Annotated in this window: 47 protein-coding genes, 1 tRNA gene and 1 pseudogene (1 of these 49 running past the window's edge); 23 read left to right on the top strand and 26 right to left on the bottom strand. The window is 41.8% G+C overall.

What is annotated here, in order from left to right; genetic code table 11:
* Positions 1-195: 195 nt before the first annotated feature.
* Both mhpT and mnmG read right to left on the bottom strand, forming a co-directional pair.
* Positions 196-1,401, bottom strand: a complete 1,206-nt coding sequence (mhpT, locus tag E0409_RS08250; RefSeq protein ID WP_131289595.1) for a 3-(3-hydroxy-phenyl)propionate transporter MhpT — start codon at positions 1,399-1,401, stop codon at positions 196-198.
* A 313-nt stretch (positions 1,402-1,714) separates the two neighbouring features.
* Positions 1,715-3,595: a tRNA uridine-5-carboxymethylaminomethyl(34) synthesis enzyme MnmG gene (mnmG, locus tag E0409_RS08255; protein ID WP_131289597.1), complete on the bottom strand. Its 1,881-nt coding sequence runs from the start codon at positions 3,593-3,595 to the stop codon at positions 1,715-1,717.
* Positions 3,596-3,850: 255 nt separating this feature from the next.
* On the opposite strand from mnmG, the pseudogene E0409_RS08260 reads away from it, so the two are divergent.
* From E0409_RS08260 to E0409_RS08355, 20 genes and pseudogenes are all read left to right on the top strand, one after another.
* Positions 3,851-4,195: pseudogene (locus E0409_RS08260) on the top strand (hypothetical protein); the annotation flags it as partial.
* Between the two features lie 292 nt (positions 4,196-4,487).
* On the top strand, positions 4,488-5,378 hold the full coding sequence (locus tag E0409_RS08265; RefSeq protein ID WP_131289601.1) for a bile acid:sodium symporter family protein: 891 nt from the start codon (positions 4,488-4,490) through the stop codon (positions 5,376-5,378).
* Positions 5,379-5,662: 284 nt separating this feature from the next.
* The gene (locus E0409_RS08270; protein WP_131289603.1) at positions 5,663-6,538 is read left to right on the top strand and encodes a bile acid:sodium symporter family protein; all 876 of its coding nucleotides are present in this window, start codon (positions 5,663-5,665) and stop codon (positions 6,536-6,538) included.
* A 134-nt stretch (positions 6,539-6,672) separates the two neighbouring features.
* Positions 6,673-7,578, top strand: coding sequence for a 50S ribosomal protein L11 methyltransferase (gene prmA / locus E0409_RS08275; protein ID WP_131289605.1), 906 nt, complete (start codon positions 6,673-6,675; stop codon positions 7,576-7,578).
* A 15-nt stretch (positions 7,579-7,593) separates the two neighbouring features.
* The gene (locus tag E0409_RS08280) at positions 7,594-8,466 is read left to right on the top strand and encodes a DUF3426 domain-containing protein (RefSeq protein WP_131289607.1); all 873 of its coding nucleotides are present in this window, start codon (positions 7,594-7,596) and stop codon (positions 8,464-8,466) included.
* Positions 8,467-8,852: 386 nt separating this feature from the next.
* The gene (gene fis / locus E0409_RS08285) at positions 8,853-9,122 is read left to right on the top strand and encodes a DNA-binding transcriptional regulator Fis (protein WP_001086304.1); all 270 of its coding nucleotides are present in this window, start codon (positions 8,853-8,855) and stop codon (positions 9,120-9,122) included.
* Positions 9,123-9,216: 94 nt separating this feature from the next.
* Positions 9,217-10,791 carry a bifunctional phosphoribosylaminoimidazolecarboxamide formyltransferase/IMP cyclohydrolase gene (purH, locus tag E0409_RS08290; RefSeq protein WP_131289609.1) on the top strand — a complete coding sequence of 525 codons (1,575 nt, stop codon included), beginning with the start codon at positions 9,217-9,219 and terminating at the stop codon, positions 10,789-10,791.
* Between the two features lie 129 nt (positions 10,792-10,920).
* Positions 10,921-12,204, top strand: coding sequence for a phosphoribosylamine--glycine ligase (gene purD / locus E0409_RS08295; RefSeq protein ID WP_131289611.1), 1,284 nt, complete (start codon positions 10,921-10,923; stop codon positions 12,202-12,204).
* A gap of 960 nt (positions 12,205-13,164) precedes the next feature.
* Positions 13,165-14,034 (top strand): MetQ/NlpA family ABC transporter substrate-binding protein, encoded by an 870-nt coding sequence (locus E0409_RS08300; protein ID WP_131289613.1) that lies wholly within the window; start codon positions 13,165-13,167, stop codon positions 14,032-14,034.
* 73 nt (positions 14,035-14,107) lie between these two features.
* Positions 14,108-15,133, top strand: coding sequence for a methionine ABC transporter ATP-binding protein (locus E0409_RS08305; RefSeq protein ID WP_131289615.1), 1,026 nt, complete (start codon positions 14,108-14,110; stop codon positions 15,131-15,133).
* Positions 15,130-15,825 (top strand): methionine ABC transporter permease, encoded by a 696-nt coding sequence (locus E0409_RS08310; RefSeq protein ID WP_131289617.1) that lies wholly within the window; start codon positions 15,130-15,132, stop codon positions 15,823-15,825. Before E0409_RS08305 ends, E0409_RS08310 begins: the two co-directional genes overlap by 4 nt.
* Positions 15,826-16,043: 218 nt before the next feature.
* Complete coding sequence (gene dnaE / locus E0409_RS08315) at positions 16,044-19,610, top strand: DNA polymerase III subunit alpha (protein ID WP_131289619.1); 3,567 nt, start codon at positions 16,044-16,046, stop codon at positions 19,608-19,610.
* Positions 19,611-19,643: 33 nt separating this feature from the next.
* On the top strand, positions 19,644-20,504 hold the full coding sequence (locus tag E0409_RS08320) for an RNA methyltransferase (RefSeq protein ID WP_131289621.1): 861 nt from the start codon (positions 19,644-19,646) through the stop codon (positions 20,502-20,504).
* A complete protein-coding gene (cysE, locus tag E0409_RS08325; protein WP_252151788.1) occupies positions 20,497-21,303 on the top strand; it encodes a serine O-acetyltransferase in 807 nt (268 codons plus the stop codon). The genes E0409_RS08320 and cysE overlap by 8 nt, the downstream gene beginning before the upstream one ends.
* 183 nt (positions 21,304-21,486) lie before the next feature.
* Positions 21,487-22,401, top strand: a complete 915-nt coding sequence (locus E0409_RS08330; protein ID WP_131289625.1) for an ABUW_2363 family tetratricopeptide repeat lipoprotein — start codon at positions 21,487-21,489, stop codon at positions 22,399-22,401.
* A 125-nt stretch (positions 22,402-22,526) separates the two neighbouring features.
* Positions 22,527-24,536 carry an esterase/lipase family protein gene (locus E0409_RS08335; RefSeq protein ID WP_131289627.1) on the top strand — a complete coding sequence of 670 codons (2,010 nt, stop codon included), beginning with the start codon at positions 22,527-22,529 and terminating at the stop codon, positions 24,534-24,536.
* A gap of 431 nt (positions 24,537-24,967) precedes the next feature.
* Positions 24,968-27,604: a DNA mismatch repair protein MutS gene (gene mutS / locus E0409_RS08340; RefSeq protein ID WP_131289629.1), complete on the top strand. Its 2,637-nt coding sequence runs from the start codon at positions 24,968-24,970 to the stop codon at positions 27,602-27,604.
* A 205-nt stretch (positions 27,605-27,809) separates the two neighbouring features.
* Entirely contained in the window at positions 27,810-28,133 is a 324-nt protein-coding gene (gene fdxA / locus E0409_RS08345) for a ferredoxin FdxA (protein ID WP_067724492.1), read from the top strand.
* 142 nt (positions 28,134-28,275) lie between these two features.
* Positions 28,276-28,998 carry a D-Ala-D-Ala carboxypeptidase family metallohydrolase gene (locus E0409_RS08350; RefSeq protein WP_131289631.1) on the top strand — a complete coding sequence of 241 codons (723 nt, stop codon included), beginning with the start codon at positions 28,276-28,278 and terminating at the stop codon, positions 28,996-28,998.
* 132 nt (positions 28,999-29,130) lie between these two features.
* Positions 29,131-29,796, top strand: coding sequence for an O-methyltransferase (locus E0409_RS08355; RefSeq protein ID WP_131289701.1), 666 nt, complete (start codon positions 29,131-29,133; stop codon positions 29,794-29,796).
* 143 nt (positions 29,797-29,939) lie between these two features.
* Here E0409_RS08355 and E0409_RS08360 read toward each other — a convergent pair whose 3' ends face one another.
* The 11 genes from E0409_RS08360 to E0409_RS08410 all read right to left on the bottom strand — a co-directional run bounded on the left by E0409_RS08360 (position 29,940) and on the right by E0409_RS08410 (position 40,676).
* Entirely contained in the window at positions 29,940-30,782 is an 843-nt protein-coding gene (locus tag E0409_RS08360; protein WP_131289633.1) for a universal stress protein, read from the bottom strand.
* Between the two features lie 138 nt (positions 30,783-30,920).
* Positions 30,921-31,538, bottom strand: a complete 618-nt coding sequence (locus tag E0409_RS08365) for a DapH/DapD/GlmU-related protein (RefSeq protein ID WP_131289635.1) — start codon at positions 31,536-31,538, stop codon at positions 30,921-30,923.
* Positions 31,531-32,130 (bottom strand): IMPACT family protein, encoded by a 600-nt coding sequence (locus E0409_RS08370; protein ID WP_131289637.1) that lies wholly within the window; start codon positions 32,128-32,130, stop codon positions 31,531-31,533. The genes E0409_RS08365 and E0409_RS08370 overlap by 8 nt, the downstream gene beginning before the upstream one ends.
* 108 nt (positions 32,131-32,238) lie before the next feature.
* Positions 32,239-33,429, bottom strand: a complete 1,191-nt coding sequence (locus E0409_RS08375; RefSeq protein ID WP_131289639.1) for a beta-barrel domain-containing protein — start codon at positions 33,427-33,429, stop codon at positions 32,239-32,241.
* Complete coding sequence (locus E0409_RS08380) at positions 33,426-35,564, bottom strand: type I secretion system permease/ATPase (RefSeq protein ID WP_131289641.1); 2,139 nt, start codon at positions 35,562-35,564, stop codon at positions 33,426-33,428. Before E0409_RS08380 ends, E0409_RS08375 begins: the two co-directional genes overlap by 4 nt.
* On the bottom strand, positions 35,561-37,108 hold the full coding sequence (locus tag E0409_RS08385) for a TolC family protein (protein ID WP_502699808.1): 1,548 nt from the start codon (positions 37,106-37,108) through the stop codon (positions 35,561-35,563). Before E0409_RS08385 ends, E0409_RS08380 begins: the two co-directional genes overlap by 4 nt.
* Positions 37,109-37,269: 161 nt before the next feature.
* The gene (gene lptB / locus E0409_RS08390) at positions 37,270-38,016 is read right to left on the bottom strand and encodes an LPS export ABC transporter ATP-binding protein (RefSeq protein ID WP_131289645.1); all 747 of its coding nucleotides are present in this window, start codon (positions 38,014-38,016) and stop codon (positions 37,270-37,272) included.
* Positions 38,016-38,582: a lipopolysaccharide transport periplasmic protein LptA gene (gene lptA, locus E0409_RS08395; protein ID WP_131289647.1), complete on the bottom strand. Its 567-nt coding sequence runs from the start codon at positions 38,580-38,582 to the stop codon at positions 38,016-38,018. Before lptA ends, lptB begins: the two co-directional genes overlap by 1 nt.
* Positions 38,566-39,114: an LPS export ABC transporter periplasmic protein LptC gene (lptC, locus tag E0409_RS08400; RefSeq protein WP_131289649.1), complete on the bottom strand. Its 549-nt coding sequence runs from the start codon at positions 39,112-39,114 to the stop codon at positions 38,566-38,568. Before lptC ends, lptA begins: the two co-directional genes overlap by 17 nt.
* A gap of 41 nt (positions 39,115-39,155) precedes the next feature.
* Positions 39,156-39,695: a KdsC family phosphatase gene (locus E0409_RS08405; RefSeq protein WP_131289651.1), complete on the bottom strand. Its 540-nt coding sequence runs from the start codon at positions 39,693-39,695 to the stop codon at positions 39,156-39,158.
* Between the two features lie 3 nt (positions 39,696-39,698).
* A complete protein-coding gene (locus E0409_RS08410) occupies positions 39,699-40,676 on the bottom strand; it encodes a KpsF/GutQ family sugar-phosphate isomerase (RefSeq protein ID WP_131289653.1) in 978 nt (325 codons plus the stop codon).
* Between the two features lie 214 nt (positions 40,677-40,890).
* Between E0409_RS08410 and cysS the strand changes: the two genes are divergently transcribed.
* The 3 genes from cysS (at position 40,891) to E0409_RS08425 (ending at position 43,221) form a co-directional block, all read left to right on the top strand.
* The gene (cysS, locus tag E0409_RS08415) at positions 40,891-42,312 is read left to right on the top strand and encodes a cysteine--tRNA ligase (protein WP_131289655.1); all 1,422 of its coding nucleotides are present in this window, start codon (positions 40,891-40,893) and stop codon (positions 42,310-42,312) included.
* Between the two features lie 63 nt (positions 42,313-42,375).
* Positions 42,376-42,451, top strand: a tRNA-Gly gene (locus tag E0409_RS08420).
* A 383-nt stretch (positions 42,452-42,834) separates the two neighbouring features.
* The gene (locus E0409_RS08425) at positions 42,835-43,221 is read left to right on the top strand and encodes a carboxymuconolactone decarboxylase family protein (protein ID WP_131289657.1); all 387 of its coding nucleotides are present in this window, start codon (positions 42,835-42,837) and stop codon (positions 43,219-43,221) included.
* A gap of 63 nt (positions 43,222-43,284) precedes the next feature.
* On the opposite strand, the gene E0409_RS08430 is transcribed toward E0409_RS08425, so the two are convergent.
* From E0409_RS08430 to E0409_RS08490, 13 genes are all read right to left on the bottom strand, one after another.
* Positions 43,285-43,944 carry an ATP-binding cassette domain-containing protein gene (locus E0409_RS08430; RefSeq protein ID WP_131289659.1) on the bottom strand — a complete coding sequence of 220 codons (660 nt, stop codon included), beginning with the start codon at positions 43,942-43,944 and terminating at the stop codon, positions 43,285-43,287.
* A 1-nt stretch (position 43,945) separates the two neighbouring features.
* Complete coding sequence (gene modB / locus E0409_RS08435) at positions 43,946-44,629, bottom strand: molybdate ABC transporter permease subunit (protein ID WP_131289661.1); 684 nt, start codon at positions 44,627-44,629, stop codon at positions 43,946-43,948.
* Between the two features lie 16 nt (positions 44,630-44,645).
* Entirely contained in the window at positions 44,646-45,410 is a 765-nt protein-coding gene (modA, locus tag E0409_RS08440) for a molybdate ABC transporter substrate-binding protein (RefSeq protein ID WP_131289663.1), read from the bottom strand.
* 13 nt (positions 45,411-45,423) lie between these two features.
* Positions 45,424-46,665: a molybdopterin molybdotransferase MoeA gene (locus tag E0409_RS08445; protein ID WP_131289665.1), complete on the bottom strand. Its 1,242-nt coding sequence runs from the start codon at positions 46,663-46,665 to the stop codon at positions 45,424-45,426.
* A complete protein-coding gene (gene moaCB / locus E0409_RS08450; protein ID WP_131289666.1) occupies positions 46,662-47,585 on the bottom strand; it encodes a bifunctional molybdenum cofactor biosynthesis protein MoaC/MoaB in 924 nt (307 codons plus the stop codon). Before moaCB ends, E0409_RS08445 begins: the two co-directional genes overlap by 4 nt.
* 39 nt (positions 47,586-47,624) lie before the next feature.
* Complete coding sequence (locus E0409_RS08455; protein WP_131289668.1) at positions 47,625-48,194, bottom strand: molybdenum cofactor biosynthesis protein MoaE; 570 nt, start codon at positions 48,192-48,194, stop codon at positions 47,625-47,627.
* 1 nt (position 48,195) lies between these two features.
* Positions 48,196-48,447, bottom strand: coding sequence for a MoaD/ThiS family protein (locus E0409_RS08460; RefSeq protein ID WP_131289670.1), 252 nt, complete (start codon positions 48,445-48,447; stop codon positions 48,196-48,198).
* Between the two features lies 1 nt (position 48,448).
* A complete protein-coding gene (moaA, locus tag E0409_RS08465; protein ID WP_131289672.1) occupies positions 48,449-49,501 on the bottom strand; it encodes a GTP 3',8-cyclase MoaA in 1,053 nt (350 codons plus the stop codon).
* A 133-nt stretch (positions 49,502-49,634) separates the two neighbouring features.
* Positions 49,635-50,261: a molybdenum cofactor guanylyltransferase gene (mobA, locus tag E0409_RS08470; protein WP_131289674.1), complete on the bottom strand. Its 627-nt coding sequence runs from the start codon at positions 50,259-50,261 to the stop codon at positions 49,635-49,637.
* Positions 50,258-53,038, bottom strand: coding sequence for a nitrate reductase (locus tag E0409_RS08475; RefSeq protein WP_131289676.1), 2,781 nt, complete (start codon positions 53,036-53,038; stop codon positions 50,258-50,260). The genes mobA and E0409_RS08475 overlap by 4 nt, the downstream gene beginning before the upstream one ends.
* A 275-nt stretch (positions 53,039-53,313) precedes the next feature.
* Positions 53,314-54,933, bottom strand: a complete 1,620-nt coding sequence (gene nirD, locus E0409_RS08480) for a nitrite reductase small subunit NirD (protein WP_131289703.1) — start codon at positions 54,931-54,933, stop codon at positions 53,314-53,316.
* 20 nt (positions 54,934-54,953) lie between these two features.
* Positions 54,954-57,500, bottom strand: a complete 2,547-nt coding sequence (gene nirB / locus E0409_RS08485; protein WP_131289677.1) for a nitrite reductase large subunit NirB — start codon at positions 57,498-57,500, stop codon at positions 54,954-54,956.
* Positions 57,501-57,524: 24 nt separating this feature from the next.
* Positions 57,525-57,671: the 3' end of an MFS transporter gene (locus E0409_RS08490; RefSeq protein WP_131289679.1), read on the bottom strand. 1,200 nt of this gene lie beyond the right edge of the window; the window shows 147 of its 1,347 coding nt (coding positions 1,201-1,347); the start codon falls outside the window, past its right edge — the gene reads right to left on this strand; it ends in the stop codon at positions 57,525-57,527.

The raw sequence follows: 57,671 nt of genomic DNA on the forward strand, positions 1-57,671 counted from the left end.
TTAATTAACTGATGAAATACGGTATTCTGATGTGACAAAACCTGAATCCTGGTCGTTAAAGTGTTTGTTTGCACTCATATTTTAACTGTTCGGACTCAGGTTTTTTTATTTAAATCAAACTATGGGACAGCAGTGATCTGAAGATTCCCTTTTTTAAATCATGTTTTAAAGCTCATATTTTTTAAGATCAGGATTTTATTTATGCGCAGATTTATAACGCGATAACGCAGTGACCGCCACAGCCGAAATGACTACTGCCGGTAAACTCGCCACTAAAATACCGGTGGTTCCCAAACCGAGTGCCAAGATTTTTCCGGTAAGTAATGGTCCAGTCATTGCACCCAAACGTCCCAGAGAAATCGCGCTGCCCACACCGGTCACCTTACCTGCACCCGAATAGAAGATTGGCGAAATACCGTACAGAATCGACTGCCCCCCGGTTGAGAAGATCCCGCCCATTACACCCGCCAGAACCAACATTGGAATAGAGGTTGTCGTGAATAACAGACTCAAGGCAACAAATAAACCACTATAAATAATCACTGCCATCTGCCAGAGTTTTAAACGATCCAGCAAGTAACCCAAACCTAGGGTACCTATCACAGCACCGACTTGGAAAATCAGCATAATGCTGAATGCTTCTTGCTTAGACAGCCCTTGTTCCATCAACAAGTTAGGCAACCAGCTAATCAAAATATAATTGATCATCAGGGTAAAGAAAAAACCCACCCAAAGTGGCAAAGTGTTCTTATACTGCTGGTTTTTAAATAATACTTGTGCCATTCCTGGAACAGATTCAGTAGGCATCTGAACGACAGCAGCCATTTTTGGCTTGTCTTTTAAAATAAACGCCATACATGGAATAAGCGCTAAGGGCGTTAAGCCACCAATCAGGAACAAGGTTTGCCATTGAATCTCAGGCAATAAAATTGCCAGACCGGCAACAAAGATCGCGCCTACAGGTAAACCACAATACATCAAGCTATTTAACTTGCCACGATTGGCTTCCGTCGCTTCATCACCCACCACTGAAATCATGGTCGGCATTGCTGCCCCCAGCCCAAGTCCAGTAAAGAAACGTGCTGCATATAAAACTTCGACGCTTGGCGCAATTGCAGTCAGCGACATGAAAATACCAAAAATACCAATAGATAACATCAGGACTTTCTTTTGTCCCAAATAGTCAGCAATACGCCCACCAAAGAATGCGCCAAACAGCATTCCAAATACGCCTAAACTAAAGACATAGCCCATCTGAACTTGATCCAAACCGAATGTCGCTGCAATTCCTTTAGCGGCTATACCCGGTGCTTGAAGATCGAAACCTTCAAAAAATGCGACCCAAAAACACAAAAATATCGTTAAGATTTTTTGTAGTTTCCCTGTGTGTGTTTGTGCCATGATTGATCTCCATCAATAGTATACAAATCGTTTTTACAATAACGATTCATCTCACTATTCTCTGTGCAATCGTTCGATAGAAATACCACGACAATAGTCGGATTTCATGGCTTTAAAATAGTAAAGAGCTATCAAATTAGACTTAAAAGATTAAACAAATAGACTTTTTAAATATTAATTGTATTAATTTTAATTTATTTTCAAATACTTATATTTATAGTAGTTATTAATGATGAAATCATAGTCAGAATTGATTCATGAAAATTAGGCGATAAAAAAGCCCGCATTTCACGGGCTTTTTAACTTTAAAATCTTAAGCAGATTTTTTAGCTTGTGCATTCTTACGAATGGTAATCATGACGAGCTGTACCGCAGCAGGTGTAACACCTGGAATACGGCTGGCTTGCGCCAAAGTTTCAGGACGTACCTCTTTCAACTTCAAGGTAATTTCACGAGATAAACCAGAAACAATGTCATAGTCAAAATCGGCAGGAATACGTGTTTCTTCCAGACGCTTCATTTGCGCAACATCTTCATGTTGACGGTTGATGTAACCGGCATATTTCACTGCAATTTCAATTTGCTCACCGACAAATGGCGTCACTTCAGAATTGGTTAATTCTGCAATTTGAGCAAAACTGATATTTGGACGTTTAAGCAAATCAATCGCACTACATTCTTTACTTAAATCCGCACCCGTCATCTCAACGAATTTTTTACCCATTGGATTATTTGGTGCAGCCCATAAGTGCTGTAAACGACCGGTTTCTTTCTCAACGGCTTCCATTTTTTCACAGTAAGCTGCCCAACGCGTATCATCAACCAAGCCCATTTCACGGCCAATTGCAGTTAAACGTTGGTCGGCATTGTCTTCACGCAACATCAAACGGTATTCGGCACGTGAGGTAAACATACGGTACGGTTCTTTAGTCCCGAGTGTAATCAAGTCATCGACAAGCACACCCATATATGCTTCATCACGTTTTGGTGACCATTGTTCTTGATCCCAAGCACGGCGTGCTGCGTTCAAGCCTGCAAGCAAACCTTGTGCACCGGCTTCTTCATAACCGGTGGTACCGTTAATTTGACCGGCAAAGTACAAATTATTGATCGCTTTAGTTTCAAGCGAAAATTTCAATGCTTGTGGATTGAAGTAATCATATTCGATGGCATAACCCGGACGAAGAATGTGCGCATTCTCCATACCACGGATTGAACGAACCAATTCAAACTGCACATCGAATGGTAAAGAAGTCGAAATACCATTTGGATAAAGTTCATGCGTATCTAAGCCTTCTGGCTCAAGGAATACCTGGTGAGAATTTTTATCGGCAAATTTATGGATTTTATCTTCAATTGATGGGCAATAACGTGGACCCACACCTTCAATTTTACCTGTATACATCGGTGAACGGTCTAAACCGCCACGGATGATTTCGTGCGTACGTTCATTGGTATGCGTGATATAGCAGTTCACTTGTTCCGGATGCATAGATGCATCGCCCATGAATGACATGGTCGGAGATGGGAAATCACCCGGCTGCGGCGTCATCACCGAGAAATCCACTGAACGTGCATCAATACGTGGCGGTGTACCTGTTTTTAAGCGTCCGACTGGTAAATTCAATTCACGTAAACGCGCAGCCAACGAAATTGATGGCGGATCACCCGCACGACCACCGCTAGATTTTTCAAGTCCGACATGGATCACACCACCCAGGAAGGTACCCGTCGTCAATACAACCGTTTTCGCATCAAAGCGAATACCAATTTGAGTCACAACACCTTTAACGGTATCGCCTTCCACAATCAAATCATCAGCTGCTTGCTGGAAAATATCTAAATTGGCTTGATTTTCTAGAGTTTCACGAATCGCAGCTTTAAAACGAACACGGTCTGCTTGCGCACGTGTTGCACGTACTGCTGCACCTTTACGTGAGTTTAAAATACGGAATTGAATACCGCCTTTGTCGGCAGCAAGTGCCATGGCACCGCCTAAAGCATCAATTTCACGGACTAAATGCGATTTACCAATACCACCGATGGCAGGATTACAGCTCATCTGCCCTAAAGTCTCAATGTTATGAGTTAAGAGCAAAGTCTGGCGACCCATACGCGCTGCAGCAAGTGCTGCTTCGGTACCTGCGTGACCGCCACCGATAACAATGACATCGTAAACTTTAGGATAATGCATAATGGTTTGAGAGATAAAAAAGAATGACGGAGTATTATATCAAAACTTGGAAAGATAAGTTGACAAAATAAGTTGATTTTATCAATGAAGACAGGATTGCTAAGCTCGGCATAAAAAGCTGAAATGTAATCATGCTTTGCAGATTTACTATAGAAACAAAACACTTAGTTGGCAAAAATTTACGTGATTGGCATTGTTTTATTCTGGTTGTTTTTTAAGCTATAGGTTGGTTACATTACAAATAAGGTATAAAAGATGAATAAGAATTTCCTGCTCTCATCCATCCTCTGTGGTTTATGTCTCGCACCATTTGCAGCCTCAGCAAATGATAAAGTCGAAAAAGTATATGATGCTCAAAGATACCAAAAGGTGTGTAAAGGTAAGAGCCAAGGTGCGCCAGTCAGTTTTGCATATCGCGGTATTATCTGGAATGGTACTTGTGAACCTCAATTCTTCCCTTCCGGCAAAAATGCTTCAGTGAGTGGAGATGAAGCAGAGTTGATGAATGCATGTAGTGGAGATATGAATGCTAAAATGGCAACTGTAAATGGTACTGAGATGAAAGGTAAATGTGCTTTAGGATTTATGGCACCTCGACCTACTTCGCAACCTCCAATGCAGTCTGAGCCACAAATGCAATCTCCAATGCAATCTGAGCCACAAATGCAACCCCAAATGCAGTCTCCACCCCCTATGCAACATCAAATGCAAACTCAACCACAAATGTAACCCCAACCTAAACTTCCGTCTCAACAATGAGTATAAAACACTCATTTTATTCAAATTATTAACGGGTAAAAGGATTACTTTTACCCGTTTTGCATATTGCTAATTTAACAAACTTGTTTAAACTCAAAACATATTAAGGATAAAAATATAAAAAGGATATTCCATGGATTCGGGGCTATTTACTTTTTTTTTACCTATAGCGCTTGCCATCATGATGACTGGATTAGGGCTAGAACTTACGGTTAAAGATTTTCTTCGCGTACAACGCCATCCTAAAGTTATTTTTCTAGCTCTATTTACACAATTGATCGTTCTGGTCCTGATCGCGTTTTTAATCTGTATCCTGTTAAAACTTCCACCGCTTTTAGCCGTGGGCCTGATGCTACTTGCCGCTTCACCAGGCGGGCCAACTGCAAATTTAATCAGCTATCTTTTCAAAGGTGATGTGGCACTTAATCTCACTCTCACCACGATCAACTCCCTGATTTGTACTTTTACGCTACCTTTTATCGTAAATCTGTCGATTCGTTATTTTCTAGGTGAGCATCCAAAAATTGGGATGCCGACTGAAAAAATCACCCAAGTATTTTTAATTGTTTTCATCCCGGTTTGTTTGGGAATGTTTATTCGTTCAATTGCACCCAACATTGCGTTAAGACTAAATAGACCCATGCGATTATTTTCCGTACTGTTTTTATTCTTAATTTTCTTTTATGCCTTATATAGAGAACGTTTAAACATCGTTGAATATTTTGCCGATATTGGACTTGCAACTGCACTTTTTTGTTTTACCAGTTTATTGGTTGGCTATCTTATACCGCATCTGGCGGGGGTATCTGATAGACAAGTACGTGCATGTACCTTTGAGATCGGCATTCATAACACCTCAGTTGCAATGACGATTGCACTGTCCGTATTATCTAGTACCACCATCGCCTTACCTGCAGGCATCTATTCTATTTTTATGTATGTTTTTGCTTTTATATTTGGCTATATTTTAACAAGACGCCCAGTTGTACTTAAAGAAGAAAATCCCAAAATCCTCAATGATTAAATAAATATCTGATTCATAGCTGCAATTGATCCCTTAGGCATACCCTGTAATATGAATCAGATCTAAGTAAAATAATAATTCCACCGCTCAATTACTTTCAGCCCACCCAGAAAGATTAAAGCAACTTCAGGCAATTAGAGTTGCACTGATCAACGGTCAATTCTCGCTATTCCATATTCTTTATTTATCCGCTATACACTTAGTAGTATTCAATTTAGTAAAAATCAGTACAAGAAAACTTAGTCTAATCAAAAAAAGAACGAACAAAGAAAAGGAGATTTCGAATGGATTCAGGAATCATCACTATTTTATTACCTTTAGCACTTGCCATCATTATGATTGGTTTAGGGCTGGAGCTCACACTTAAAGATTTTGCCCGCGTAACCCAGCAACCCAAGGTCGTTTTCATTGCCCTGTTTTGCCAATTGGTTGTTTTAGTCAGCATTGCATTTATCATTTGTAAAGTTTTAGCACTTTCGCCCCTTCTTGCTGTAGGCTTAATGCTACTTGCCGCATCCCCCGGCGGAAGTACAGCCAACCTGTTTAGTTATCTTTTTAAAGGTGATATTGCCCTAAACATCACTTTAACCGCGATCAATTCAGTGATTGCCGCTTTTACCCTGCCTTTTATTGTCAATTTTTCCATTCAATACTTTATGAATGATGGACAACAAATTAGTTTGCAACTTGGCAAAATACTGCAAGTGTTTGCCATTATTATCATCCCCGTCTGTATTGGCATGCTGATTCGACACTATGCGCCCCACTTCACGGCAAAACTGAATAAACCGCTACGTATTTTTGCGGTGAGCTTTCTGGTGCTCATTATTATTGGTGCAGTCGCGAAAGAACGTCATCAAATTTTGGACTATTTAGCGCAAGTAGGCTTGGCGACGGTTTTATTCTGTTTATGTAGCTTGATGATTGGTTATTTTGTACCGCGCTTGCTGGGTATTCATAACGCTCAAGCACGTGCCTGTGCCTTTGAAATTGGCATTCATAACAGCACACTTGCCATGACGATTGCCCTTACCATCATGGCAAGCTCTACCATTGCTATGCCTGCTGCAGTGTATTCAATTTTCATGTATGTTTTTGCCGCTGCATTTGGCATGTTACTCAATAAATTCGCACCCCAGCCACATGCCGTAGCGAATTAATTCATTGGGTTCAAATAAAAGACTGGTTCATATACGTCCTTTTATTTTCAGGATAGTTTTTATCAATATATAGTTGTTTAAGCCTGAGTTCCGTTACAATGCTATTTTTAAAAACACAAATTTAGGTTATCTCCGTGAAGTGGTTACAAATTCATATTACCGTTGATCAAGCTCAAGTCGATTTTACTGAAACCCTACTCAGTTCATTAGGTGCCGTTAGCGTAACTTTAGATGATGCTGAAAATCAGGACTTACTTGAACCACTTCCAGGTGAAACTCCACTTTGGAATAAAGTCATTGTGACTGGCATCTATGCCCAAGAAGAAGGCGAAGAAATTGATGTTGATGCTTTAAAGACATTTATTACAGCACAAATGCCTGAAGCGCCATTACGCCATGAATTTCTTGAAGACCAAGAATGGGAACGTACCTGGATGGATGCGTACGAGCCGATTCAAATCGCGGATAAATTCTGGATCGTACCTGAATGGATGGAATCACCTGATCCAGAGGCTGTGAATCTTAAACTAGATCCAGGTTTGGCATTTGGTACCGGTAACCATGCAAGTACTTTCTTGTGCTTACAATGGCTCGGTAAAACTGATGTTAAAGATAAAATTGTCATCGATTATGGTTGTGGTTCAGGCATTTTAGGCGTTGCTGCACTCTTATTAGGTGCCAAAAAAGTATATGCCACGGATATTGACCCTCAAGCTGTTTTAGCTACCCAACAAAATGCTGAATTGAATGGTGTACTAGAGAACTTATTTGTTGGTTTGCCGGATGAATTCAATGAAGAGTTTAAAACTCAAAAAGCAGATGTATTTGTCGCAAACATTCTTGCCGGCCCGCTCATGGCACTTGCGCCTGAATTCGCAACTTTAATTAAATCTGAGGGAGAGTTCGCACTTGCTGGCATATTAGAAGAGCAAGTTGCTGATGTTTCTAGTGTTTATTCTGAGTTTTTTGATATACTCGAAGTCGAAAAACGCGAAAAACATTGGTGCCGAATTTCGGGAAAACGCCAAACGACCCATTAAAATTTTGAATAGACTATGAGCGAAAAACAAACCTACTGCCCGAACTGTTTTACCAAGTATAAAGTCTCCGTGGCTCAACTGACAGTTGCTAGCGGCATGGTTTGTTGCGCAAAATGTTCGACAAATTTTAATGCGTTAACGCATCTTGTAGTAGAAAAAGAGCAATCTTCTTCTACTACATCGACTCCCTCTTCAAATCTTGACAATAAAAAACCTCAATCCAATGAGACGAGCGCTGCGACCTTTATGGCAGATCAGCACCCAGAACAACATTTACTAGATATTTTCGATCGGAAAGTAGAAAATTCCAATATTGATTTAAAAACCTATCTCAACAATTTAAATTATTTCAGCACAGAACCGATTGGAACTTACCCTGCTCTTAATTGGTCTGAAAAATCAGAACAAGAGGACAAAAAAAGCTCCTGGAACTATGTTTTATGGGGTGTTGTAAATTTATGTTTGATTAGTTTACTTATTTTTCAGTTTTTTTGGTTTAACCCGAAAATTTTAAACAATAGTCCTGTGTTTAGTGCTTTATTTAATACCGCATGCCAGACATTCAAGTGTTCTGCGATGGAACAGAATTATCGCCTTATATCAACCAATAAAGTTAAAATAAAAAAAATTTCGAAGAAAGAGACCCAATTTACCGGTGAGCTCATCAACTACCATTCCAAAAGTTTAGCCCTGCCGATTATCAAGGTGAATTTAAAAGATAATGGAGAAATTATTTCTTCTTATTCTTTCCAGCCTTCTGAATATTTGATTGACAGCCTTACAGGAATACAACGAATTCCACAAAATAGTCCTTTTAAATTTAAGTTTAGCCTTCCTGTGGAACGTAAAAGCTTTGATACCTATAGTTTGGAAATAATTCGACCTTAATATTGAAAAAAACTATTAAAAAACGCAAAAAAATGTAAAAAAAATGCAGTTTTCTTGCTCACTTTTTCTTAGACAATGCTATCATACGCGCCACGAAAGCTTTGTGCTGCAAACTCCTCACTATTTTCACAACAATTATAGTTTAGCTTATATGCGCTTTATCCTGATAATGCGTATTGAGTAGATTTTTTTGTTTTGATTTTGGTCGGTAACAAATATTAAACTATTGTTACGCTTAATTTTCGATCAAAAACGTCGAGTTGTGGCAAGCTAAATGTACAAGTTTTTAGAACTTCCGTTTTAGGACCTAAAACGGAATTTAAATTTTAGACCACTTTTATATATCCCTTTACCCAAGTGATATTTGATTTTTCGGATTAATTCGCATGAATAGCAAATCTCCTATTTTTACTGCACAATCTGATGTCGCTCTTCGTATTCACGTAGATCGCGCAGTTCGCCATTATTTTGCACAATTGCAAGGCGAGCAACCTTCTCAGGTATATGACATGGTGCTGGCAGAAATGGAGAAACCTCTTCTATCTGTAGTTCTAGAATATACGCGTGGTAACCAGACACGCGCTGCTGAGATTCTCGGATTGAACCGTGGTACTTTACGTAAAAAGTTGAAAGCTCACGGTTTAATGAGTGAATAAATGATAAAATGCTCACGGTTACCGTGGGCATTTTTTTTATCTTATATTTTGCCTGCTGTTTTAATCTAGACCTTTAATATTGTTGACGAAAATCATGACTATTAAACGCGCTTTAATCTCTGTATCTGATAAATCAGGGATCGTTGAATTTGCTAAAAACCTCGTGGCTCTTGGGGTAGAAATTTTATCTACTGGCGGTACCTATAAGTTGCTTAAAGACAACAATATCGCTGTAGTGGAAGTTTCAGAGCACACTGGGTTCCCGGAAATGATGGATGGTCGTGTTAAAACACTCCATCCAAAAATTCATGGGGGTATCTTAGCTCGCCGTGGTCTAGATGAAGCGGTAATGCAAGAACACAACATCGATGCCATCGATTTAGTGGTTGTTAACCTTTATCCGTTTGCTGCAACCGTTGCTAAACCGAACTGTTCATTGGCTGATGCGATTGAAAACATCGACATCGGTGGTCCGACGATGGTTCGTGCTGCTGCGAAAAACCATGCCTCTGTAGGTATTGTGGTTAATGCTTCTGACTACGACACTGTAATTGCTGAAATGAAAGCAAACGGTGCGTTATCTTATGAAACTCGTTTCGACTTGGCAGTTAAAGCATTTGAACATACTGCGCAATACGATGGCATGATCGCTTCTTACCTTGGCGCTCGCGTAGGTAAAGAAGAAGGTCAGGCAGACAAATTTGCCCGCACTTTCAACACTCAATTGAACAAAGCACAAGATTTGCGTTACGGTGAAAACCCGCATCAATCTGCTGCATTCTATGTAGAAAGTACTGCAACTGAAGCTTCTGTTTCAACTGCGAAACAACTTCAAGGTAAAGAACTTTCTTATAACAACATTGCAGATACAGATGCAGCGCTTGAATGTGTTAAATCATTCTCGAAACCTGCTTGTGTGATTGTTAAACATGCTAACCCATGTGGCGTTGCAGTATCTTTAGACGGCATTCAAGCGGCTTATGATCTTGCATATGCAACAGATCCTGAATCTGCATTCGGCGGCATCATTGCATTCAACCGTGAATTAGACGTAGCAACTGCACAAGCCATTGTTGATCGTCAATTCGTTGAAGTGATCATTGCACCAAGTATTGCTGATGGCGTACTTGAAGTGACTGGCGCGAAGAAAAACGTACGCGTACTTGTATGTGGCGAACTTCCAGCTATTGATGCACGTCAATCGCAACTTGATTATAAACGCGTAAATGGCGGTTTACTGGTTCAAGACCAAGACTTGGGCATGATCACTAAAGATGATCTTAAAGTAGTTACCAAACGTGCGCCAACTGAACAAGAAATTGATGACATGATCTTCGCTTGGAAAGTAGCGAAATACGTGAAATCAAATGCAATTGTTTATGCGAAAAACCGTCAAACGATTGGTGTGGGCGCAGGTCAAATGAGCCGCGTAAACTCTGCTCGTATTGCTGCAATCAAAGCTGAACATGCTGGTCTAGTGGTTGAAGGTGCTGTAATGGCATCGGATGCATTCTTCCCATTCCGTGATGGTATTGATAACGCTGCGAAAGCAGGTATCAAATGCATTATCCAACCGGGTGGTTCTATGCGTGATGAAGAAACCATTGCAGCAGCTGATGAAGCTGGTATCGCAATGGTATTCACTGGCATGCGTCATTTCCGTCACTAATTGATGGATTAAAAATGTAATGACAACGTCATTCATGTCAAATAAAACAGATTTTTAAATCTTGCATAAAGTCCTCTCCTTTTCAGGCTGAGGACTTTATGTCATTTTCGATTCATGGAGTATGAACCGATGAATATTTTAGTTTTGGGTAATGGCGGTCGTGAACATGCATTGGCATGGAAAATCGCGCAAGACGATAAAGTCGCGAAAGTCTTTGTTGCTCCGGGCAATGCAGGCACAGCAACTGAAAATAAATGTGAAAATGTAAATTTAAGCATTTTAGACAATGCTGCAATTATCGACTTTGCAAAAAATAATGCGGTTGATTTAGTCATTGTTGGTCCAGAAGCACCACTAGTCAATGGTGTTGTGGATGCATGCCGTGCAGCTGATGTGAAAGTTTGGGGTCCAACTCAATTTGCGGCTCAATTAGAAGGCTCTAAAGCTTTCGCAAAACATTTCTTGAAACGTCACAATATTCCAACAGCATTTTATGATGTGTTCACGGAAGTTAATGCTGCTAAAGCATTTGTTGAGAAAAATGGTGCACCAATTGTAATCAAGGCCGATGGTCTTGCTGCAGGTAAAGGTGTGATCGTTGCCATGACCAATCAAGAAGCATTTGATGCGATTGATGACATGCTTGCCGGCAACAAATTTGGTGATGCCGGTTCACGCGTAGTCATCGAAGAATTCCTTGCAGGTGAAGAAGCATCTTTCATTTGTATGATTGATGGCGACAACATCCTGCCAATGGCAACTTCACAAGATCACAAACGCATTTTTGAAGGCGACCAAGGTCCGAACACTGGCGGTATGGGTGCTTACTCTCCTGCTCCTGTTGTGACCCCAGAAGTTTTTGATCGTGTCATGAAAGAAGTGATGCGTCCAACTGTAGATGGCATGAAAGCAGATGGTCACGTGTACACAGGTTTCTTATATGCAGGCTTGATGATTGATGAACAAGGTCAACCGAAAGTGATCGAATTCAACTGTCGTTTTGGCGACCCTGAAACTCAGCCAATCATGATGCGTTTAAAATCATCTTTGGTGGATCTGGTTGAAGCGGGTATTGCGGGTAACTTACCTGCGGAAGCTGAATGGGATGAGCGCAAGACTGTCGGTATCGTACTGGCATCTAGAGGCTACCCTGAAACTTCTAGCAAAGATGATGTGATTTCTGGTTTAAACACCGAAATGACAGATGCCAAAGTATTCCATGCAGGTACAGCGACCAATGCCAATGGCGAAGTTGTGACTGCTGGCGGTCGTGTTCTATGCGTTACAGCATTAGGCAACACGATTGGCGAAGCGCAAGCAAAAGCATTAGAGCTTTGTGAAAAAGTGACTTTTGACGGCGTTCAATATCGTAAAGATATTGGTTACCGTGCGATTGCTCGTGAAAATGCTTAATTCTTTTAAAGAATAGATTAAGCCTAAAAAGCCCACATTTTCGTGGGCTTTTTTAATATGTTTTATGCTCACTAGTTTTAAAATCTAATTATGATTTCAAGAAGTTCATATTTCACACTAAAAACCTAGTCAGCCACACTTCCACCTTCAAATAAAGCTTAAGCTCATGTTTTTAAATAACTAAAAAAAATCTGTTATAAAAATACTTTGTATTTCATATATTTAAAAAATAGATCGACCTAAAAAACAGTAAAAGACCAGCTTGGAAAATTGCTAACAACTTTGTTTAAAAAATAATCTTTTTGAGTTTTCGCTGATTTCTCAAAGCATTTATTTGCTGAATAATTCACAAACTCTTCGAAACAATATTTCGTATAAAAAACTTGCTTCCCCTCTCACCTCTATTATTGCTTCATTAATAAACTCACTATGCCGTTTTTTCCTGAATTCATCCCACAACACTTCATAAAAACCCTAAGAACAAAGACCTAGAGCGTTAAGATAAAAAAAGAAGTTTAGAATTTTCACTTATCCATTTTTCATCTTTGTATTTTCAAAAATCTTATATAGAAGAAAAAAACGCTTAAATATCAGTTTTATTAATTTCAATAAACTTAATCTATTGTTTTATGAGTTATTTTATTAAAACCCTAATCTTTGTTATGAAAAATAAAGCTAAGAGTAAGATTTATAATCACTATTATGCATAACAAAAAATTGTTATGATTATGCAAATTTAAAGATAGCTTGAATTATTAAAGCTGCTTTGAATACAGCGACTTGCTGTTCACAGTTTTACATTTATTTGCTTATGCGACTGATCTCTGATTGCATTGAATTTCAGGTCTATTTAAAGTCGTATACATTAATCAGTATTTACTGATTCAAGCTTGATTTTAATCTCTCTAATAAATGATTCGTAAATTTAAAGCCAAAATTAAATTTACCTGGGATGAACACATGAAAAAGCTCCTTGGACTTGTTTTAGGCCTAACTGTTGGTTTGGCAGGTTGCTCTAAACCAGAAGCACCTGCAACTGACGCGGCAAAAAATGATACAGCAAAAGAACAAACTGTAGTGATGGCATCAACGGGTTCAGATGCAGACATCTGGCGTTATATTGCGACATTGCCTGAAACCAAAAAAGCAGGTATCAAACTTGAAGTGAAAAACTTCACTGACTATGTTGCTATGAATACCGCTGTTGCCAACAAAGAAGTTGATATCAATGCATTCCAGTCTTATGCGTATTTGGTAGCATTCAATGCATCGAATAAAGACAAGATTGCCCCGGTTTCTACTACTTATCTTGAGCCAATGGGTATCTACTCAAGTAAAGTAAAAAAAGTTGAAGAATTTGCCAATGGTGCAACCATTGCCATTCCAAACGATGCAGCCAATGAAGCACGTGCCCTATTGCTTCTTCAATCTGCAGGTCTGTTAAAGCTTAAAGCCAACTTTGACCCTGCAACAGGCACTCCAAACGACATTACTGAAAATGCTAAAAAAATCGTGATTAAACCGATTCAAATGGCGACTGCTGTTCGCGTAAAAGATGAAGTGGATGCGATTGTTTTAGGCAATACACTTGCGCTTGAGGGTGGTTTAAACGTACTGAAAGATTCAATCTATTATGAGCCAGTAGACCAAAGCACCAAGTTAAATGTAAACATTTTAGCGACTGCTGAATCACGTAAAGATGATCCTTTACTACAAAAAGTTGGTGCGTTGTATCACACCGAAGCTGTGAACAAATATGTGCAAGAAAAATTTGGTGGTACTAAGGTTGATGTAAATAAACCAATTAGTTATCTAACTGAAACAAAATAGTAATATAATCATTCAAACCAAACAGGCAAAGTGACTTTGCCTGTTTTTTATTTTCTGCTTAGTTTTTGACGATATGATTGAATTTAAAAACATTTCAAAGCACTATCAGCTAAAAGGTCAAACCATCCGCGCTCTGGACCAAATTAATTTGGAAATTCCAGAAGGCAGTATTTTTGGCATTATTGGCTATAGTGGCGCAGGTAAAAGCACCTTAATTCGTTTGATTAACTTATTGGAACGGCCGAATGAAGGTCAGGTGATTATTAATCAAAAAGATTTTACCGCTTTGGATGCACGCTCATTACGTCAAGAACGTGCAAACATCGGTATGATCTTTCAGCACTTTAACCTGTTACAAACCAAAACTGTTGCGGCAAATATTGAAATGCCACTGAAGCTTTTGGGTGTAAGTAAGGCTGAACGTGAAAAACGCTTAAACGAATTACTTGAGTTTATTGACCTCAAACATAAAAAAGATGCTTTCCCCGATGAGCTTTCGGGTGGGCAGAAACAACGTGTCGGTATTGCCCGCGCACTTGCCAATCATCCTAAAATTTTACTCTGTGATGAAGCAACTTCCGCACTGGATCCGCAAACCACCAAATCTGTTTTAGCCTTACTCAAAAAAATCAATAAAGAACAGAACATCACCATTGTGATGGTCACCCATGAAATGGATGTGATTGAAACGGTTTGTGATTATGTCGCGGTGATGGAACAAGGTAAAGTGATTGAAACCGGTTCAACCCTCGATATTTTTAGTCAGCCGCAACATCCAACCACCAAAAACTTTATTCAAACGGTGCTTCAGCAACAGTTACCGGTCAATATTTTAAAGAACCTCGAAAATCAGAATCATAACAGTATTTATTGCCTGCAGTTTTTAGGCAAATCTGCTCAAGAAACTGTGGTACAAGCGGTGATTAAGAAGTTTGATATCAGTTTAAATATCCTGTTTGCCAACATGACTGAAATTAATGGCACCGTAATTGGACAGATGTTTATCCAATTGTTAGGTGATCCGGCAATTATTCAACAAGCAATTGAATTTTTAGAACAAAATGGCGTAAAAGTTGAACATTCAGGAGATCAGGTATGAGAGATTTAATCGTACAATGGTTGACTGAACTGACTGCCCCATTTTGGCAGAGTTCCCTGTCGATTGACCAGTTTGTTACAGCTTTGCAAGAAACCTTTCACATGGTGTTCTTCGCGATGCTGTTTGGCGGAATTTGGGGCTTTATCCAAGGGATTATCTTATTGGTTACTCGACCTGAAGGCATTCTTCCCAATCGTGCGGTTTATCATATTCTCAACCCGATTGTGAATGCCCTCCGCTCGCTACCTTTCATCATCCTGCTCATTGCAGTGATTCCCTTAACCAAATTTTTAGTCGGGACTTCAATTGGTACATGGGCAGCGATTGTTCCCCTGACCATCTACATTGGTCCGTATATGGGTCGCCTGATTGAAACCTCATTGCTTGAAGTGAATGAAGGAATTGTCGAGTCGGCTCAAGCCATGGGTGCCACGCCTTTACAGATTATTTTCAAGTTTATTTTGCCCGAATCGCGCAGTTCACTGATTTTGAATTTAACCACCGCGACCATTAGCTTAATTGGTGCAACCGCAATGGCGGGTGCAGTGGGTGCCGGTGGTATTGGTGATTTGGCGATTTCATATGGCTATCAACGCTTTGATACCAGCGTAGTGATTTTAACCGTGATTGTGCTTTTACTCTTGGTGCAAATTGTTCAGACCATGGGTGAATGGCTCGCCAAGTTAAGATAAATACTGGTCATCTTAAATCTTTAAAACCCTCGCTTAGAGGGTTTTTATTTGGCAAAAATATTCTGCTTAAAAAGAATCCATTTTTTGATTTTATCAATTAAAACATCAGCTATAACCAATATTATGATCAAAAATCTACTTGAAATTTGGTAAATATTAAGCCATTCCCACATTCAGAGCATGCTAAAATAGCCGTCAGTTTTTGCAGGGACTCATTTATGCACTTTGTTCATCTTGGTATACATACAGAATTTTCAATTACGGAATCGATCGTACGTATACCTGATCTTATGAAAGCTGCAGTGAATGATGAAATGCCCGCTTTGGCATTAACAGATCTGTCCAACTTGCATGCCGCAGTTAAATTTTATAAAAAATGCCTGGATAAAGGCATTAAACCGATTCTGGGCAGTGTGATTCGCCTGAATGATGCAGACCATAAAGCAACCCTGCTTTCCATGACCAACAAAGGTTGGCGCAGCCTGACCGAAATTGTTTCGCGTGGCTTTATTGAAGGTCAACAGCTTGATATTCCTTGCGTAAAAAAAGAATGGGTGCTTGAACAGAATCAAGACATCATCGTGCTGTTAGGCATGCATAGTGATGTCGGAAAAATGCTCAATTCATCCAACCCGCAAAAAGCTGAAGCACTGCTAGAAGAATGGATTGAAAAATTTGGTAATCGGGTGTATTTGGCCCTGACCCGTACCGACCGACCAGATGAAGAAAGTTTCATTGCAGGAGCGGTTAAGCTGGCTCAAAAATACAATATTGGTGTCGTGGCACATAATGATGTGCATTTTATTGCACAAACTGACTATGAAGCGCATGAAGCCCGTGTCTGTATTGCTGATGGCTATGTCCTCGGCGATAACCGTCGCCCACGTTCTTACAGTCCTGAGCAATATTTCAAAACTGCCGAGGAAATGACTGAACTGTTTTCAGACATTCCAACAGCGATTGAAAACACCTACCACATTGCCAAACGCTGTAATGTCAGCTTGCGTTTAGGCTTCAATGACCTTCCCGACTTTCCCATTCCAGAAGGTCATACCATTGATACCTTCTTTGAACATATTTCTAAACAAGGCTTGGAAGAACGCTTGAACTTTCTTTATCCCGTTGAAAAACGCGATGAAGACTGGCCAGAAATTCGTAAAAAATACGATGAACGTCTAGCTTACGAGATTGGGACGATCCTGAACATGGGGTTCCCCGGCTACTTCCTGATCGTGATGGACTTCATTCAATGGTCTAAAAATAATGGCGTACCGGTAGGTCCGGGCCGTGGTTCAGGTGCGGGTTCACTGGTGGCCTATAGCCTGAAAATTACCGATCTCGATCCACTGCGTTATGACCTGCTGTTCGAACGTTTCTTGAACCCTGAACGTGTCTCAATGCCCGACTTTGACATCGACTTCTGTATAGCAGGTCGTGACCGGGTTATTGACTATGTCGCCCGTCATTATGGCCGTGATGCAGTATCACAGATTGCCACTTTCGGTACCATGGCGGCAAAAGGCGCCATCCGAGATGTCGCGCGGGTACTGGGTAAATCTTACGGACTTGCTGACCGTATCTCGAAGTTGATCCCGACAAAACCCCTAGGTGTAGACCTGCGTGGTGCCATCGACATGGAACCTCAGCTTAAAGATATCGTCACCAATCCGTCTAACCCGGATAATGATGATGCGGCTGAAATCTGGGAAATGGCGCTGAAACTTGAAGGCATTACCCGTAATACCGGTAAACATGCCGGTGGTGTGGTGATTGCACCCGGTAAAATCACCGATTATTCAGCAGTCATGTGTGATGCGGATGGTACCAACCGCGTCGCTCAATTCGATAAAGATGATGTTGAATCAGCCGGTCTGGTCAAGTTCGACTTCTTGGGTCTGCGTAACCTGACCGTAATTGAAGATGCGATTCAAAATATTAATAAACGCGTGGGGCCGGAAAAAACCGTGGATATTGCGCATATCCCGCTAGACGACGCCAAAGCCTATTCAATTTTCGCAAATGCCAATACTACGGCAATCTTCCAGTTTGAATCCGTCGGCATGAAAAAAATGCTGAAAGAGGCGCGTCCAAGCAAGTTCGAAGAAATTATTGCCTTCGTATCCTTGTACCGTCCGGGTCCAATGGATCTTATTCCTGACTTTATCCATCGTATGCATGGTGGCGAGTTTGAATATTTGCATCCGTTATTGGAAGGCGTACTTGAACCGACTTACGGGATCATGGTTTACCAGGAACAGGTAATGCAAGCCGCACAGTACTGTGCCGGTTATACCCTCGGTGGCGCGGACATGCTACGCCGTGCCATGGGTAAAAAGAAACCAGAAGAAATGGTCAAGCAGCGTCAAATCTTTATTGAAGGTGCTGCGAAAAAAGACATTGATGAAGCCACCGCCAACCATATCTTTGACTATATGGAAAAGTTCGCAGGCTACGGATTCAACAAATCGCATGCCGCCGCTTATGCATTGGTTGCTTACCAGACAGCATGGTTAAAAGCCTATTATCCGTCTGAATTTATGGCAGCGGTACTCACTTCGGAAATGCAGAATACCGACAGTATTGTATTTTTGATTGATGACTGCCGCATTAATGGCTTAGAAGTGTTCCCTCCTTCCATTAACATGTCTTTTTATCAGTTCCATGCCAGTGATGAAAAAACCATTGTTTATGGTCTAGGTGCAATTAAAGGCGTGGGTGAAGCAGCTATGCAATCCGTGATTGACTCACGTTTGCAGGATGGTCCTTACAAAGATTTATTCGATTTCTGCCATCGTATTGATTTGAAAAAAATCAATAAACGAACTTTGGAAGCACTCATCCGTTCAGGTGCTTTAGATTGCTTGGGCATTGATCGTGCCAGCATCATGGCGCAATTGCCTGAAGCGGTTCAAGCAGCCGAACAAGCACGCTCTAATCGTGAAACCGGGATTATGGATTTATTTGGTGAAGTTGAAGAAGTTCAGCGCAAACCATCCAAACCGGTAAAACCTTGGTCAGATGAAGTCCGTCTTAAAGGCGAAAAAGATACGCTTGGCTTGTATTTAACCGGACATCCAATTGATGTCTATCGTCCAGAGTTAAAGTCCTTTATTCCGGTACGAATTAATGAATTAACCCCGACACGTCGCGGAGTCACCACGGTCTTTGCCGGACTGGTTGTGGATGTTGCCAACTTCCCGAACCGGATGATGGTAACTTTGGATGATGGTACTGCACGTATAGAAGTTTCTGCCAATCATGAACGCTTCCAGCGTTTTAAAGATGTCATTCAAGCCGACCGTGTGGTGGTGATTGAAGGCGAAATCTATGAACGTGAAGGTTATGACCGTCCAATGGGACGTTTAACCAAGGCGTTCAGTCTGAATGATATTCGTCAGAAACGTGCCAATAGCATCCAGATCAAACTGAATCATGAACATCTGACCAAAACGTTAAGTCAGGATTTACAAAAGATTCTGCTTCCATTTTGTAATGTCGATATGTGCAATCATATTCCAATGCAATTACAAATTGATTATCCCTATGCTTCTGCGGAAGTTCACTTGGGACTGAATTGGAAAGTTGCACCGCAGGATGAACTGCTGGCGAAATTGCGTGATTATTTTGGTAAAGATGTCATTCATATTGAATACCAAGTGAAGTCCAAAGCCGCCAAGGCTGCGCATCATCAGGGCAAATCCATCCAGATTGCACCGCCACCGGCCAATATCAGCATGGATGATGCGATGGATCTGTATCAGGCTGAAGCCAACCAATATTCTTAATTTTTAAATATTTAAATTCAAATCGGACACATTATGAGTCAAGTTGACAATGCTGTTGTTTCAGCACATCTCTCCCATGTGCGTATTGTCATGGTCAATACCACCTTGCCGGCGAATATCGGTAGTGCTTTACGTGCAATGAAAACTATGGGTTTATGCAAGCTTGTCTTGGTTGAACCTAAAACCTATCCGCATCCGGACATTAACGCTTTGGCTGCGGGTGCAGTAGATTTAATCGAGCAGATTGAAATTGTACCGACTTTAGAAGATGCGATTAAAGACTGCCATCTGGTTTTTGGTACCAGTGCCCGTAGCCGTACCATTCCATGGCCTTTGCTGGATGCTCGCCCTGCCGCTGAAAAATCACTGAATGCTGTAGTCAAAGATCAACAGGAAATTGCGATTGTATTTGGTCGTGAAGACCGTGGCCTGACCAATGAAGAACTGGCTATGGCCAATTATCACGTCACCATTCCAGTCAATGACGATTACGGCGTACTCAATGTTGCTCAAGCCATTCAGGTGATTTGCTATGAAATGCGTATGGCGGCAATGGCATTGACCGAACAGCAGGAAGATCCAGAAGCAACCATGCAAGTGACCGATACCGAGTCGATGCACTGGGATGAACCTTTGGTCACGCATGAACAAATGGAACAGTTCTACCCGCATATTGAAAAAATGTTGGCAGAAATTGAATTTATGGATCCAAAAAATCCACGTTTATTGCCTTTACGCTTGCGTCGTCTATTTGGACGTATACAATTAGACCGTATGGAATATCATTTACTTCGTGGCATATTCACTCGTGTACAAGCCATGAATAGTGGTAAATGGAAAAAATCTACAGACAACAAGACAACAGATTCTTCAGAGGATCAACCTAATGCTTAAACAGCTCAGAGAAGACATACAGGCTGTATTCGCGCGCGATCCTGCAGCTCGAAACACCTTAGAAGTTCTAACCACTTATCCCGGCATTCATGCGCTGATTATGCACCGTATTGCCCATGAACTTTGGCAAAAAGAGTGTAAAGGCTCTGCTCGCCTGCTGTCTTCTTTTAGCCGTTTTGCCACAGGCATTGAAATTCACCCGGGTGCGAAAATTGGTCGCCGTTTCTTTATCGACCATGGCATGGGTGTGGTGATTGGTGAAACTGCCGAAATTGGGGATGATGTTACGCTTTATCACGGCGTAACGCTGGGCGGAACCACCTGGAATAAAGGTAAACGTCATCCAACCCTGGAAGATGGTGTGGTGGTGGGTGCCGGTGCAAAAATTCTTGGACCTTTTACTGTCGGTAAAAACTCCAAAGTCGGTTCCAATGCAGTGGTGACTAAAGAAGTTCCACCGGATACTACGGCTGTTGGCAATCCAGCCCGCTTTATCACCAAAGACAAACCGAAAGATGCTGAAGAAGCACGTCGTCATGATTACGCGGAAAGTATTGGTTTTCAGGCATATGCAGCAACGCAAGATCAGTCAGATCCTATTTTAGATGGCATGCGGGTTTTGCTGGATCGAATCCAACTCAATGAAAAACGCATGAATACCTTATGTCAGCGTTTATCGTTGCTCGATCCTTCATTTAAAAAACAGCAAGATGAACAACCGTTTAGTGTTGAAGAGCTTAAAATCATTGAAGATGTGCGCCGTGAATGCGAAGCACAAAGCAGTCAATCCAAAGCCTAAAGTGCTTATGTGAATTTTCACAATTGCTAGCTTGCGTGTTTATCAGAGTTTTCTTAGACTGACAAACATGCAAGTTGGGTTTATTGACACTTCATCTGTTCAATTTGAGCCTACAGCACAAGCCATTTATGAAATATCAATAGACCCAAATCAATTTTAAAATTAAATGAATGGATGATCCATATGACCCTTAAGCCTTTGGCATGTACATTAATAGCGGTTTCTTTACTTTCTGCGTGTAGCATGGCACCGAAAGAAGACAAAAATCCGACTACTCCAATTATTTTCACTGAACCCGATTTGACTCCACCGTTCTATGCGCTGAATCCATTTAACTATGATGCTCCACCTCCATTTGAAATTGCATTAAAACAAGCTGCAGCACAGCCTGTTACTAAAATGGAAGTGAATCTGCAAAGCGATCCTTCCAAGAAAGTGACTCTAGATGTAAATAAGCTCATTATTCCAACGGTGAACAGCAATACACGCAATTTGAAATTTGCCGTACTTGCGGGTGAAAATGAAATTGATGTCACTGAAATTGATGACTTTTTACAATTGGTTGAAGGTAAAGCACGCCATTACCCACCTCGTTTTACTGAACGTCAGGAACGTAAGGGTTTTGAAGCCAAACTAAAAGAATTGACCCAACAGCTCGATACTTTAGCCTCTAGAGATAATGCATCTTTTGATGTTCTGATTCGTGCATTTAAAGCCAGTGTAATGGCGCGTAACCTGGACTTGGGTTCAGTCTATACCACCAAATCTTTAACCTATGCGCAACGCATTTTAAAAATCAACAAAGAAGATGCTGAAGCAAACTTCTGGTTTGGTTTTGGTTTATCTGAAGGTGGTGGTCAGCGTGAAGCGATTCCTTATTTAGATAAAGCAATGAAAGCGGGTGTACAGGAAGCGTATCTGTCTGCGGCAAATAATTACATTGCCATGGAACAAAAGAAAAATGCGATTCAAACCTTGAAAAATTACAAAGTAAAATATCCGCAAGAAGCTGAAGTGGCTGACCGTTTAATTGCTGAAATTGAAAAGCATGGTCGCTGGAATGTATGGCAAATGCTTAACCCACCTAAAGCACCTTAATTTTTAAGTTTTTATTGAAATAGGCCGTCCAGTACGGTCTATTTTTTTTGTGTATGAATTGAAAACTAGAAGAATTATCGTATGATGAAGAAAATTCAAATAAATACTTACTGCAGACTATTATTATGCCAAAACAGATATACAAAGTTTTATTTGCCGCGCTATTCAGTAGTTATCTGCTGGCAGGATGTCAAATTGTAAGTGTTAAAAATCAAGCCATCAACGTCACCATTGCCAATGAACGAGAAAGTATCCTCACCCGCAACAAATTGAGTGAAGCCAGTTTAAATGTGCTTTCAATGACAGGTCGTGAAGCAAAAATTTGCTCTGATGAACCTGAAAAATGTGTACAGGAACTGCAGCAAATTCCCCAAATTCAAGATGAACAATTATTATCTACGGCAAGTGAAGTTTACTTAGCCAAAGCCTTAAGCTTTGAAAACTCAAGTGATTGTAAAATTGGTATATTAACCAGTACCAAGTCAGAAGAAAAACAACAGCTCCAGCAAGTGACTTATGATAAATGTTTGGACCAACAGCTTTATATGCTGGATAAAAGTATTCGATACAGTTATGCCTACATGTTTAAAACCAAACGCGGACCTCAAGACCGTATTTTTGATAACAGACAAGTCCAGATTCGCGACTTCTATAACTTGGCCCTGGCCAAATTGGTTTCCGCGTATGCGCTACGTTACAAACCCACGGAAGTCGAACACCAGATTAAAGTCGGCAAAAGCATCTACAGCATTAATTTTGATCATTACCCGCAACTTAAACAACAGAAAATTGAGCAGTTGCTCTCAAGTTATAACCTGAATTTTTCAGGTTTACGTTCCATTAACCGCCGTGATGGTTTTGGTTCAGAATTTGTTGTCGTTTTACCGCGAGTTAAGGATGATATCGGTGAAGGTAAAAATAAATACATTATCGACCCGATCAATTTTAGCTACAAAAATGGCATCAATCCGAATATTCATCAAGCCCGTTATTTAGCAGCCACCCTTACCGCGCAGCCGAAATCCGCGAGCAATCTTGAGGACATTTTAAATAAGGCAGAGTTTGAATTAAAAGCTTTTGATCCCTACAAATATGAAAAAGTGGAGCTGGCAGGCAAAACCTATCCGCTTGCTGCTAACTTCTCTACGCCCTATGGTTTATGGCTGGCACAAAATAATCTGGGTAAAGCGGCCTATTTAACCCTGATTGATCGTGACGATCATCTCACCATGCCGCATTTATACATGCTCGAACCTTATAACCCGAATAAAAAAGTCATTGTATTGGTGCATGGTCTCGCCAGCAGTCCTGAAGCCTGGATACGACTGACCAATGACATTATGGGTGACACGGTACTGCGGGAAAACTTTCAGGTCTGGCAAGTGTTTTATTCAACCAATATGCCGATGATTGAAAGTCGCTTTCAAATCTATGCCCTGCTCACCCAAGCTTTTGCACAAGTGGATGCCAAAGCACCCGCCAAAAAAGATGCCGTTCTGATTGGACATAGTATGGGAGGTATTATCGCCCGTCTTTTGGTCAGCGATGCAGACGTGACTAAAAAGGCTTTAGCCATGATGAATAATCGTCAATTAAATAAATACCAAAAATTACCGATCGTTTCACAACGCTTGGTCATGAAGGATATTCCTAATTTTAGTCGTGCGATATTTTTGGCCTCTCCGCATAGAGGAACTGATTATGCCGATCGATGGTTTACCAAGGCAGCGCGTAAAATTATTCGTATACCGGGTGCCTTCCTTTCTGCGATTGGTGACAGCATACAAAACCAGGATCTGGACGTCAAAGATCTAATCACCCAGATTGATCATGGTCTGATTCAAAATGGTCCCAGCGACTTAAGTCATCAGTCAAAATTTATGGAACTCACCAAAGACATTACCCCACGTAAAGGTCTCGCCTTCCATTCCATTATGGGCAATATCACCAACAGTGATGATCTGAATATCATTACCGATGATGTCGTCCCTTATAAGAGCGCCCACTTAAATGGAGCTGTTTCTGAAAAGATCATCAAAGGTGGACATTCCATTCAGGAAACCCCCGAAGCCGTTTTAGAATTGCGTCGAATATTACGCCTCCATTTGACTCAGTTAGGTTTACATAAACCTTAAGGACTAAGATTGATCCATTTCAGTCGATCATGTGGATGAAGCATGATCGACTGATCTGCTATTTAATTTGGTGTGAAGATATTCTCTTAGGCTATTTCCAAGCATCATTCAAATATTTCAAATCTAGCTTATTGATCTTTATTACAGCTATATCGCCTTAATATCCGCATAGAAAAATAAAAAAACAGCTGCCCTAATTTTTACGTAATTATTGCAAAGCATTTTTCTCTGCTCATGCAAATTTGATAAGATAAGCCACTCGAATGAAGTGAAGTTTTTTGATCGACACGACTTGCCAGAAAATTAAAAAATATAAGACCTGAATGTCTTACTGGTAAATAAACTTCTCTTCATGCAAAAAATTGAAATTGGTGAGACAGCCAAGTTTTTAGCGATCTAGATTTATTCAAATATTTAAGGATTTTACCTCAATGAGTTACCCGGAAATCATGGCTGATCTTTCCACTTTAACGCCAATGATGCAGCAATATTTAACTGTAAAAATGCAGCATCCTCACTCACTCATGTTTTACCGTATGGGTGACTTTTATGAGTTGTTTTTTGATGATGCGCATAAAGCTGCAAAATTACTGGGGATTACATTAACCCATCGTGGCAAAGCCAATGGTGAACCGATTCCTATGGCGGGCGTACCTTACCATGCAGCTGAAGGTTATTTGGCACGTTTGGTCAAGAAAGGCGAAACCGTCGTCATTTGTGAACAGCTGGGTGAAGTTACCGGTAAAGGCCCTGTGGAACGCGGTGTAGTCCGAATCATTACGCCCGGTACACTGACAGATGATGCGCTGCTTAACAGTCATCAATCTTCCAATTTGGTCGCGCTTTGCATTCAACAAAATCAAATTGGTATTGCATTGTTGGATTTAAGCGCAGGTATTTTCAAGGTTCAACAACAAGACTTCCAACACGAGCAACTGGCAATTGAGCTTTCCCGCTTAATGCCAAGCGAGATTCTGGTGGATGAAGATATTGTTGATCCCAATATTATTGAACAAATCAAAAAGCAGCTCGAGTGCCCTGTCACCAAGCGTCCGAATGTCGATTTCAACGTCAATAATGCTCAAAAAACCTTATGTGATCAGTTGGCCGTATCGACACTGTCTGGTTTTGGTATTGATCATTTGCCACTAGCAAAAGCCTCTGCAGCAGCACTGATTCACTATGCCAAAGAAACCCAAAAAACAGCTTTACCACATATCCGTTCCATTCAACTGGAACAAAGCAGTGACTTTATTGCCTTAGATCCAGTCACGCGTCGCAATTTAGAGTTAATAGAGCCATTGTTTGATCATGGGACATCGTTGTTTCAACTGATCAATGACTGTCAAACTGCGATGGGTGGACGTTTACTCAGTCGCACCTTAATGCAGCCGCTACGTGATACCAAATTACTGGATGCTCGCCTGGATGCAACGGCAGCGATGCTGAATGGCTATCATGAATCACCGATTCGCCTGGTACTGAAAGATATTAGTGATATTGAACGTGTGCTGAGCCGTATTGCTTTAGGCAGCGCACGTCCACGTGATTTGGTGCAACTGCGTCAAGCCTGTGCGCAAATTCCTTTATTACGTCATGCCATTCAGCCGATTACTCAAGCCAAGCAATCTACATTAATTCAGCAATTAGATCATGAATTGGGTGATTTTAAGGGACTGTACCAACGCCTGATGTCGGCCATTGTTGAACATCCTCCAGTATTACTTCGTGATGGTAATGTCATTGCAGAAGGTTTTGACAGTGAACTGGATGAACTGCGTAAAATTCGTGATCATGCAGGTCAGTTCCTGATTGATTTGGAAATCCAAGAGCGTGAAAACACTGGGGTTTCAACACTTAAAATTGGTTATAACCGGGTTAGTGGCTACTATATTGAACTGACTCGCGCACAAGCAGATCAGGCACCGGATCATTACATTCGTCGCCAGACTTTAAAAAATGCAGAACGCTATATCACGCCAGAACTCAAGTCTTTTGAAGATAAAGTGTTATCCAGTGAATCACGTGCGCTGGCGCGTGAAAAAATGCTGTTTGAAATGCTGCTGGATGAATTACGCCAAGACATCGGCAATTTACAAATGATGAGCAGCGCGATTGCACAAATTGACATGTTGGCCAACTTTGCCCATCAGGCACGTTTACGCAACTGGTCACGTCCCGAATTTAGCCCTGAAATCGGGGTAAAAATTGTAGCCGGTCGCCACCCTGTGGTTGAAGCATTGAGCAAAACTGCCTTTACCCCAAATGATACCACTTTAGACTTTAACCACCGTATGGCCATTGTCACGGGACCAAATATGGGTGGTAAATCCACTTTTATGCGTCAAACCGCACTGATTACCCTATTGGCCTATTGTGGCTGCTATGTCCCTGCAAAATCTGCGGTGTTAGGTCCAATTGATCGGGTGTTTACCCGTATTGGCTCCGCGGATGATTTATCGACTGGTAAATCGACCTTTATGGTGGAGATGACCGAAACCTCACAGATTCTGCATCATGCCACCAACCAGTCTTTGGTATTGATGGATGAAGTAGGCCGTGGTACCAGTACCTATGATGGCTTATCTTTGGCTTGGGCCTGTGTGATTGACTTAAGCAAACGGATTAAATGCCTGTGCTTATTTGCGACCCATTATTTTGAACTCACTGAACTGGGCAAAGAATCGGGCATCGATAACTACCATGTCACCGCCAAGGAATTAAATGGAAATTTAATTCTGTTACACAAAGTTCAGCATGGCCCTGCAAGCCAAAGTCATGGTCTGCAAGTGGCAAAACTAGCCGGGATTCCTGCCAGCGTGATTAAAGAAGCACAAAATCGTTTAAAGATTTTGGAAAAACAGCAACATCAGCAACTGAATAAAGCGGTGCAAAATGACTTATTTAGTATGCCGGATGAGTCATCCATTGAAGTGATTGAACGTATTGTTGAAGTGGAGAAAGATGTGCCTGCGCTGAATCTATTAAGAGCTTTAGATGTCGATAGTCTTTCACCACGTGAAGCACTACAACAAATTTATGCTTTGAAAGATGCCCTAGATGCTTAATTTAAAACCATCATGAATAAGTCAAAGACTCCTAAATAGGAGTCTTTTTCATTTAGATGCCATATTTAACGCTATATTCATTTTTTATCAAAATTAACAGCCTTATATATAACAAATATCAATAAAAGCAATTGTTAGTTACCTGCATTTTTGCCTAAAATACAGCAAGAGTAATTAGAACCATATTTTTTAGGTAGCTGTCGCCATGACCTTTGTTGTCACTGAAAATTGTATTAAATGTAAATACCAAGACTGCGTAGAAGTTTGTCCAGTGGATTGTTTCTACGAAGGTCCAAACTTCCTCGTCATCAACCCTGATGAATGTATTGACTGCGCACTATGCGAACCTGAATGTCCTGCGAATGCTATTTTCTCTGAAGATGAGTTACCGGAAGGTCAAGAAGTCTTTATTGAACTGAATACCGAACTTTCACAAAAATGGCCGAATATCACCCAGATCGGTGATCAACCTGCCGATCGTGAAGAATGGAATGGCAAACCTGACAAGTTACAATACTTGGAAAAATAAAACTGTTTTTCACTTCAAAAAAGATCAGCACCTGCTGATCTTTTTTTATACTTAAAAAAACATTTGATTGCAATATTTTCAAATTTTATCCTTTAAATTATATTAAAATAGCGAATGTATTTATAAATATTTGATTTCTATAATGAAGCATTTTCTCAAGGGATTAATCGGGTTCGGTTTAATCCCACTTGTCATGATTGGATGTGCTACATCTCCTCAGAAACAAGGACGTACGACCACGACTCCCGACGGAAAACGGATCTTCATTCCCCAAGAACGCATCATCATTGAACGCCCTGTCCCGCCTAAAACGGTTCCGTATGCTTACAATGCTTGGGTTGCTACAAGCGATAACTTACGACGCGTGCGTGAATATGAAGTGTTTCTTGAACAAAATGGTGTCGGCAATATCATTCCAAGTTTTGAATTGATGCGTACCGCACGGGATTGGCAAAAATGTTCCCGTTCACAATACATGATTCCAAACCGTGAATTGTGGCACAATCAAATTTCAACTTTGCGCGTATTTAAATATCTGGTTGCCGCCAAAGTGCTTACCGATTTTGAAGTCACTTCGGTTTATCGTGATTTACCACTGAATCAGTGTGCTGGCGGTGCAAATTCATCACGTCATTTGTTTAATTCGGCTATCGATTTTCGTATTGGACCTGCATACCCTCATGCTGAAGACTATGCCTTTATCGAAAATACCAAATTTAAATTATGCGAATTCTGGTCGCAACATGGTCAAAGCCTGAATATGGGGCTTGGACTGTATGCTTCAGGACAAATCCATATTGATACCCAAGGTTATCGTACTTGGGGACCTGATCTGTCACGTCATTCATCGATGTGTAATTACTAAAAGCAAATTCGGATAAAAAAGAGATCTTGGTGATCTCTTTTTTATTGCCTATTTTCAATAAATCTAAACGATAAATTGCACTCTGATTGGAAAAGTTTAAAATGCTTGCAACGCAACAAAGGTGATGAAACTATGCAACAAATGTGGACAGAGATTGATGCTTACATCGATTCACATTTAATTCCAGAAGACCCGATTCTTCTACAGACTTTAAAAAACACTGAAGAAAAAGGCTTTCCAGATCACCTTGCAGTAGCGCCCAATCAAGGCATGCTGCTGCAAATGCTCATTCAGATGAACAAGTGTAAGCGTGTACTGGAACTGGGTACTTTTGCAGCCTACAGCACCATGTGGCTGGCTCGTGCGCTCCCTGAAGATGGTTATATCTTAACGATTGAAGGTCGAGATACACACGCAGCATTGGCTCAGGAAAATATCGACAATGCCAAACTTCCACAAACGATTGATCTGAAAGTGGGACGTGCAGCTGATGTATTAAAAGCCTTGCCTGCCGACTTTAAACCTTTCGATTTTATCTTTATTGATGCTGATAAACAGAGTTACCCGGAATATTTAGAATTAAGCTTGGACTTGTCTCATTCAGGAACCATTATTGTGCTCGATAATGTCATTCGTGCGGGCGATATCATCAATCCTGAAAATCACAAACCCAGCATTGAAGGTATCCGGGAGATGTTTGTCGCTTTACAAAACCATCCCCGAATCTTGTCCTGTACAGCATTGCAGACTGTAGGCAGTAAGGGTCATGATGGCTTTGCTTTAGCATTAGTGAAATAATTTGACACAAAGATCAAAAAACAATCGCATTGTTTTTTTATTTATTTATTAGTGATTTACACAGACTGTCCATATAGTTATCCACAAGTTATGCGGATAACTATGGCTAATATTTAATCACCACTTATAAGCAATGCTTTTGCTTATTTTACCACCAACAACGGTACAGTTGAATTTCGGAAAATAGTGGTTGCCACGCTGCCCAAAAAGAACTGGTGAATTTTACTGTGACTAAATGCACCGAGTACAATCAGTTGTATCTCATGTTCAATCTGGTATTCAAGTATATTTTCAGCAACATCGCCATAACGATATTCCATCACCACATCAAGCCCGGCATCACGTAAATATTGTGCAGGTTCATTCAATATTTCTGGATGATCGCCGACATAGAGCACATGACACTGTAGCAATTTTAACAAATCACTTTGTGCAATTCGTTTCATCAAATTAACGCAGGTAGGCGAATATTCATAGGCAAAAATAAATTGTGTTGGTGGCTGGAATTTTTCACCCACTGTCATTACGGTACAATTTACCCCACGAATAAAGTTTTCAACATTACTCCCAATTGGTTTATTCCGCTCTGCAGAGCGTTCCCCTACTCGACCAATAATAGCAATGTCGTCATCTCTAAGCACATTAAAACTTTGCTCTAAAAAATCTCCTTTTTCCTGAAGATGCGAGGCAGTTAAACCGTACTTTTGCTGAATCATTTCGGTAATATGATTAAGTAGATTATTACTATAATTTAGTGCCAATTCGCTTTGTTTTTGTTCAAGCTCAGCTAGTTCTTTCAGTAACATTGCATTACTTTCAAAACCAATCACACCACTTATTTCCCCCAAGTGATAACTGGCCGGATAATAATCTAAAACCTGTAATAACACCAATTGACGTTGGGTCTGCTTTGCAATCCATGCTGCAGCTTCAGCAACTGCATTCACGCACGGTGAAGAATCAATACAAGCGATTACACGTTTCATTTTATTTTCGCCTCACTTTTCGCCATGAAAGGCTTTAAGTCTATTTGTTATTTTTAACTTAGCATATCTCTTACAGACTGTGCATGCTTTTATGTAATTAAACTTACTCGGCAATTCATATTAATTTTATTGAATTTTTTAATCGCGATAACGAATAAATTTTGCAGGATTACCCGCAACAATAGCTGCTTTTTCTACATCTTTTGTGACCATACTATTCATGCCAACCACGGCATGCGATCCAATACTTATGCCATCCTTCACCCCCACATGTGCACCGAGCCAAACATCCTGACCAATCTCGATTCCCTTAGAACGTACCGCTTGCTGGTAAATCGGCTGTTCCAGTTGCATACCATGGTCAAAGGCATACAAATGACAATACGCAGCGATACGGACCTGATCATGCAGCTTGATGCCCATACGTCCACCATCAAGAATGCAATGATGGTTAATCGCAACTTCATTACCTATTTCCAAGGGTCCATGCAAAGTACAATCTGCCGCAATAAAGGTATTATCGCCAATCACAATTTTCCGGCCCGGCTCGGCAAAAATATGCGCCAGGGGTGAAATAAAACAGTTTTCACCAATCTCGACCGTTTCCATTTGCATTAAATAAGCCTGATATTCTTTTTGCCATGCTTCAGCCCAAGCCCGATTTTTCGGCTTTAATGACCAATATAACCACGGCATATAGTTCAAACGGCGCTTGTGCTGTTCACGATATTTTAACAGCGGATCTTGTTCAGTCATCCAGTAGCTCTTCTACAATTTTGAGTTGTTCACGACCGCGCGTCACATCCTGAATTTTCAAGGATAAGGGTTCAATTTGGTGAATTTGTAGCAAGGCTTCGACCTGTACCCCAGTCGCGGTATAGTCTTCTTTAAATTCGATGTGCTGTTGATTGAGTTCGTATTGAAAAATCGACCACTCATTAAACTGACAGGCAAAACTGACTTTTTTCTTTTCAATCAGTTCAATTTTTTCAGCCAGCAATAAACATTGCCCTGCACAGCCTCCATAGGCGCGAACCAGACCGCCAGTGCCCAGTTTAATACCACCATACCAGCGATTCACCAAAACCAGAATATTGGTCAAATCATTGCCTTCAATGGTGGCTAGAATCGGTCTTCCCGCAGTTCCGGATGGCTCGCCATCATCATTAAAACGGACATTGTGCCCAATTTTCCATGCCCAACATTGATGTGTGGTGGTGATATCTTTATGGGTCTCCAAAAAATCCTTGACCGCCTGTTCATTTTCGACAGGCACAGCAATGGCTTGAAAGCGACTTTTTTTGATGTCTTCTTCGAAACTAACTTGTGAGGCAATCGTAAATGGCATAAATCTAACAATAAAAAAATCACGGTAAAATTATAACGTGTTTTAAAGCATCTGCAGACAATAAAAAGCCTCCTATAAGAAGGAGGCTTTAGGTTTTCAATTTTTTAATTAGCGTTCACGTAATGCTTCTTGAGCTTTATTGAATGGTTTGATCAGGTAATCCAGTACTGATTTTTGTCCAGTTTTAATATCCACTGTAGCCACCATACCGGGAGTAATGCTGAATTGCTTACTGGCTTTATTGGTTAATTTATCGGTATTGGTCCGAATATAAACGCGGTAATAGAACTGGTCCTGCTTGACTTCATCACGTATGGTATCTGGCGAAATAGTGGTGACCTTGCCTTGTAATCCACCATAAATAGAATAGTCGTAAGCTGTGATTTTAACCAAAGCTTCCTGACCGGGATGAATAAATGCAATATCGCGCGGTAAAATTCGAGCTTCAATCAATAGCTGTTCATCCAAAGGAACGATAGTCATCAGCTTGCCATTTTGAGGAATAACCCCGCCAATGGTCATCACATCAATTTCCTTGACGATCCCTCGCATGGGTGCCTTGAAAACCGTACGGCTTAAAGTATCCGACTTTCCTCTCACCACTTGTTGCTGTGTTTCGACATCTGTATTGGCTTTGGATAATTCTTCACGTGACTTCACATCATACTGATTGCGAATATCATTCATTTGATTACGAAGATTATTGGCTTCACGTTTTAGACGTAAAACTTCCACTTCACTTGCAGCACCCTTAGCCACAAGCGGTTCGGTCATGCTCAGTTCCTGCTCAATCAAACTTAAAGCCTGACGCAAACCCGCCAACGATTCATCCAGATTGGCACGGCGTGAATGATAAAGTGCGGTTTCTTCCTGCACCAGTTTACTGTCTTTTAAAACTTCCTTAGGAAAAGAAATCGGTGTTCCGTTCACTTCAGCTCTTAAACGTGCTGAAGCGGCACGTGAAGACATCAGCAATGAAGCGGATTCTCCGACATTGGATTCAAATCGAGTCGGATCGAGTTGAGCCAGAATCTGACCCTGTTTGACAATTTCTCCTTCACGAACATTTAACTTGGTTAAAATACCGCCTTCAAGTGACTGAATGGTTTGCTCTTTTGAGGAAGGTACCACTTTACCCGTCCCGGTAGAAACTTCTTCAAGTTTAAAGAACCATGCCCAGAGCAATAAGGTGAGTAAACCCAGACAAATCATCCAAATGAATAAACTGGCTTTGGGTAAAGGCGGTTCAAGCTCAGTGACTTTGATGGTACTTTTTAAATTCTGGGATTTAGCGCTCATGAATTAGCTCCTGCAACCTGACGTTGCTGTGGCTGATTTTGATTAAGAATCTGATCACGAGGTCCATCCATCACAATCTTGCCATCATTCACCACAATAATTCGGTCTACCAGTTCCAGTACTGCACGACGATGCGTTGCAACAATCATGGTACGTTGACCTAGCCATAATTTCAGATGATCAATCAACTGTTTTTCTGACACATCATCAATCGATGCTGTCGGTTCATCTAGCAACAGAATATTCGGCTGACGAATCAGTAAACGTGCCAGTAAAAGCGCCTGTTTCTGCCCACCAGAAAAGCCAACACCCCCTTCAAGAATCATATGATCCAGGCCTTCTTTTTTCTCCTGCACAAAGTGAATTGCACCGGTAATTTTCAAGGCATTCAATATTTCTTCATCACTGGCTAGAGGAGCGCCAAGCATCAAGTTTTCACGCACCGAACCAAAAAACAAATGCGCATTCTGATTCAGCAACGCCATATCACGGCGTACATCTGAGGGATCGACTAAACCCAGTTCAACACCATCCAGTTTGATTTTGCCCTGAACAGGGGTTTGCATGCCGGACAATAATTGCAGTAGTGTCGATTTACCTGCCCCATTACGTCCAAGAATTGCAATCTTTTCACCCGGTCTGATTTCCAGCTTTGGAATCATCAGGCTTGGTTTTGGATCATCTTCGCCATACTTAAAGGTCACCCTAGTTAACTCATAATGACCATTCAGTGCCGGACGATGAATCAAATGGGCATGATCCGGTTGATCCACCGGTTTTTTCATTAATTCATCCAGTCCATTTTTAGCTACTTTGGCTGGCTGCCAGCGCCCTAGCACACCGGTAATTTGCGCAATTGGAGCAAGCATACGTGAAGACAACATCGAACAGGCCACCAAAGCCCCGGTGGTCATGTCTCCCTTCATCACCGCAAAACAGCCCACAAGTACTACAATTGCAAAGGTCAAACCTTGAATTTTCTGGGTCCAGGCATTCATGACCCCCACGATTTTACGTTGACGCATTGAAACATCCGCCGATGATTCATTCATGTGATTCCACTGGTTCTGGAATCTTGCTTCCGCACGTAATAGCTTGATGTCTTCAATGCCTTGTACTGCTTCAACCAGCATGGCATTACGAATTGCACCTTCGCGCATCCCTTCATTGGCGAGTTTTGCCAAAGGTTTTTGGGCCAGAATGCCCGGCAGAATCATTAAAGGCACAACCAGTAGCATCACCCAGAACAGGTTGCCACCAATCAGCCAGAAAATTCCCAAAAAAAGTAGAAAGAAAGGTAAATCGGCAATCGCTGAAATGGTGGTGGATGTCACCAGTTCACGTACACCTTCAAGCTCACGAATCTGTGAAATAAATGTCCCGGTAGATTTCGATCGTTCACTGTTTTTAATTCTTAAAGCATGTCCAAAAACCCGGTCAGAAATTCTTAGATCTGCACGCTTACCAATAATATCCGACAGATAAATTCGGGCGACACGTAGACTAAACTCAAAAATGGCAGCAATCAGCACACCACCAGCCAGTACCCATAAAGTTGGTATCGATTGTGCCGGAATGACCCGATCATAAACGTTCATGGAAAAAATAACCGTCGCCAGGGCCAGAATATTGGCAATCATGGAGCCAAACATCACATCGATATAACGTTTCCAGTCACGTAATACAATCGACCAGAACCAGCTGCTTTCATAAGGTTTGATGTATTCATCTACCCGTGCATCTGGCACGGATTTTTCGGGTCGAAGAATATAAACATGCCGAATATTGGACTGCAGCACATTTAGCGTTAATGTCTGTGCAAGCCCTTGATCACCACTCAGCTGGATATTGGCATTCCCTTCAGCGTCGACCTTTTCAACAACCCCGACCTGACCATCATGAAATTCCACCACCACAGGTAAACGCCACGGATTGATTAAATCTGTACTGAATGCAGATTTACGCCAACTCATACCAACCTGACGGGTAATCAATACCATGATGTCATCAACACTCTGGTTGGGATTCCAGTCAAGCTGTAAACGGATACGTTCTTCAGAGGGTTCTATACGATAATGTTTGGCAATCGTGAGTACCGCTTGAAGCCACGGCTGATAATTATTTTTATTATTCATGGCTGAATCTCGAACCCCTGAATTGGAATATTATTAAGATCATAGAGATCACGCGAACGTCCGGTCACAGCAATGTATCGCACAATTGCATCATAAATGTCGTAACGTGCATTTTCGATTTCCTGCGCTGCACTGTGAATAGACTGTTCTGCATTGAGTAAGTCAACCGCTGACCGCGTACCCAGTTTATATTGTTCTTGATAAAGCTCTCGGGTACGAATGGTGGTTTCCTTACGCGCAATAAGAATACTCATCAGACGTTGTTTATTTTCAATTTCTTCACGTAATAGTCGGACTTCATCTAGCACATCCAGATAGACTGAATTCACTTTTGCCTTTGCGGCCTCTTCTGCATAACTGACAGCACGTGTTTGTGACTTTATTGCCCCGCCCTGATACAAATTACTGGAGGCTTCTAACATGATGGAGTCATACAAACCATCATCTTCATTATTATTTGGATTACGGCCATTCACAGCCTGACTGAGTGAACCTTTCACACTCAGGACGGGATAGTTACTTAATTTTAATTGTTGCTTTTGAAATTTGGCAATGTCGACCTCTGCCTGTGCAGAAATCATGCTCGGAATTTTATTAAATTCTGGATCACGGTATAAATCGGAATCCCTCACTACACGCTCTGGAATAGACCAGCCCAGACCTGTCACATCCGCGCCCAATAAGGTACGTAATTTCTGTTGAAACTTTTTCAGCTGAGTTTGTTGCACCACTAAATTGGCCTGTGCAGCTTCTAAATTTGCACGTGCCTGAATGGGATCAGCCTGGGTAATGATCCCCGCCTTTGCTCTTAAATTGGTAATTTCAGCAATGCGTGAAATGCCGCTAATCTGCTGCTGTGCAATTTGGGTCATTTCCTGATAGCGCTTAATATTCACAATGGCATTGGCAGTGTCATAAGCCACACTATCTATGCCGACTAAAACCTCAGCCTGTTCAGCTACAAGCTTTGCCTGTTGAATATCCACCCCACTTTTAACCTTGCCAAAATCGTATAGCATTTGCGTGGCATTCAGGCCAATAAGTTGGCGTCCACGTTCACCAGAGCTCAAGTCTCCAGTAGATATCCCTCCTGAAATTTGTGGATAGTAGCCAGATTTGGCAACAGCAATATAAGCATCCTGTCCAGCTAAAACTGAAATACGTTGTGAAATATCTGGACTGCGCTGTAATGCCCGAAGGATGGTTTCATTGAAGCTTAACTGGCTAACCGGTTGATACATCGGTTGATTTTTAGAAAAAGGCCGTGTGCGATCCGAACCTGATATGAGAGCAAATTCCTGGACTTTAGAGGTATCCACTTGAAAGTTACTTAGGGCGTCAATATCTGCCTTATTGTAGTTTTCATCTGATTTCGGAACAAAAATTTGGCTCATTCCAGACTTGAGCGACTGCATGAACTCTTTTGAACTGTCTGCATGGGCATAGCTTATTGATAGAGATAGACTGCATATCAAACCCTGCATGCTTCTCAGCAATAACTTTTGACACAAACTTATATTGTTGTTTTGATTCTTTAGCATCATTTGAATGATAATTTTTATTTTATGAATATTTAACGCATGTCGTAAAAAATACGTCTATTTTTGTAATGTAATTCTTATTTTTAATACTTATTACATACAAAGATGATCTTGTCATTTATTTATAACAAAATCATCTTTTATTTTGATTATTTTTTAAACTTTTAAACCGTAAAATCTTCACCTAAATACACTTCACGCACTGTTTCATTTTCCAGTACTTCTTGTGGTGTTCCTTCTGCAATTACTGCACCTTCACTGACAATATATGCTCGCTCACAAATCGCAAGTGTTTCTCGTACGTTATGATCGGTAATCAGTACACCAATTCCGCGGTCTTTAAGTTCACGGATAATATCCTTGATGTCCGCTACAGAAATAGGATCGACCCCCGCGAAAGGTTCATCCAGCAGCATGAACTTGGGATCAGCAGCTAAAGCACGGGCAATTTCTGCACGACGACGTTCACCACCCGAAACGCTCATCCCCAACGAATCTTTAATATGAGTGATTTTAAAATCAGCCAGCAATTCATTTAAACGCTGTTGGCGTTGCTGTTTGTTTAAGTCCTTACGCGTTTCAAGAATCGCCATAATATTTTCAGAAATGGTCAATTTTCTAAAAATAGACGCTTCTTGAGGTAAATAACCAATCCCTTTACGAGCCCGTTCATGCATGGCCAAATCAGACAAATCAAGATCATCCAAATGAATCTCGCCTTTATCCATTCGAACCAAACCAACCACCATATAGAAACTTGTGGTTTTACCTGCACCATTGGGTCCAAGTAAGCCGACAATCTGACCACTTTGCATCTGGAAAGAAACGTCCTTAACCACCCATCGTTTACTATAGTTTTTTGCCAGATGTTTAATACAAAGCGTTTGTGGTTGATTTAGCGACTGATCCATTAATCACGTGCTCCCGGGAACGATTTTGAGCTAGAAGGTGGAATTACAATTTGAACACGGCCTGATGAAGAACCTGTGCTATTTGGCGTACCTGTAGCCTCAATATCACCCTTATTCATACTATATTTCAAAGTATTACCGCGAATACTTGCACCATCTTGCTCTAACAGTGCGCTGCCAGACAAAGTGATAATGCCAGTTTGCGCATTATAAACAATCTTCTGTGCTTGTCCTTTCGCTAAACCTTTATTGACATCAACTTTTTGCTGAAAACGTGCAGGTCCGCCTGTCGCAGTAATCGTGCTGATTTCTTTTTGACTATTCAGATTGGCCACAATCGAATTGGCTTGCAATTTCATGGTGCCTTGCTCGATGATGACATTACCCGTATAGGTGGTCACCCCAGTTTTTTCATTATAGGTTGCACGGTCAGCCACCAGTGAGATGGGCAGATTTCTGTCAGAAGGAATTGCAAATGCCGTTGCCGATGATAATACAACCAAACCGACTAAAGCTGCTTGCTGAAGCAAGGATTTAGACAATGTAAGCTTAAGATTTTGGTTCATATTTTCCTCGAATATTAAAAAATTCGTATTGACCGTCATTTAAATTGGCTTTCAAACCTTGGCTTACAAATTCAGCTTGCGGAGATTGCACAATGACTTGTTTATTGGTTTCAATTTCACGAGTTTTAGGATATCCCGTTAACTCTTGGGTTCGAAACTGCATTTTCCCCTGTTGCAGTAACTTGATCGCCAACACGTCTCCAGACAAAACAATGCGCTCATTATCATCATAACCATTTGCAACTTTGGCATAGAAAGTGGCATCGACTACGCCATTTTTATACAGGGAAGCATTGAGATTGGTCAGTTTTGAGGTTTGTTTTTGCATGTCCTGTTCCATGCGATCGACCTGAGCACGAACATACAAATTACCGTCATCATCGGTTTGGGTGAGATTAATTTTTTCAGCCGAATAGGTCATACTCCTTGCTGAATCAACCTCAAGTTTATTGCCCTTACCGCTGTAATAGTAGTAACCACCACTTATAGCTGCAATTGCTATAGCAGTTACGTATAAAACTTTTGTATCCATAAGTGTGGTACTTAACTCAAATTCAATGAATTATTTAACTATTAATGTGGGACAGCGGTATATTTTTCAAGAAGCGTTTCGTAAGCCCCTTTAGCCATCAAAATCATATCGCAGATTTCACGTACCGCCCCACGACCACCCATTGCCTGAGTGACCAGATCTGCACGACGTCGCACTTCCACATGACCATTCGGCACAGTGACTTTCATACCGGCAATGGCAAATGCAGAAAGATCAGGCCAATCGTCGCCCATATATAAACAGTCTTCTGGTGCAACATTCAATTGTGCACAGGCTTCGCGTAATGCGGTGCCCTTATCTTCACGACCTTGAAAAACCAGGTCTACACCCAAGGCAGACATACGCTTTTCAACAATATTGCTTGTACGTCCAGTAATGATAATGACTTTGACACCCGCTTGCTGTACAAGTTTCATGCCTAAACCATCACGAATATCAAATGATTTAATTTCATCGCCTGTATTGGTCAATGTCACAAAACCATCACTTAAAATACCGTCGACATCCAGAACCAAAGCTTCAATATGACGTGCCTGTTCCAATAAAATATAAGATGCCATTTATTAATTTACCCCAGCTTGAATCAAGTCATGCATGCTAATCACACCAATGACTTTATTTAGATCATTTACCACAACAAATTGATTGATTTTCTTTTCGTTCATGCACTCTAGAGCTTCAACCGCACGAGCTTCTTGCGAAATGGTTAAAGGATTCTTGGTCATCACTTCCGATACCACCAAGCTCACATCAAAACCTTGTTGCTTATCAATTAAACGACGTAAATCTCCATCGGTAAAAATACCGAGCAGAACATCATTTTGATCCACAATTGTGGTTAAACCTAGGCGTTTGTTTGAAATTTCGTATAAAACCTGATTCATTGGTGTATCTGGAGAGACTTTTGGTAATTCTGTACCTGTATGCATCAAGTGTTTGACATGCAGTAATAGACGTTTACCCAAAGCACCTGCCGGATGTGACATGGCAAAATCATCAGCAGTAAAGCCACGTGCATCGAGTAAGGCAACGGCTAAAGCATCGCCCAATGCCAAAGTTGCCGTAGTACTTGAAGTTGGTGCTAAACCTAGAGGACAAGCCTCTTGGAGATTACCCAAGGTTAAAGCCACGTCTGCATTTTGTGGCATCGGTCCTTTGTCATCACCACTAATGGTAATTAATGGTATTTCCAGGCGCTTGATTAAAGGCATGAGCATCATGATTTCATCACTCTTGCCCGAGTTAGAAATAGCGATGAGCACATCGCCAGGAACCAACATGCCTAAATCGCCATGCCCAGCTTCACCCGGATGCATAAAGAAAGATGGTGTGCCGGTTGAAGCAAAGGTTGCCGCCATTTTACGACCAATATGACCTGACTTCCCCATTCCGGTAATGACTAATCGCCCTCGACACCGCAAAATGATTTCACATGCATGGCTAAAACGTTCATCGATTTGCGTCGCCAATATTTCTAGCGCTTGTTCTTCTATACGCAAAGTTTCTAGTGCAACTTTTTGAAAGTCTATTTGGTTTGGCATATTTGGTGGGTTCAAAGTAGGTTTACCTTAACTCTATAAAAGAGTGACTCTATTCAAGCAAAAATAATTTTCGCAATTTTATCATATCTATGCAAATGTCACGTTTCTAAATGTACAACTTTTCACAAGCTTATAAAAAAAGCGCATAAAACTTTATGAAAAATAGTGCTTACGTTATGATGAAGCATCTTTTTATTTAGCATTTTGAAGACTTATGCAGCCATTTGTTCTATACAACTCAGAGCAACGTAAAAAAGTTGAATTTGTTCCGCGTGTCGAGGGACATATCGATATGTATGTTTGCGGTATGACAGTTTATGATTACTGTCATATTGGACATGCTCGGGTCATGGTTGCATTTGACTACATTATCCGCTTCTTGCGCAGTCAAGGCTGGAAGGTAAAATACGTTCGTAATATTACTGATATTGACGACAAAATTATCAAACGTGCCAATGAAAATGGTGAAAGCATTACCGCATTGACCGATCGTTTCATTCAAGCGATGAATGACGATGCTGAAAATTTGGGTTGCCTAGCTCCTGATGAAGCACCGCGTGCCACTGACTATATTGATCAGATGCAAAATATGATCGGTAATTTAGTCAATAAAGGTACAGCTTATCCTTCTAGCAATGGCGATGTTTATTTCCAGGTTGAAAAATTTGCCAAATACGGTCGTTTGTCTGGTCGTAAACTGGAAGATATGCAAGCTGGGGCATCGGAACGCATCGATGTTGAAGTCGAAAAGAAACATCCGTTTGACTTTGTACTTTGGAAACATGCCAAAGAAAATGAACCGTCATGGGCTTCACCTTGGGGTAATGGTCGTCCAGGTTGGCATATTGAATGTTCAGCCATGTCGACTTGCTGCCTAGGCAACCACTTTGATATTCATGGTGGCGGTTCCGACTTGATGTTTCCGCATCATGAAAACGAAATTGCACAAAGTGAAGCTTCGACTGATGAACAATATGTAAATTACTGGATGCATGTTGGTTTTATTAATGTCGATGGTGAAAAAATGTCTAAATCTTTAGGCAACTTCTTTACTATTCGTGATGTGATGGATAAATTTCATCCTGAAGTGATCCGTTACTTTATTGTCTCTTCGCACTACCGCAGTCCAGTCAACTTCTCCGATACAGCGTTGAAAGAAGCGAAAAATACCCTTTCTCGCTTCTATCATTCATTTAAAGCTTATCAAGCAGTGTATGGTGAAAAAACCGTTGAAACTTTAGATGAAACTTTGGTTGAGCGTTTTAATGCAGCAATGCGTGATGACTTTAATACATCCGAAGCGATTGCAGTATTGTTCGAAATCAATAAAGAACTCAACCGTGCCGTAAAAGATGAAAACCAGGAACAGGCAACGGTTTACTATTCAACTTTACGTCACCTCACCAATATTCTTGGATTAGTTCAACACAATGTGGATGATTTCTTAAAGTCTGATATTGGTCAGGAAGCTTTAGGCTTAACAACAGAACAAATTGAAGATTTGATTCAACAACGTAAAGATGCGAAAAAAGCCAAAGAATTCGCCAAGGCCGATGAAATTCGTCAGTCTTTACTCGATCAAGGTGTGGTTTTGGAAGATACACGCCAAGGCACCATTTGGCGTCGTGCTGATTAATTGACCACTTGTAAGCATAGAGAGTTGACAGTTTCATTAAATTCTCTATAATTCACAACCATTGCGGGAATAGCTCAGTTGGTAGAGCATAACCTTGCCAAGGTTGGGGTCGGGAGTTCGAGTCTCCTTTCCCGCTCCAGAATACGAAGAAGCCCTGATCACTGATCAGGGCTTTTTTTATATCCTTATTTTATAACTTTAACCTCAATCCTTGATTTCTACTTTTTATCTCAAATTACTTATCTGAACAAAACACTATTAAATAGTGACCACATAAAATCCCAAATCAAAATTTAGATTTCATTTTTTAAAATATTTTTATAAAAATAAATCTCTTATAAAAACATATTTCCACAAATCACAAATTTTATTATAAACATTCAATTATTCATCGAAGTATGAATCGTAGCGAAGTTACTGCAATTACAATCGAACTACGACCATAAACCAATACGCATTGAAGTCATTCAGACATAAACTTTAATCACTTCTTTTTTATAGACGTTGAAAGAGTAAAAAAATATGTCACAACAAGATTTTGAAAATGGTTTAAAAGTTCGTACTGAAGTGATGGGTGAATCTTTTGTAAAACGTGCACAAGATAATACTGTGCCATTTACTCAACCTTTGCAGGACTGGATTAATGAACATGCCTGGGGTTCAACTTGGCAACGTGAAGGCGTACTCCCCCGCAAATACCGTTCACTAATTACCATTGCATTTTTAACTGCTCAAAAAAGCCCAACCGAACTTAAGGGACATGTCCGTGGTGCACTGAATAACGGTGCAACAGTAGAAGAAATTCAGGAAGTGTTATTACACAGCTTGCCATACTGTGGGGCTCCTGCCACTCAGGAAGCCTTCCGTGCTGCACTTGAAGTCATCAATGAATATCAAAAACCTGAATAATATCATTTGATGTTTATTGAAATAGCTTATGCTTAACGCTTAGGCTATTTCCCTTTTAGAGGTTTAACTTGTTTCAAGCTTTGGCATAGTCTGCAATCGCCCCTGATTTAATTGTACAGTTTCCGCTTCCAGATATGCTAATTCTTCTAAATGATGAGTCACATATATCATCGGCAAATCCAGCTCATCTTTAAGCCGTTTTAAAAACGGTAAAATTTGCTGCTTTAGATGTGTATCTAGACCTGTTAAAGGCTCATCTAGCAACAATAAATTTGGTGAAGACAATAAAGCCCTCCCAATCGACACCCGCTGTGCTTCCCCACCCGAAAGCTGATGAGCTTTACGGTAAATTAAAGGGCTTAATTCCAGTAATTCCACCACTTCTTCAAACTGGAATTTTCGTTCCGGTTTGGCTACTAATTTTTCTGCATAACGTAGATTCTGCTGCACATTCATATGTGGAAACAGCATGGCATTCTGAAAAATTAAGGCGATCTTGCGTTGATGCATTGGTACATAAATATTCTGCTGACTATCTACCAACATGTGCTGATTAAACTGAATATAGCCCTGATAAGGTTGCAGCAGCCCAACAATATTTTTTAGCAATGTGCTTTTACCACTTCCCGATACCCCGACAATGCCTAACAACTGCCGCTGCATTTCCAGTTCAATGTTTAGGCTAAAATCAGCCTGCTGATATTGAAAATCACATTTCAACATATTAGCCTCCCAATTTCCGTTGATATTTTTGCAGAATAAAATAATTGGCAATTAAGGCTAAAAATGCCAGACCCAAAGATAAAACCACCAACCGCATGGCAAATTCTTCACCATCGGGTTGTTGCAGAAATGAATAGATCGCGATAGGAATGGTGCGGGTTTCATCTGGAATGTTGCCAACAAAAGTAATGGTGGCACCAAACTCTCCCAGACTTCGGCTAAAACACAGGATGCTCCCGATCAGCATACCAGGCAGTGCCAAAGGCAGGCTAATACTGCAAAACACTCTGAACGGACTTGCGCCTAATGAACCGGCCACATGTTCCAATTGCCGATTAATCAATTGAAAAGAGAGACGAATTGGCTGCACCATCAAGGGAAAAGCTACAATCATCGAAGCCAGTACTGCTCCCTTCCAGTTAAATGCCAGTTCAATCCCCATTGCATTCAGATATCGTCCAATCCAGCCTTTATTACCGAACAGGATCAACAGCAAATAGCCCAAAACTACAGGTGGCAAGACCATCGGCAATTGCAAACACGCTTCGACCAAAAATTTCAGTCTGAATTCATGGCGTGCCAAAGTCCAGGCCAAGGCCACTGCAAACGGTAAACAGATGACCGTTGCCCATAAGGCCACTTTTGCCGAAAGATATAAAGCACTCAGTTCTTCGGGACTGAACATGTCTTGGCGATCCCCCCTATAAGTGACTCATGCGAAATCCGTATTTTTGAAAAATACTTTTTGCCTGTGGACTGCTTTTTATAAATTTTTCAAATTGAATAGCCTCTGCATTTTTTTCACCCTGCTTGGTCAAGGCAATCGGATAAATAATCGGATGATGCGAATCTGCCGGGAAGGTTCCAATAATTTTCACTTTCTGGCTGATGAGTGCATCGGTTTTATAGACTATGCCTACCTCACATTCACCACGTTCGACAAAAGCCAAGGCTGAACGGACATCATCTGTCCCGACAATGCGACCTTTTAGACGCTCTAACCAATTTAATTTAATCAGGCTTTGTTTGGCATATTTACCCGCAGGAACGGATTCCATTTGCCCAGTACAGAGATGTCCTTTAAAAGATTGCGCAAAATTAAACCCGGATTGCGCTTTAAAAGGAATATTGAGATTTTTTGGACTGATCACCACCAACTGGTTAAACAATAAGGGCTTGGCGCTGTTTTGATGAATAAGGTTCTTTTTGATCAGGTAATTCATCCAGTCCAGATCTGCCGAAAAAAAGATGTCACTGCTGGCTCCTGCTTCTACCTGTTTCGCAAGCGCTGATGAAGCCCCATAGACTGGTACAAGATTGGTTTTGGGATACTGCTTTTGATAGATTTTTTTAAGATCAGTGATAGCATTGGTCAAACTGGCAGCAGCATAAATTTTGACTGTTTCAGCATGTGCAACTGAAAGTGAAGCTGCTAGATATACTGAAAAAAACAGGGATTTTTTCATAATTCATTCGCCCCTAATCAATAAATAAACCGTGCACAATATGTCCTTCAGATAAAGCAACTCCTGCAGGAATTCTGACCAGACAATTGGCCTGCATTAAATTGCTCAGCATATGAGACTGCTGTTTAGACAAACTTTTGACCTTTAATACTCCCTGATCGAAGCTGGCCGACATTCTTAAAAAACGTTCCCGACCATCCGGTTTCACATCATGGCTCAACACGGCGCTAAACCAGTTCGGTTGCTGTTTCTGCCCTTGCAAAGCCTTTAATACGGTGGAGGTATAAATTTGCATGCCCACATACACGGCTGCGGGATTGCCCGGAAGTCCAAGAAGATAACAACGCGTGCGGTCAGCTCGAGTTAATTTTGCAAAAAACATCGGTTTACCCGGTTTCTGTTTCACTTTCCAGAACACTTGCTCAAAGCCTATATTTAGAGCTACTGGTCGAATAAAGTCATAATCTCCAACCGACACTCCGCCGGTGGTTAAAACCAGATCATAAGTTGCCGATAGTGTTTGAATTAAACTTTTAACTGCATCTTCAGTATCCGCCACATGGAAAATTTCAACCTGCTGTTCTTGATTCTGAAACCAGGCTTGAATTAACGGCCCATTGGCATCAAAGATTTTACCTGTTGCAAAGTCCTCTACACTTTCCGCAACTTCATCTCCGCTAATCACTACTGCAACTTTGGGATATTGAAAAACTTCAACACTTTGAATGCCTGCCATACTTAAAGAAGCAATGGCTCCGACTGAAAGTAACTGGCCCTTATTGGCCAACAGTTGTCCAATTGAAATTTCTTCACCCACATTGCGAATGTCAGCATTGGCATTTAAGTGTTCAGTGATTGCAATTCTAGTTGAATCAACAACATGAACAATTTCCTGACGCGCGACGGTGGTGGTGCCAAACGGAATTTTGGCACCGGTAAAAATCCGTACGGCTTGTCCTGCTTTCAGTTGCCATTCAGTCGGTTCACCTGCCCGAATTTCACCGATCAGTTTAAATTCGCTATGTGGTGCAATTGCAGATTGGGCACAAATCGCATAGCCGTCTACCGCGCTTTGAGAAAATAAGGGCAGATTAATGGTGGAATAAATATCTTGCGCCAAATAGCGGTTTAAAGCCCGATTTAACCCCAGACTTTCCGTGACAAGTCCCTGAGTATGCTGCAAAATTAAATTTAAAGCGTGATCTACCGTAATCAAGCCTGGCTCTGCGCCACATCCAGACATTTTGCTATTCATTGGTAGCCACCTGGATGGGGGATATTTTTTTGCACATCAAATAAATGCACCAAGGCAGGCAGTACTGCAATCAAGGACTCTTTCGCTCCCTGACGGCTGCCCGGTAAAGTCATCACCAGACTGTTATCGATATAACCGGCCACGCCACGACTCAAGGCCGCATAAGGCGTGCGTTTTTGCCCAAAACTGCGTGAAGCTTCCATCAAGCCGGGAATTTCACGTTTTAATAAAGGCTGAATGGTTTCCACTGTTAAATCTTTAGGGCCAAGTCCTGTACCGCCAACAGTTAAAATCAGTGGATAATCATTTTTTTGCTGTTCAACCAATGCCAACAGTTGTTCAGGACTGTCTGGTATCACCTGATAAGCAATATCGCTAAAATTGGCTTCCTGTAAAATTTCCAGCACATTCTGCCCGGCAGTATCCGGTTTTTTACCTGCAGCCACAGTATCGGACAATACAATGATTGAAGCCGGCAACGCTTCTTTTAAGGCACGGGTAAAATGGGATTTGCCGCCTTTTTTCTTTTGTAACTTAACCTGATCCAGACATAAATCTTCCGGTTCACAATGCGGTTTCAGCATGTCATACAGCGTTAACCCGGCCAGACTGACTGCGGTTAATGCTTCCATCTCCACCCCTGTCGGCCCAATGGTTTCTACAGTGGCAATAATCTCGACATGGGCATCAAACAGTTCATATTCCACATCGGCACGGTAAATCGGTAGCGGATGACACAGCGGAATCAGCTCATCGGTACGTTTCGCCGCTAAAATCCCTGCAATTCGTGCCGTTTTCAGCGCATCGCCTTTTTCAGTATTGCCGTTACGTAATAACTCGATGCAATGTGGCGGTGCGTGCAGAATCCCTGTAGCCACTGCAGTGCGATAACTTTCTGCTTTCATCCCGACATTTTTCATTGCATGTTCCTATCATTCATTTTTCAAAATATTGTTCAATTAAAGCGGCCATTGGTAGATCGGCGCAGCATTGTCTTTGACATGATCTTTTGCATGGTCACAATGCTGATGATCATGCTGTTCAGATGAGTCTCCAGGATGAGGATGTGAATGTGCTTCATCTGCTTCATCTTTACGGATACAGCAGCCTTCTACATATTGGCTGCTACCATCCAGATAAAATTCTTCTTTCCACACCGGCACTTCATGCTTGACCCGTTCTACCGCTTCTTCACAGGCAGCAAAGGCTTCGCGTCGATGTGCCGCATAGGTAATGGCAATAATGGCTTTTTCACCAATATCCAATGCTCCTATCCGGTGAATCACCCGAACATAGGACACCCCATATTTATGCTGAATCTCCTGCTCAATCTGACGAATCATTTTTTCCGCCACCGGTGCATAAGATGTATATTTCAGCGCTTTAACCGCTTTACCTTCATGATGATTACGCACGGTGCCAATGAACACCCCAATACCGCCACATTCTGGAAAATGCTCAATCTGATCAAAACTGTCTAAGGTTAAGGCCGTATCCTGAATTCGTGAAAATGCTTTCAGCTGTTCCATTTCATCCCCCTGCTACCGGTGACAGCAGCACCAAAGTGGTGTCTGCATGGAATTGAGTTTGACGTGAGATAATGTCCTCGCCGATGGCACAGGCACAGCGTTCAATCATGCTAAAAGCTACCGGATACTCCTGCCCAATTTGAGCCAAAACTTGCCCAACCGTGCTGTATGGGCTGCAGATCATCTCCAAGTTTGCAGGTAACTGGCGTTCTACCGCACCGAAGGCTTCAATTTTAATTGTGATCTGTGACATCTTAACCTCCAAGCATGTGCATGCTGATTTTGCGGCTGTTTTTATTCATGCGCTGATTTTCCAACCGTTGTACTATGCCGTGATAACCTGATTCTTTGTTCCAGATATAGTGTGATAATGCAGCATGCAAGCTCAGTTCGCTCAAAGGTTCAGACGCGTTCAGGGCTTTAATTTCAGTTTTTAGATTCAAAGCTTGAGGTGCAAACAGACAGTTATAAAACTCACCTTGTGCGGTTAAACGTACCCGGTCACACGTTCCACAAAATGAATTGGTGATGGTGGATATGATTCCGATTGGATGACCATCAATAAAATACTGTCGTGCCGGCTCTGAAGTTGAGCGCGCAGGGTCACTTCTCAGTTGAGTTACAGCAAATTCAGTACGCAGGCTGTCTAAAATCTGTTGTTCACTGACCACATACTCGCTCGACCATTTACGATCCCCATCCAGTGGCATAAATTCAATAAAGCGTAAGATAATTTTTTCTTGAACCGACCAGCGTGCCAAAGGCAGAATTTGATCGTCATTCATGCTCTTCATCAATACACTATTGATCTTGATCGGCAAACCTGCAGCTCGTGCTGCCTGAATTCCTTCAAGGACAGGAGATAAATCTTTTTGGGTCAGCTGTTTAAATTGCTGGGTATCCAAACTATCCAGACTTATGTTTAAATCATCCAGTCCGGCCTGTTTTAATGCGGCTGCATATTGTTTTAAATAATGGGCATTGGTGGTAATGGAAATGCGTTTCAGCCCAAGTTTTTTTAACTCTTGTAACTGCGCGACAAAATGCACCACCCCTTGACGCATTAATGGTTCTCCGCCCGTGATCCGAATAGATTCAATACCACGACGCACCATAAAATCACAAAACTGATAGAGCTGTTCAAAACTGAGCAAATCGTGTTTTTTCATCCACTCAGGATGTTCCGGCATGCAATAGACACACTTAAAATTACAGCGATCGGTTACTGAAATCCGCAATTTGTGCTTGCTGCGACCAAATTGATCGACAAATCGTGTATTGGTTTCAAGCTCTGTCATCATATTCATGTTGAACATCCATCTTCAGGCATCTTGCTGTAATCGCACAAGAATTGTGCGCAAGATTTAAATCGCCCCATCTTGTTATAATTAGATTTGCAATAAGTGTTCCAACTTTGTGCTGAAGAAGAAATTTTCAGGTTTAGTGCAAAAATTTAAGTTGTTGATACTGCTGAAGCTCATCCAGCGAGTTAATACTGTGAAAAAACAGGGCATGATTTTCAAACCGTGCCACTTGAGCGTGCAAATCTGAAAAACACTGTCTTAAACTGCGCTGTTTTTGCTCAAGGTGCGTAATTAGGGTACGTAAGCTGCTACGCTTGACCAGACAGAAGGGATACAGGGCTGTACCATTGATTTCTACATACGCCACTTCGGCCAGAGCATTTTTATTCAAAGCCTGATGCAGCTTAAGAACGACTCTTGCAGGAATAAAGGTGACGTCACAGGGGATGAACAGCACATAGTCGGCCTGTACATGGGTCCAGGCACTTTTCATTCCCATCAGCGGACCTAAAAATCCGCTTTCATCATCCTGATAACAATGAATGCTGGGAATGATTTTTTGATAAATTGAATAATCACGATGGCTGTTGATCCATATCTGTTGAACACTGGATTTCAGCTGTTGATGTATTTTGATGAGTTGAATTTGATCATCAAATTGCTGTAATAGTTTATTGATGCCATTCATCCGTTTTGCCTGCCCACCGGCTAAAATCACCAGATCGGTGCGCGGATATACCGAAAGTTTCAATTTCTTTCTCATTCCACCGCCTCCATTTGACAAGCCTTGATCAAGCCACGAATTTCAGGCAGACATGAACCGCAGTTACCGCCTGCTTTTAAACATGCAGTGACCTGTTTTTCATCGGTGATATTTTGGGTTTTAATGGTTTCGATAATGCGGTTTTTACCCACTTTAAAACAGCTACAAACCAACGGACCTTCATTGTTGGCCATCGACATGGCTTGTCCAGCCAGTAAAGCTTTACGGTGCATGGCACTTAGACGTTCACGTTTAAACAGGCTTGCGACCCAGTCCCGATCTGGAAGTAAAGCTTTAGGGGCAATATACAAACTGGCAATCAAATGACCATCTTTCAATATCACGCTGTGACTGATATGAGCGGTCTGATCTTCAATGTTCAACCATTCAAAACTTTCATCCTGAAACGGTAACAGCTCTTTCAAATGTTCAGTGGTCTGGGTAAATTTTTTACGGTCTGCCAGTTCATAGCGCACAGCTTTAACCGTGGTAATTTTCGTCCACCACACCGTATTTTCAATGGAGGATTGCACGATTTTTTCAAAGCCCTGACGCACGTAAAATACGCCCTGCCACTGACTATAAAATGGATGGATGATTACGGGGGTATGTTTAAATTCAGGCTCACCGGAAATTGGATCGACCACCGGATTGACCACTTTGCCAATACGCGCATCGGACGCGACCTGGTCATTCCAGTGGATCGGTGCAAATACCTGTCCACGACGAATATCATCACTGACCGTCGCCCGTAATACGCAGTTACCCCATTTTGATTTGACTTCTACCAATTCACCATCTTTGATCCCGTATTTCAAAGCATCATGCGGATGGATTTCACAAAACGGCTCTGCACGATGGGTACTTAAATTGGCAGATAAACCGGTACGGCTCATGGTGTGCCATTGGTCACGAATCCGCCCGGTATTTAAAACCAACGGAAATTCGCTACACACTTGATTAACCGGATCTACCGCGTTAATGGCAATAAATTTAGCTTTGCCATCGACATGGCTAAATTGCCCTTTGCCATACATGCGTGCCACAGCACCGTCTTGTTGCTGTGCAGACCAAACTGGCCACTGCACCGGTTGCAGTTCATCATATTCGGTTTTATTTAAATCGCTTAAAGCCTTTAAATTGAAATAACGGAAATTTGGCGTATCAGCGCGCAGATCTGGCTCTGAATTCTGCTCAGCCGAGAGTCGTGCATGTTCCAGAAAAATGTCATGACTATTGTTAAACTCAAAACCATCAAAGCCCATTTTTTTAGCGACCTGACTGATCGCCCACCAGTCAGCTTTAGCCTGTTCTGGCTCTTCTAAAAATGCGCGCTGTCTGGAAATACGGCGTTCAGAATTGGTGACGGTCCCATCTTTTTCACCCCAGCCTAAAGCCGGTAACAGCACATCGGCATATTGTGTGGTGTCTGTGTCTTGGCAAATGTCGGACACCACCACAAATTCACACTTGTCTAAAGCACGTTTTACCTGATCGGCATCGGGTAAGCTCACCACAGGATTGGTCGCCATAATCCAGATGGCTTTAATTTTGCCACTTTCTACCGCATGGAATAGATCAACGGCCTTAAAGCCAGCCTGCTTGGCAATATAAGGGCTTTGCCAGAAGTTTTGCACCAGTTGTTGATGGTTTTCATTTTCCAGCTCCAGATGGGCCGCCAGCATGTTGGCTAAACCACCGACCTCACGTCCGCCCATCGCATTCGGCTGTCCAGTCATGGAAAATGGCGCTGCACCCAGCTTGCCAATTTTTCCCGTGAATAAATGGCAGTTGGTGATGCTGTTGGCTTTGTTCACTCCTTGCGAAGACTGATTCACCCCCATGGAAAACAGGGTCATCACTTTTTCAGTTTGGGCAAATTGCTCATAAAAAACTTGCAGTTTTTCCAGTGAAATCCCTGTACGCACTGCGACATCTGGCATAGATGCCTCAGTTTGGCTGTGGACCAAAGCCTGTTCTAAGCCTTGAGTATGTGCAACAATAAAATCCTGGTCTGCATGACCATTTTGCGCCAGATACTGTAATAAGCCGTTAAATAAAGCGACATCCTGCCCCGGTAAAATCGGCAAATGTAAATCTGCCGCTTCACAGGTACTGGTAAAGCGTGGGTCAATCACCACTACAAACAGATCACGTTGCTCTTTGGCTTTCATGATGCGTTGATATAAAACCGGGTGACACCAGGCTGTATTCGAACCGACCAGCACCACCATGTCGGTATGTTCAAAATCTTCATAGCTCGCTGGAACAATATCTTCACCAAAAGCCCGCTTGTGTGCTGCAACCGCTGATGACATGCAGAGTCGTGAATTGGTATCAATATTGGCTGTGCCCAAATAGCCCTTCACGAACTTGTTCACCACATAATAATCTTCGGTCAGCAATTGCCCGGACACATAAAAGCCCATGCTGTCACGACCATATTGATCAATACATTGCTGAAACTTTTCGGCAATTAAATCTGTTGCGGTATTCCAATCGGTCTTTTCACGCTGGTTCTTACGACCAAGCATAGGATGGAGAACACGTGTTTCCAAGCCAATGGTATCGGCGAGATTACCGCCTTTAATGCACAGTTTCCCGAAGTTGGCTGGATGATTGACATCACCTTTAACTGAAACTTTTTGACCTAAAGCTGTGTACTGTACAGTCGCAGTTACGCCACACCCCACTCCGCAATACGGACAGGTGGTATTAGTAATTTTGGTATTTATTTCTGTGGAGCTATGCAGTTCCATAACGGGAATACTATTCATGGATGCTCCTTTTTATCGAATAAATTCACTTGAATAATTTCTTCTATTTTCCAAGCTATCTAAATTTTTAGAGTTCACGTAAGTATGTATTCTCTCGAGGTGGCATGGATGCCACCGTTTCCCATCATTACAGGGAGGTAATGTATGGGAAACAAAGATTTTTGTTACTTTTGATCTTTCAAAAGTAAGATCATGCCTACGCAATTACTCTTTACTTATTAGTGCAAAGTGTGGCTGTGCAAATATTTAAAATTGAACAAATACCACTTATGTAATTAGCCTACTTTCTTTAATGCAAAATCTTTACCAAAGAGCAATTTATTACGAATATTACTGATTGGCGTTTGATCAGAAATCAGTTCTGCATACCAAGCACCATCTTCAGTATCACCGAACAACACTGCACCAATGACTTTATCTTTTTGAATAATAATGCGTTTATAGATCTGACGGTTTTCATCATTCAAGATAATGTCTTCAAAATCATCCTGCGGTTCGAAGTTTCCGGCTGAAAATACATCACAGCCACTCACCTTGAGTTGCGTCGGAACCGTTGGTGCTTTAAAAGTTAAGCTGCCGTGTTCAGCCAGATGTGAGGCACAAATAAAAGCTTGGCCCCAAAGTGGTTCAACCAGACCAAAGGTTTGATTACGGTGTTCAATACATTCACCCACCGCATAAATACTCGGGTCAAAGGTTTGCATAGTGTCATTCACCATCACACCACGGTTACAACGTAAGCCAGCACTTTGCGCCAATGCCATATTAGGACGAATCCCCACGGCGAAAACCACCAGATCAGCATCCAGCACCATGCCATCTTTCAGCTTGATTTGAGTGACATGACCATCTTCGCCAATCAGTTGTTCGGTATTGGCTTGAGTCATGATGTTGATGCCCTTGGCTTCAATACTTTGTCTTAACAAGCTGCTTGCACGACTATCCAATTGACGTTCCATGATGCGATCCATCAAATGCAAGACCATCACATTCATACCGCGTTGTTTCAGGCCATAAGCTGCTTCAAGCCCAAGCAGACCGCCACCAATCACCACGGCATTCTGTTTAGATTTGCAGTAATCCAGCATGGTATTGACATCATAGATATCGCGGAAACTGATCACGCCCTTTAAGTCCGAACCTGGAATAGGCGGGACAAAGGGTTTGGAACCTGTTGCCAGAATTAGACGATCATAATCCACCACCAAGCCTTTTTCGGTATAGACCTGCTTACGTGGACGGTCAATTTTCACCGCAGCATCACCGGCAATAAAGCGAATGTTTTTATCGCTATACCAGGCATGTGGATGCAGCATGATGTCATCAATGGTTTTATCGCCAGATAACACCGGTGAAAGCATGATGCGGTTATAGTTGCCCCACGGCTCTTCGCCAATGACCGTCACTTCATAACGTTCAGGTGCCATATCCAGTAAGTCTTCCAGACAGCGCATACCCGCCAGACCATTACCTACCAACACCAGTTTCATCTTTTCTTGGGAAGTGCCGTTATTGGTGATATAGGTTTTTTGCGGTGTAGGACTGATCCAGACCTTGCCATTTTCAATCTTGCTTGGGAAAACCAGTAACTTTTGATCTTTATCTTCCAGACAACGTCCGGTGGCCAGACTGAAATGCTGCTTGTAGATGGGAGATGCCACTACACGCTCACCCTGCAAATCGCCAATGATGCCGCGCGACATGACAAAAGCCTGACTAAACGGATCTTGATTGCTCAAGGCATAGACGCGTTTTTCATTACCGACACGGAAAATGGCAATTTGCTGATTTTCAATTAATGCACCTACACCGGTATTCGGGGTAATGTCATCCAGTGCACAAATTTCCAGCCATTCCAGCTCATTGGTTTTATTCATTTCTTTTAAAATTGTCATCATCTTTCTCCTTTATTCTTTTAAGCTTCAACAACAGGAATACGCATCACATCACGTTCAGCCTCGGTTTTTGGACGGATTTGCCCGCGCACCTCGGCGAATTGAATGTGTGGATCATTTTGTTGTTCAACTTTTGCATTGATAAAGGTTACGAAGCGTTTACGGACTTCCGGATCTTCCACCGCGGTACGCCATTCATCTTGATAGGTGCCGACCACATGGTTCATACGGCGTTCCAGTTCAGCAGCCAGACCCAGTGAGTCATTTACCACCACATCTTTTAAATAATCTAGACCGCCTTCCAGGTTGTCACGCCATACCGAAGTACGTTGCAAACGGTCTGCAGTTTGGATATAGAACATAAAGAAGCGGTCGATATAACGGATTAGAGTTTGCGTATCCAGATCCGATGCCAGCAATTCCGCGTGGCGTGGTTTCATGCCGCCATTACCGCAGACATACAGGTTCCAGCCTTTTTCTGTAGCAATCACCCCAACATCTTTACTTTGTGCTTCGGCACATTCACGGGTACAGCCCGACACCGCCATTTTCAGTTTGTGTGGTGAACGCAGACCTTTGTAACGGTTTTCCAGGAAGATGGCCAAACCGACTGAGTCATCCACCCCATAACGGCACCAGGTACTGCCGACGCAAGATTTCACGGTACGCAATGATTTACCGTAAGCATGTCCTGACTCAAAACCGGCATTGATCAGTTTCTCCCAGATTTCAGGCAGCTGATGCACTTGTGCACCAAACATGTCGACCCGTTGTCCACCGGTGAGTTTAGTATATAAACCGTATTCTTTGGCAATTTGACCGATTGCAATCAGGCCCTCTGGAGTGACTTCACCTCCAGCCATTCGCGGTACAACCGAGTAAGAGCCATCTTTTTGAACATTACCCAGATAATAGTCATTACTGTCTTGTAATCCTGCATGACTTGGTTTGAGCACAAAGTCATTCCAGCAAGATGCGAGAATATTTGCCGCAGTCGGTTTACAGATATCACAACCTAGACCGTGACCATGTTGTCCGATCAAATCATCAAAGGTTTTGATTTCATTGACCCGCACCAGGTGATACAGCTCCTGGCGTGAATAGGCAAAGTGTTCGCAAAGGTGATTGTTTACAGTCACCCCTTGACGTTGCAATTCAGATTTCAATACTTGAGTGACTAAAGGTGCACATCCGCCACAAGCCGTTGCCGCTTTAGTACATTTTTTCAAGGCACCCAGCGAGGTTGAACCATCAGCGATAGCACTGCAAATATCGGCTTTAGAGACGTTATTACATGAACAGATGGTTGCGCTGTCTGGCAGTAAATCGACACCGCTGCCGCCTGTTTTCGCTGAGGATTGTATATAACCCGGCATGATCAGGCTTTCCGGATTTTCTGGAATTTCCAATCCATTCAGCATCATTTGCAGCAGGTCGTTATATTCTTTGGCACAGCCCACCAGAACAGCACCGAGTAGCTTGGTTTTTTCCGCATTCACCACGATTTTTTTATAAATCATGGCATCTTCATCTGCATAGAAATAACTTAAGGCATTTGGCGTCATGGCATGCGCATCACCCACCGATGCCACATCTACCCCCATCAGTTTGAGCTTGGTGCTCATGTCTGCGCCGGTAAATGAATTGCAAGCCTGATCCATGACATGTTTGGCTGCAATACGTGCCATGTCATAGCCCGGAGCCACCAGACCATAAATTTTGTTTTGCCACAGTGCACATTCACCAATCGCGTAAATGTCAGCATCAGAAGTCTGGCAATAATCATTGATGACAATACCGCCACGCTCACCCAGCGCCAAGCCGCTTTGACGCGCCAATTCATCACGTGGGCGAATCCCCGCAGAGAATAAAACGATATCGGTTTCAAGTTCAGAACCATCGCCAAACTTCATCACATGCGTGGTATTTTCACCGGCTTCGATGCATTGTGTAGCTTTTTGGGTATGAACTTTCACACCCAGATTTTCGATTTTTGCACGTAAAACCTTACCGCCTAAATCATCAATTTGTACCGCCATTAAACGGGGTGCAAATTCGACCACATGGGTTTCAAGATCCAGATCACGCAAGGCTTTCGCAGCTTCCAAACCGAGTAAACCACCACCAATCACCACGCCGGTTTTGGCATTTAAACTCGTGGCACGAATGGCATCTAGGTCTTCAATAGTACGGTAAACAAAGCAGTTTTCACGCTCATTCCCTGGAATAGGAGGAACAAAAGCATATGAACCAGTTGCCAGCACCAGTTTGTCATATGCAATGACTTCGCCATGATTGGTGGTAACGGTTTTATTCAGAGTATCTATTGCAATAGCTTTGGTGCTTAAACGCAGATCAATACCATAGGCATCGGCAAAATCCGCACGACATAAAGTTAAGTCTTTGGCTGATTTACCAGTGAAATATTCGGTTAAATGCACACGGTCATAAGCTAAACGTGGTTCTTCTGCCAGAATCGTGATTTCAACCTCGTCACCTGCATGTTCAAGAACCGATTCAATGAACTTGTGCCCTACCATACCGTGACCAATCATGACTAATTTCATATCAATTCTCCTTAATCCCTTTGCTTAACCTTGCGCCATGTTGTTGCGTTCAAGCACTGCATCTTCAAACAGTTTTTGTTCTTTCTGTTTATGCTCAACCGAGAAGCGAATCATCAGTACAAAGCTTGCTGCAATCACCACCAGTCCACCTAGAGCCATCAGGCAGGTTTG

Origin of the sequence: Acinetobacter sp. ANC 4862 (assembly GCF_004336635.1) — a bacterium.
Classification (GTDB): domain Bacteria; phylum Pseudomonadota; class Gammaproteobacteria; order Pseudomonadales; family Moraxellaceae; genus Acinetobacter.

Bases quoted from the DNA above. Each gene is read 5' to 3' on its own strand.
- E0409_RS08365 (WP_131289635.1), bottom strand. From the start codon at position 31,538: ATGACTGAACAAGATCCGCTGTTAAAATATCGTGAACAGCACAAGCGC.
- nirB (WP_131289677.1), bottom strand. From the start codon at position 57,500: ATGAAATTAGTCATGATTGGTCACGGTATGGTAGGGCACAAGTTCATT.
- fdxA (WP_067724492.1), top strand. From the start codon at position 27,810: ATGACCTTTGTTGTCACTGAAAATTGTATTAAATGTAAATACCAAGAC.
- E0409_RS08370 (WP_131289637.1), bottom strand. From the start codon at position 32,130: ATGCCATTTACGATTGCCTCACAAGTTAGTTTCGAAGAAGACATCAAA.
- E0409_RS08270 (WP_131289603.1), top strand. From the start codon at position 5,663: ATGGATTCAGGAATCATCACTATTTTATTACCTTTAGCACTTGCCATC.
- E0409_RS08335 (WP_131289627.1), top strand. From the start codon at position 22,527: ATGCCAAAACAGATATACAAAGTTTTATTTGCCGCGCTATTCAGTAGT.
- E0409_RS08355 (WP_131289701.1), top strand. From the start codon at position 29,131: ATGCAACAAATGTGGACAGAGATTGATGCTTACATCGATTCACATTTA.
- E0409_RS08405 (WP_131289651.1), bottom strand. From the start codon at position 39,695: ATGGCATCTTATATTTTATTGGAACAGGCACGTCATATTGAAGCTTTG.
- lptB (WP_131289645.1), bottom strand. From the start codon at position 38,016: ATGGATCAGTCGCTAAATCAACCACAAACGCTTTGTATTAAACATCTG.
- mobA (WP_131289674.1), bottom strand. From the start codon at position 50,261: ATGAGAAAGAAATTGAAACTTTCGGTATATCCGCGCACCGATCTGGTG.
- E0409_RS08265 (WP_131289601.1), top strand. From the start codon at position 4,488: ATGGATTCGGGGCTATTTACTTTTTTTTTACCTATAGCGCTTGCCATC.
- E0409_RS08380 (WP_131289641.1), bottom strand. From the start codon at position 35,564: ATGAATAATAAAAATAATTATCAGCCGTGGCTTCAAGCGGTACTCACG.
- E0409_RS08310 (WP_131289617.1), top strand. From the start codon at position 15,130: ATGAGAGATTTAATCGTACAATGGTTGACTGAACTGACTGCCCCATTT.
- E0409_RS08460 (WP_131289670.1), bottom strand. From the start codon at position 48,447: ATGTCACAGATCACAATTAAAATTGAAGCCTTCGGTGCGGTAGAACGC.
- E0409_RS08305 (WP_131289615.1), top strand. From the start codon at position 14,108: ATGATTGAATTTAAAAACATTTCAAAGCACTATCAGCTAAAAGGTCAA.
- fis (WP_001086304.1), top strand. From the start codon at position 8,853: ATGAATAGCAAATCTCCTATTTTTACTGCACAATCTGATGTCGCTCTT.
- E0409_RS08360 (WP_131289633.1), bottom strand. From the start codon at position 30,782: ATGAAACGTGTAATCGCTTGTATTGATTCTTCACCGTGCGTGAATGCA.
- nirD (WP_131289703.1), bottom strand. From the start codon at position 54,933: ATGACAATTTTAAAAGAAATGAATAAAACCAATGAGCTGGAATGGCTG.
- E0409_RS08300 (WP_131289613.1), top strand. From the start codon at position 13,165: ATGAAAAAGCTCCTTGGACTTGTTTTAGGCCTAACTGTTGGTTTGGCA.
- lptC (WP_131289649.1), bottom strand. From the start codon at position 39,114: ATGGATACAAAAGTTTTATACGTAACTGCTATAGCAATTGCAGCTATA.
- modA (WP_131289663.1), bottom strand. From the start codon at position 45,410: ATGAAAAAATCCCTGTTTTTTTCAGTATATCTAGCAGCTTCACTTTCA.
- mnmG (WP_131289597.1), bottom strand. From the start codon at position 3,595: ATGCATTATCCTAAAGTTTACGATGTCATTGTTATCGGTGGCGGTCAC.
- lptA (WP_131289647.1), bottom strand. From the start codon at position 38,582: ATGAACCAAAATCTTAAGCTTACATTGTCTAAATCCTTGCTTCAGCAA.
- E0409_RS08320 (WP_131289621.1), top strand. From the start codon at position 19,644: ATGAGTCAAGTTGACAATGCTGTTGTTTCAGCACATCTCTCCCATGTG.
- E0409_RS08425 (WP_131289657.1), top strand. From the start codon at position 42,835: ATGTCACAACAAGATTTTGAAAATGGTTTAAAAGTTCGTACTGAAGTG.
- mutS (WP_131289629.1), top strand. From the start codon at position 24,968: ATGAGTTACCCGGAAATCATGGCTGATCTTTCCACTTTAACGCCAATG.
- E0409_RS08410 (WP_131289653.1), bottom strand. From the start codon at position 40,676: ATGCCAAACCAAATAGACTTTCAAAAAGTTGCACTAGAAACTTTGCGT.
- cysE (WP_252151788.1), top strand. From the start codon at position 20,497: ATGCTTAAACAGCTCAGAGAAGACATACAGGCTGTATTCGCGCGCGAT.
- mhpT (WP_131289595.1), bottom strand. From the start codon at position 1,401: ATGGCACAAACACACACAGGGAAACTACAAAAAATCTTAACGATATTT.
- E0409_RS08445 (WP_131289665.1), bottom strand. From the start codon at position 46,665: ATGAATAGCAAAATGTCTGGATGTGGCGCAGAGCCAGGCTTGATTACG.
- cysS (WP_131289655.1), top strand. From the start codon at position 40,891: ATGCAGCCATTTGTTCTATACAACTCAGAGCAACGTAAAAAAGTTGAA.
- E0409_RS08375 (WP_131289639.1), bottom strand. From the start codon at position 33,429: ATGAGCGCTAAATCCCAGAATTTAAAAAGTACCATCAAAGTCACTGAG.
- modB (WP_131289661.1), bottom strand. From the start codon at position 44,629: ATGTTCAGTCCCGAAGAACTGAGTGCTTTATATCTTTCGGCAAAAGTG.
- E0409_RS08430 (WP_131289659.1), bottom strand. From the start codon at position 43,944: ATGTTGAAATGTGATTTTCAATATCAGCAGGCTGATTTTAGCCTAAAC.
- E0409_RS08385 (WP_502699808.1), bottom strand. From the start codon at position 37,108: ATGATGCTAAAGAATCAAAACAACAATATAAGTTTGTGTCAAAAGTTA.
- purH (WP_131289609.1), top strand. From the start codon at position 9,217: ATGACTATTAAACGCGCTTTAATCTCTGTATCTGATAAATCAGGGATC.
- E0409_RS08350 (WP_131289631.1), top strand. From the start codon at position 28,276: ATGAAGCATTTTCTCAAGGGATTAATCGGGTTCGGTTTAATCCCACTT.
- dnaE (WP_131289619.1), top strand. From the start codon at position 16,044: ATGCACTTTGTTCATCTTGGTATACATACAGAATTTTCAATTACGGAA.
- moaCB (WP_131289666.1), bottom strand. From the start codon at position 47,585: ATGAAAAATGTCGGGATGAAAGCAGAAAGTTATCGCACTGCAGTGGCT.
- E0409_RS08455 (WP_131289668.1), bottom strand. From the start codon at position 48,194: ATGGAACAGCTGAAAGCATTTTCACGAATTCAGGATACGGCCTTAACC.
- E0409_RS08475 (WP_131289676.1), bottom strand. From the start codon at position 53,038: ATGAATAGTATTCCCGTTATGGAACTGCATAGCTCCACAGAAATAAAT.
- E0409_RS08280 (WP_131289607.1), top strand. From the start codon at position 7,594: ATGAGCGAAAAACAAACCTACTGCCCGAACTGTTTTACCAAGTATAAA.
- E0409_RS08330 (WP_131289625.1), top strand. From the start codon at position 21,487: ATGACCCTTAAGCCTTTGGCATGTACATTAATAGCGGTTTCTTTACTT.
- moaA (WP_131289672.1), bottom strand. From the start codon at position 49,501: ATGAATATGATGACAGAGCTTGAAACCAATACACGATTTGTCGATCAA.
- purD (WP_131289611.1), top strand. From the start codon at position 10,921: ATGAATATTTTAGTTTTGGGTAATGGCGGTCGTGAACATGCATTGGCA.